General features: G+C 44.6%; 51 protein-coding genes and 1 riboswitch (1 of these 52 only partly in view). Of the genes, 30 read left to right on the top strand and 21 right to left on the bottom strand.

What is annotated here, in order from left to right:
- Positions 1-90: 90 nt before the first annotated feature.
- Positions 91-1374 (top strand): NupC/NupG family nucleoside CNT transporter, encoded by a 1284-nt coding sequence (locus tag R7P64_RS12195; protein WP_005380131.1) that lies wholly within the window; start codon positions 91-93, stop codon positions 1372-1374.
- A 358-nt stretch (positions 1375-1732) separates the two neighbouring features.
- On the opposite strand, the gene R7P64_RS12190 is transcribed toward R7P64_RS12195, so the two are convergent.
- A complete protein-coding gene (locus R7P64_RS12190; RefSeq protein ID WP_005391675.1) occupies positions 1733-1867 on the bottom strand; it encodes a hypothetical protein in 135 nt (44 codons plus the stop codon).
- A 90-nt stretch (positions 1868-1957) separates the two neighbouring features.
- Between R7P64_RS12190 and deoC the strand changes: the two genes are divergently transcribed.
- From deoC to deoD, 4 genes are all read left to right on the top strand, one after another.
- On the top strand, positions 1958-2734 hold the full coding sequence (deoC, locus tag R7P64_RS12185) for a deoxyribose-phosphate aldolase (protein ID WP_005380133.1): 777 nt from the start codon (positions 1958-1960) through the stop codon (positions 2732-2734).
- A gap of 97 nt (positions 2735-2831) precedes the next feature.
- Positions 2832-4160 (top strand): thymidine phosphorylase, encoded by a 1329-nt coding sequence (gene deoA, locus R7P64_RS12180; protein ID WP_062730462.1) that lies wholly within the window; start codon positions 2832-2834, stop codon positions 4158-4160.
- 68 nt (positions 4161-4228) lie between these two features.
- On the top strand, positions 4229-5449 hold the full coding sequence (locus R7P64_RS12175) for a phosphopentomutase (protein ID WP_017820430.1): 1221 nt from the start codon (positions 4229-4231) through the stop codon (positions 5447-5449).
- Between the two features lie 143 nt (positions 5450-5592).
- Entirely contained in the window at positions 5593-6312 is a 720-nt protein-coding gene (gene deoD / locus R7P64_RS12170) for a purine-nucleoside phosphorylase (protein WP_005380140.1), read from the top strand.
- A gap of 97 nt (positions 6313-6409) precedes the next feature.
- Here the strand turns inward: deoD and R7P64_RS12165 are convergent, their stop codons facing one another.
- Entirely contained in the window at positions 6410-7015 is a 606-nt protein-coding gene (locus R7P64_RS12165) for a YtjB family periplasmic protein (RefSeq protein WP_005391677.1), read from the bottom strand.
- A 91-nt stretch (positions 7016-7106) separates the two neighbouring features.
- Here R7P64_RS12165 and serB point away from each other — a divergent pair, with 91 nt between their 5' ends.
- The gene (gene serB, locus R7P64_RS12160) at positions 7107-8087 is read left to right on the top strand and encodes a phosphoserine phosphatase (RefSeq protein ID WP_005386439.1); all 981 of its coding nucleotides are present in this window, start codon (positions 7107-7109) and stop codon (positions 8085-8087) included.
- A gap of 63 nt (positions 8088-8150) precedes the next feature.
- Here the strand turns inward: serB and R7P64_RS12155 are convergent, their stop codons facing one another.
- Positions 8151-10499: a PilZ domain-containing protein gene (locus R7P64_RS12155; protein ID WP_005380143.1), complete on the bottom strand. Its 2349-nt coding sequence runs from the start codon at positions 10497-10499 to the stop codon at positions 8151-8153.
- 136 nt (positions 10500-10635) lie between these two features.
- On the opposite strand from R7P64_RS12155, the gene radA reads away from it, so the two are divergent.
- Positions 10636-12015: a DNA repair protein RadA gene (gene radA / locus R7P64_RS12150; RefSeq protein WP_318123562.1), complete on the top strand. Its 1380-nt coding sequence runs from the start codon at positions 10636-10638 to the stop codon at positions 12013-12015.
- A gap of 215 nt (positions 12016-12230) precedes the next feature.
- Positions 12231-14321, top strand: a complete 2091-nt coding sequence (gene fusA / locus R7P64_RS12145; RefSeq protein WP_005386444.1) for an elongation factor G — start codon at positions 12231-12233, stop codon at positions 14319-14321.
- A gap of 118 nt (positions 14322-14439) precedes the next feature.
- On the opposite strand, the gene R7P64_RS12140 is transcribed toward fusA, so the two are convergent.
- A complete protein-coding gene (locus tag R7P64_RS12140) occupies positions 14440-15387 on the bottom strand; it encodes a LysR substrate-binding domain-containing protein (RefSeq protein WP_262643512.1) in 948 nt (315 codons plus the stop codon).
- 97 nt (positions 15388-15484) lie between these two features.
- On the opposite strand from R7P64_RS12140, the gene R7P64_RS12135 reads away from it, so the two are divergent.
- The gene (locus R7P64_RS12135) at positions 15485-15694 is read left to right on the top strand and encodes a DUF1127 domain-containing protein (protein WP_005380156.1); all 210 of its coding nucleotides are present in this window, start codon (positions 15485-15487) and stop codon (positions 15692-15694) included.
- 68 nt (positions 15695-15762) lie between these two features.
- Here the strand turns inward: R7P64_RS12135 and R7P64_RS12130 are convergent, their stop codons facing one another.
- Positions 15763-17454: an AMP-binding protein gene (locus tag R7P64_RS12130; protein ID WP_031779037.1), complete on the bottom strand. Its 1692-nt coding sequence runs from the start codon at positions 17452-17454 to the stop codon at positions 15763-15765.
- 148 nt (positions 17455-17602) lie between these two features.
- A complete protein-coding gene (locus tag R7P64_RS12125; protein WP_130545037.1) occupies positions 17603-18328 on the bottom strand; it encodes a helix-turn-helix domain-containing protein in 726 nt (241 codons plus the stop codon).
- 336 nt (positions 18329-18664) lie between these two features.
- Between R7P64_RS12125 and R7P64_RS12120 the strand changes: the two genes are divergently transcribed.
- The 14 genes from R7P64_RS12120 (at position 18665) to R7P64_RS12055 (ending at position 31148) form a co-directional block, all read left to right on the top strand.
- Positions 18665-18838, top strand: a complete 174-nt coding sequence (locus tag R7P64_RS12120) for a Flp family type IVb pilin (protein WP_145473528.1) — start codon at positions 18665-18667, stop codon at positions 18836-18838.
- Positions 18838-19326 carry a prepilin peptidase gene (locus R7P64_RS12115; protein WP_031781044.1) on the top strand — a complete coding sequence of 163 codons (489 nt, stop codon included), beginning with the start codon at positions 18838-18840 and terminating at the stop codon, positions 19324-19326. The genes R7P64_RS12120 and R7P64_RS12115 overlap by 1 nt, the downstream gene beginning before the upstream one ends.
- A gap of 62 nt (positions 19327-19388) precedes the next feature.
- Positions 19389-20702, top strand: coding sequence for an AAA family ATPase (locus tag R7P64_RS12110; protein ID WP_165401630.1), 1314 nt, complete (start codon positions 19389-19391; stop codon positions 20700-20702).
- Positions 20703-20715: 13 nt separating this feature from the next.
- Positions 20716-21471, top strand: a complete 756-nt coding sequence (gene cpaB / locus R7P64_RS12105; protein ID WP_005386448.1) for a Flp pilus assembly protein CpaB — start codon at positions 20716-20718, stop codon at positions 21469-21471.
- 7 nt (positions 21472-21478) lie between these two features.
- A complete protein-coding gene (locus tag R7P64_RS12100; RefSeq protein WP_005386449.1) occupies positions 21479-22942 on the top strand; it encodes a type II and III secretion system protein family protein in 1464 nt (487 codons plus the stop codon).
- A gap of 13 nt (positions 22943-22955) precedes the next feature.
- On the top strand, positions 22956-23180 hold the full coding sequence (locus R7P64_RS12095) for a hypothetical protein (protein WP_308386853.1): 225 nt from the start codon (positions 22956-22958) through the stop codon (positions 23178-23180).
- Positions 23181-23205: 25 nt separating this feature from the next.
- A complete protein-coding gene (locus tag R7P64_RS12090) occupies positions 23206-24525 on the top strand; it encodes a pilus assembly protein TadG-related protein (protein WP_137282334.1) in 1320 nt (439 codons plus the stop codon).
- Position 24526: 1 nt separating this feature from the next.
- Positions 24527-24991: a TadE/TadG family type IV pilus assembly protein gene (locus R7P64_RS12085; protein WP_031781046.1), complete on the top strand. Its 465-nt coding sequence runs from the start codon at positions 24527-24529 to the stop codon at positions 24989-24991.
- Positions 24988-25521: a TadE/TadG family type IV pilus assembly protein gene (locus R7P64_RS12080; protein ID WP_005386454.1), complete on the top strand. Its 534-nt coding sequence runs from the start codon at positions 24988-24990 to the stop codon at positions 25519-25521. The genes R7P64_RS12085 and R7P64_RS12080 overlap by 4 nt, the downstream gene beginning before the upstream one ends.
- A gap of 4 nt (positions 25522-25525) precedes the next feature.
- On the top strand, positions 25526-26734 hold the full coding sequence (locus tag R7P64_RS12075) for an AAA family ATPase (RefSeq protein ID WP_318119055.1): 1209 nt from the start codon (positions 25526-25528) through the stop codon (positions 26732-26734).
- A 12-nt stretch (positions 26735-26746) separates the two neighbouring features.
- Positions 26747-28192: a CpaF family protein gene (locus tag R7P64_RS12070; RefSeq protein WP_046875025.1), complete on the top strand. Its 1446-nt coding sequence runs from the start codon at positions 26747-26749 to the stop codon at positions 28190-28192.
- Between the two features lie 9 nt (positions 28193-28201).
- A complete protein-coding gene (locus R7P64_RS12065; protein WP_046875024.1) occupies positions 28202-29170 on the top strand; it encodes a type II secretion system F family protein in 969 nt (322 codons plus the stop codon).
- Between the two features lie 2 nt (positions 29171-29172).
- Complete coding sequence (locus tag R7P64_RS12060; protein WP_005386462.1) at positions 29173-30114, top strand: type II secretion system F family protein; 942 nt, start codon at positions 29173-29175, stop codon at positions 30112-30114.
- A 20-nt stretch (positions 30115-30134) separates the two neighbouring features.
- Entirely contained in the window at positions 30135-31148 is a 1014-nt protein-coding gene (locus R7P64_RS12055) for a tetratricopeptide repeat protein (RefSeq protein WP_005386465.1), read from the top strand.
- 99 nt (positions 31149-31247) lie between these two features.
- Here R7P64_RS12055 and R7P64_RS12050 read toward each other — a convergent pair whose 3' ends face one another.
- Together R7P64_RS12050 and chrA are read right to left on the bottom strand one after the other, a co-directional pair.
- The gene (locus R7P64_RS12050; RefSeq protein WP_213912240.1) at positions 31248-32363 is read right to left on the bottom strand and encodes a phosphatase PAP2 family protein; all 1116 of its coding nucleotides are present in this window, start codon (positions 32361-32363) and stop codon (positions 31248-31250) included.
- A gap of 113 nt (positions 32364-32476) precedes the next feature.
- Positions 32477-33616, bottom strand: a complete 1140-nt coding sequence (chrA, locus tag R7P64_RS12045; protein ID WP_213970981.1) for a chromate efflux transporter — start codon at positions 33614-33616, stop codon at positions 32477-32479.
- A gap of 112 nt (positions 33617-33728) precedes the next feature.
- Between chrA and R7P64_RS12040 the strand changes: the two genes are divergently transcribed.
- Positions 33729-34646, top strand: coding sequence for a LysR family transcriptional regulator (locus tag R7P64_RS12040; protein ID WP_374041417.1), 918 nt, complete (start codon positions 33729-33731; stop codon positions 34644-34646).
- 169 nt (positions 34647-34815) lie between these two features.
- Here R7P64_RS12040 and ebgR read toward each other — a convergent pair whose 3' ends face one another.
- Positions 34816-35802, bottom strand: a complete 987-nt coding sequence (gene ebgR, locus R7P64_RS12035) for a transcriptional regulator EbgR (RefSeq protein ID WP_213970983.1) — start codon at positions 35800-35802, stop codon at positions 34816-34818.
- A gap of 427 nt (positions 35803-36229) precedes the next feature.
- Between ebgR and R7P64_RS12030 the strand changes: the two genes are divergently transcribed.
- Positions 36230-36817: an outer membrane beta-barrel protein gene (locus tag R7P64_RS12030; protein WP_054728374.1), complete on the top strand. Its 588-nt coding sequence runs from the start codon at positions 36230-36232 to the stop codon at positions 36815-36817.
- Between the two features lie 38 nt (positions 36818-36855).
- On the opposite strand, the gene R7P64_RS12025 is transcribed toward R7P64_RS12030, so the two are convergent.
- Positions 36856-37407 (bottom strand): gamma-glutamylcyclotransferase family protein, encoded by a 552-nt coding sequence (locus R7P64_RS12025; RefSeq protein ID WP_005380184.1) that lies wholly within the window; start codon positions 37405-37407, stop codon positions 36856-36858.
- Between the two features lie 182 nt (positions 37408-37589).
- Here R7P64_RS12025 and R7P64_RS12020 point away from each other — a divergent pair, with 182 nt between their 5' ends.
- The gene (locus R7P64_RS12020) at positions 37590-38774 is read left to right on the top strand and encodes an NnrS family protein (protein WP_213886687.1); all 1185 of its coding nucleotides are present in this window, start codon (positions 37590-37592) and stop codon (positions 38772-38774) included.
- Positions 38775-38847: 73 nt separating this feature from the next.
- Here R7P64_RS12020 and R7P64_RS12015 read toward each other — a convergent pair whose 3' ends face one another.
- From R7P64_RS12015 to R7P64_RS11995, 5 genes are all read right to left on the bottom strand, one after another.
- Positions 38848-39801 carry a CorA family divalent cation transporter gene (locus tag R7P64_RS12015; protein WP_005380188.1) on the bottom strand — a complete coding sequence of 318 codons (954 nt, stop codon included), beginning with the start codon at positions 39799-39801 and terminating at the stop codon, positions 38848-38850.
- A 275-nt stretch (positions 39802-40076) separates the two neighbouring features.
- A complete protein-coding gene (gene glpD / locus R7P64_RS12010) occupies positions 40077-41636 on the bottom strand; it encodes a glycerol-3-phosphate dehydrogenase (RefSeq protein ID WP_318123557.1) in 1560 nt (519 codons plus the stop codon).
- A 175-nt stretch (positions 41637-41811) separates the two neighbouring features.
- Entirely contained in the window at positions 41812-42603 is a 792-nt protein-coding gene (locus R7P64_RS12005; RefSeq protein WP_005380192.1) for a DeoR/GlpR family transcriptional regulator, read from the bottom strand.
- 158 nt (positions 42604-42761) lie between these two features.
- Complete coding sequence (glpK, locus tag R7P64_RS12000; RefSeq protein ID WP_005380193.1) at positions 42762-44279, bottom strand: glycerol kinase GlpK; 1518 nt, start codon at positions 44277-44279, stop codon at positions 42762-42764.
- 59 nt (positions 44280-44338) lie between these two features.
- Positions 44339-45193 (bottom strand): MIP/aquaporin family protein, encoded by an 855-nt coding sequence (locus R7P64_RS11995; protein WP_005380195.1) that lies wholly within the window; start codon positions 45191-45193, stop codon positions 44339-44341.
- Between the two features lie 895 nt (positions 45194-46088).
- On the opposite strand from R7P64_RS11995, the gene glpT reads away from it, so the two are divergent.
- Together glpT and glpQ are read left to right on the top strand one after the other, a co-directional pair.
- Positions 46089-47453: a glycerol-3-phosphate transporter gene (gene glpT / locus R7P64_RS11990; RefSeq protein ID WP_005380199.1), complete on the top strand. Its 1365-nt coding sequence runs from the start codon at positions 46089-46091 to the stop codon at positions 47451-47453.
- A 56-nt stretch (positions 47454-47509) separates the two neighbouring features.
- Positions 47510-48565 (top strand): glycerophosphodiester phosphodiesterase, encoded by a 1056-nt coding sequence (gene glpQ, locus R7P64_RS11985; protein ID WP_005380201.1) that lies wholly within the window; start codon positions 47510-47512, stop codon positions 48563-48565.
- A gap of 81 nt (positions 48566-48646) precedes the next feature.
- Here glpQ and dapD read toward each other — a convergent pair whose 3' ends face one another.
- From dapD to R7P64_RS11960, 5 genes are all read right to left on the bottom strand, one after another.
- Positions 48647-49678: a 2,3,4,5-tetrahydropyridine-2,6-dicarboxylate N-succinyltransferase gene (gene dapD, locus R7P64_RS11980; RefSeq protein WP_005391708.1), complete on the bottom strand. Its 1032-nt coding sequence runs from the start codon at positions 49676-49678 to the stop codon at positions 48647-48649.
- 324 nt (positions 49679-50002) lie between these two features.
- A complete protein-coding gene (locus R7P64_RS11975) occupies positions 50003-50986 on the bottom strand; it encodes a GGGtGRT protein (RefSeq protein WP_009707468.1) in 984 nt (327 codons plus the stop codon).
- A gap of 23 nt (positions 50987-51009) precedes the next feature.
- Positions 51010-51702 carry an iron-sulfur cluster assembly scaffold protein gene (locus R7P64_RS11970; RefSeq protein ID WP_009707467.1) on the bottom strand — a complete coding sequence of 231 codons (693 nt, stop codon included), beginning with the start codon at positions 51700-51702 and terminating at the stop codon, positions 51010-51012.
- 132 nt (positions 51703-51834) lie between these two features.
- Positions 51835-51909, bottom strand: a riboswitch (Fluoride riboswitch).
- 156 nt (positions 51910-52065) lie between these two features.
- Positions 52066-52365, bottom strand: a complete 300-nt coding sequence (locus R7P64_RS11965) for a YebG family protein (RefSeq protein WP_005386503.1) — start codon at positions 52363-52365, stop codon at positions 52066-52068.
- A 165-nt stretch (positions 52366-52530) separates the two neighbouring features.
- Complete coding sequence (locus R7P64_RS11960; protein WP_005427361.1) at positions 52531-53448, bottom strand: LysR family transcriptional regulator; 918 nt, start codon at positions 53446-53448, stop codon at positions 52531-52533.
- A 112-nt stretch (positions 53449-53560) separates the two neighbouring features.
- Between R7P64_RS11960 and R7P64_RS11955 the strand changes: the two genes are divergently transcribed.
- Positions 53561-54535, top strand: coding sequence for a TDT family transporter (locus tag R7P64_RS11955; RefSeq protein ID WP_318119067.1), 975 nt, complete (start codon positions 53561-53563; stop codon positions 54533-54535).
- Positions 54536-54610: 75 nt separating this feature from the next.
- Here the strand turns inward: R7P64_RS11955 and R7P64_RS11950 are convergent, their stop codons facing one another.
- Complete coding sequence (locus tag R7P64_RS11950; protein WP_318119068.1) at positions 54611-56434, bottom strand: DUF3413 domain-containing protein; 1824 nt, start codon at positions 56432-56434, stop codon at positions 54611-54613.
- Positions 56435-56686: 252 nt separating this feature from the next.
- Between R7P64_RS11950 and recC the strand changes: the two genes are divergently transcribed.
- Positions 56687-57671: the beginning of an exodeoxyribonuclease V subunit gamma gene (gene recC / locus R7P64_RS11945; RefSeq protein WP_318119069.1), read on the top strand. The gene runs 2507 nt beyond the window's last position; 985 of the gene's 3492 nt are visible here — the first part of the coding sequence; it begins with the start codon at positions 56687-56689; its stop codon lies off the right edge, out of view.

Raw genomic sequence — 57671 nt, 5'->3', positions numbered from 1 at the left:
TTAATTGATTCTGCATGAGTATAATTGCCCCCGCTTTATAGCTCCATTTTGTAACACGCCAATAAATAACTTATAAGGAAGTCATAAACTATGAGCCTGTTTATGAGCCTAATCGGTATGGTAGTGCTTCTTGCGATTGCAGTAGCATTTTCTAACAACCGAAAAGCTATCAACTTTAGAACTGTGGGTGGCGCATTCGCTATCCAATTCGCATTAGGTGCATTTGTTCTGTATGTACCTTGGGGCCGTGATCTACTAAACGGTTTCTCTTCAGGTGTTTCTAACGTTATCAACTACGGTAACGATGGTTCATCATTCCTATTCGGTGGTCTTGTTTCTGACAAGATGTTCGAAGTATTCGGCGGCGGCGGTTTCATCTTCGCATTCCGTGTTCTTCCTACACTGATCTTCTTCTCTGCACTGATTTCAGTTCTTTACTACATTGGCGTTATGCAATGGGTTATCAAGATTCTTGGTGGCGCACTACAAAAAGCGCTAGGCACTTCTCGTGCGGAATCAATGTCAGCTGCAGCTAACATTTTCGTAGGTCAAACTGAGGCACCTCTAGTTGTTCGCCCATTCGTTCCAAAAATGACTCAATCAGAGCTATTCGCGGTAATGTGTGGTGGTCTAGCTTCTGTTGCTGGTGGTGTACTAGCAGGTTACGCATCTATGGGTGTTCCACTAGAGTACCTAGTTGCGGCATCATTCATGGCAGCACCAGGTGGTCTACTGTTCGCTAAAATCCTTCACCCTGAGACTGACCAGCCTCACGAAAGTATCGAAGAAGCGATGGACGGCGGTGACGACAAACCAGTTAACGTAATCGACGCAGCTGCGGGCGGTGCGGCTTCTGGTCTACAACTTGCGCTTAACGTAGGTGCAATGCTAATCGCATTCGTTGGTCTAATCGCGCTAATCAACGGTATGCTAGGTGGCATCGGTGGTTGGTTCGGTATGCCAGAACTAACACTAGAGCTAATTCTAGGTTACGCGTTCTCTCCACTAGCATTCCTAATCGGTGTTCCATGGGCAGAAGCTGTAACAGCTGGTTCATTCATCGGTCAGAAAATCGTAGTGAACGAATTCGTTGCTTACTTGAACTTCACACCATACCTAGGTGAAAACGCTCAAGTAATCGCGGCAACTGGTGAAGTAATGTCTGAGAAGACAACAGCTATCATCTCATTCGCACTATGTGGTTTCGCGAACCTTTCCTCTATCGCGATTCTACTTGGTGGTCTAGGTAGCCTTGCACCAAACCGTCGTAGTGACATCGCTCGCATGGGTGTTAAAGCAGTTCTTGCAGGTACGTTGTCTAACCTTATGGCAGCGACAATTGCAGGCTTCTGCTTAAGCCTTGCAGCACTATAATTAGAATCGGTTCTTAATATATAGACGCCGTTTTACATCATGCCCTGTAGCAAGAGATTGCTGCGGGGCATTTTTCGTTTTTCGGGCTCCAAAATTTCATCGGGTGTTTGCCTTAGTCGAGGTATTACGCAGTCAATGGAATAGGGGCTAGGAAATTTTGAGATACAAACCGTTTGCGTTCTATTTGGTGCTACAGTTTTGCGGTGAAACTCTATAATGTATTAATCACAGGATAGTGGTTAAGCTTGATTCTTAATCACGTAATGAATATTACATAATCGATGGGCAAATGAATTGCCCTGCAATATCAGATCTAATAGGCGTTTTGCTTTGTGATGTGATATTAAAGACACCGCAATCATAGATTGTTGTGCCATAGGCCAAACTGGTACTGTGCGGTGACAAGGATAGCAATTGGCATATGATAAATTTTCGCTGTATATGCCGAGTCTTCAGGGAACCAAGTCCGTTCATTAATAGACTGTTTAGCCATTTACTCACATTGTCTCGACTTGTTGATTATAGTTAAAGACGTGATGTAAGGCTGAGTAGTGAATTTTTTGAATATTGATCGGAGATAGAAATGAGCGATTTAAAAGCAGCAGCGCTACGTGCACTTAAACTTATGGACCTAACTACGTTGAATGACGATGACACTGATGCAAAAGTGATCTCACTATGTCATGACGCGAAAACAGCAGTAGGCAACACAGCTGCAATTTGTATTTACCCTCGCTTTATTCCTATTGCTAAGAAGACACTTCGTGAGCAAGGTACGCCAGAGGTTCGTATTGCAACAGTAACGAACTTCCCACATGGTAACGACGACATTGAAATCGCAGTTGCTGAAACAAAAGCGGCGGTTGCTTACGGTGCAGACGAAGTTGACGTAGTTTTTCCTTACCGCGCGCTAATGGCGGGTGATGAGAAAGTAGGCTTCGAACTAGTTAAGCAATGTAAAGAAGCTTGTGGTGACATTCTTCTTAAAGTGATCATCGAAACAGGTGAACTAAAAGAAGAAGCACTAATCAAGAAAGCATCTCAAATCTGTATTGAAGCAGGTGCTGACTTCATTAAAACTTCAACTGGTAAAGTGCCAGTAAACGCAACACCAGAATACGCTCGCATGATGCTTGAAGTTATTCGCGACATGGGTGTTGCAGAAACTGTTGGTTTCAAACCAGCAGGTGGTGTGCGCACTGCTGAAGACGCAGCAGCATACCTAGCAATGGCTGACGAAATCCTAGGTGACAACTGGGTTGATGCTCGTCACTACCGTTTTGGTGCGTCTAGCCTGCTAACCAACCTACTAAATACATTAGAAGTATCGGACGACGTCGCTGATCCAACAGCGTACTAATTCCAATAATACGTCTGAACGGTAGCACCTAAACGGGTGCTACCAAACCTCTTCTATCCTACTACAACCATGGCTCAAAAGAGCTTGGGAGGCACTAATGTATTTACCACAAGAAATCATTCGTAAAAAACGTGACGGTGAAGTACTTACCGCAGACGAAATCAACTTCTTTATTCAAGGCGTAGCGAACAACACGGTATCTGAAGGTCAGATTGCGGCGTTTGCTATGACGATTTTCTTTAATGAAATGACCATGGATGAGCGCATCGCCTTAACGTGTGCAATGCGTGATTCGGGCATGGTTATCGACTGGAGCCACATGAACTTCGGTGGTCCAATTGTCGACAAACACTCAACCGGTGGTGTGGGTGACGTAACTTCTTTAATGCTTGGCCCAATGGTGGCAGCGTGTGGCGGTTTCGTACCTATGATCTCTGGCCGCGGTCTTGGTCATACAGGCGGTACGCTGGATAAACTTGAATCTATCCCTGGTTACAACATTACGCCGAGCAACGATGTTTTTGGTCAAGTAACCAAAGACGCTGGTGTGGCGATCATCGGTCAAACTGGTGACCTTGCTCCTGCGGATAAGCGTGTTTACGCGACTCGTGATATTACCGCAACGGTAGACAATATCTCCCTGATTACGGCGTCGATCCTTTCTAAGAAACTGGCGGCGGGTCTGGAATCGCTAGTGATGGACGTAAAAGTGGGTTCAGGTGCATTTATGCCAACTTACGAAGCGTCTGAAGAGCTAGCAAAATCAATCGTTGCGGTAGCAAACGGTGCTGGCACTAAGACTACGGCAATTCTTACGGACATGAATCAAGTATTGGCGTCTTCAGCGGGTAACGCAGTAGAAGTTCGTGAAGCGGTTCGTTTCTTAACAGGTGAATACCGTAACCCTCGTCTACTTGAAGTGACCATGGCTTCATGTGCTGAAATGTTAGTACTTGGCAAGCTTGCTGAGAACACAGAAGACGCACGCGCAAAACTGATGGAAGTGCTGGATAACGGCAAAGCGGCTGAGTGCTTCGGCAAGATGGTTGCCGGCTTAGGCGGCCCCGCGGACTTCGTAGAAAACTACGACAACTACCTAGAAAAAGCAGAAATCATCAAGCCAGTTTACGCAACAGAAACGGGCATTGTCTCTGCAATGGATACACGTGCTATCGGCATGGCTGTGGTTGCTATGGGTGGTGGTCGTCGTGTTGCTACTGATGAAATCGACTACGCAGTTGGTTTCGACCAGTTCATCCGCCTAGGTGAGGTCGCAGACAGTGATAAACCTCTTGCGGTCATCCACGCTCGCACTGAAGAGCAATGGGAAGAAGCGGCAAAAGCACTGCGCAGTGCAATCAAAGTAGGTGGTGAATACACACCAACTCCAGAGGTTTACCGCCAAATTCGTGCAGAAGATATCTAATAGAACAAGTAATTACACAAGGCCTACTCAACCATAATAAAAAGCCGAGTGGGCCTAAGGAACGAGCAATGAAAAGAGCATTTATTTTAGTACTAGACTCATTCGGTATCGGTGCAACTGCCGACGCTAAAGAATTTGGTGATGTAGGTTCAGACACACTAGGTCACATCGCTGACCAATGTGAAAAAGGCTTAGCAGATAACGACAATCGCCAAGGTGCACTTCGCCTTCCAAATCTATCGAAACTTGGTTTGGCAATGGCGCATAAAGAATCGACAGGTCGCTTCGCACCTGGACTAGACGCAGACGCTGAAATCATTGGTGCATACGGTCATGCAGCAGAGCTTTCTTCAGGTAAAGACACGCCGTCTGGTCACTGGGAAATCGCAGGTGTTCCTGTTCTGTTTGACTGGGGTTACTTCACTGACAAAGCAAACAGCTTCCCGAAAGAATTGACTGACCGCATTCTTGAGCGTGCAGGTCTTGACGGTTTCCTAGGTAACTGTCACGCGTCTGGTACTCAAGTTCTTGACGATCTTGGTGAAGAGCACATGAAGACTGGCAAACCAATCTTCTACACGTCTGCTGACTCTGTATTCCAAATCGCATGTCACGAAGAGACTTTCGGTCTAGACCGTCTACTAGAGCTTTGCCAAATCGCACGTGAAGAGCTAGAAGATTACAACATTGGTCGTGTTATCGCGCGCCCATTCGTTGGTGCTGGTAAAGGTCAATTTGAGCGTACAGGTAACCGTCGTGATCTTTCTGTAGAGCCACCATCAGCAACGGTTCTTCAGAAGCTCGTTGATGAGAAGCAAGGCAACGTGGTTTCTATTGGTAAGATTGCTGATATCTACGCAAACTGCGGCATCACTAAGAAAGTGAAAGCGACAGGTATCCCTGCATTGTTCGAAGCAACGCTAGAGCAAATCAAAGAAGCGGGCGACAACACGATCGTATTCACTAACTTTGTAGACTTCGACTCAGCTTACGGTCACCGTCGTGACGTAGCGGGTTACGCAGCGGCACTTGAGTACTTCGATGGTCGCATCAATGAAGTGCTAGAGATTATGGAAGAAGACGATGTGCTTATCCTAACGGCAGACCACGGCTGTGACCCAACATGGCCAGGTACTGACCATACTCGTGAGCACATCCCAGTATTGGTTTATGGTCAAAAAGTACCAGCTGGTTCTCTTGGCCGCCGCGAAACATTCGCAGATATCGGTCAAACATTGGCAAGTTACTTCGGTACTTCTCCAATGGATTACGGTAAGAACTTCCTATAATTAGTTAGGTTTTTGAAAACTAGGAGCTTGATTGCTCCTAGTTTTATGTTTGCAGTATGTAAATGCTGCTTGTCGGAAATGAGAATACTCTGGCTTATATCGCCTTAAGCGCGGAGCGCTAGAGAAAGGTTAAGGAAAAGAAAATGGCAACTCCACATATCAATGCTGAAATGGGTGCATTTGCAGACGTCGTACTGATGCCTGGCGATCCACTACGTGCAAAATACATCGCAGAGACTTTCCTTGAAGATGTCGTTCAAGTGTGTGACGTTCGTAATATGTTTGGTTACACAGGCACATACAAAGGCCGTAAGATCTCGGTAATGGGCCACGGTATGGGTATCCCATCATGCTCGATTTACGCGACTGAACTAATCAAAGACTTCGGCGTGAAGAAAATCATCCGTGTTGGCAGCTGTGGCGCAGTGAATGAAGACATCAAAGTGCGTGATGTTGTGATCGGCATGGGTGCATGTACTGACTCTAAAGTGAACCGTATCCGCTTTAAAGGTCATGACTTCGCGGCAATCGCAGACTACAACATGGTTCGTGCGGCAGAAGACGCTGCAAAAGCTCGCGGTATTGACGTTAAAGTTGGTAACCTATTCTCAGCAGAGCTTTTCTACACGCCAGATCCAGAAATGTTCGATGTAATGGACAAGTACGGCATTGTTGGTGTTGAAATGGAAGCGGCTGGTATTTACGGTGTTGCGGCAGAATACGGTGCAAAAGCTCTGACAATCTGTACGGTTTCTGATCATATCAAGACTGGCGAACAGACTACATCTGACGAGCGTCAAACGACATTCAACGACATGATGCTAATCGCACTAGATTCAGTATTGCTTGGTGACGAAGAGTAAGCGACGAAGAGTCATTCTATTTTTCGCTCTCAAGAGCTAAAAAAAAACAGCCCGCACATTGCGGGCTGTTTTTATATGAGTTATTAGCGCTACCTAGTTACTTGGTTAGCAGCAGGTTTGGCGCTTTTTTACGACGTATCGGTTGTCGACGTAAAATCAAGATGAACAACATACCACAGACAAAGCTCATTAAGACCATCATGTACATATAACGATCGCTCTTGCGATAGTGGTGGTCAGAAATAGCCGTCACCCGGCCCGTCTCAAAGGTCACGCGAACAAAACCGATAAGCGCACCATCTGCAAAAACTGGTTCAACCAACTGCTGGCGACCAATGGAAGCTGTTGCCAAAGGCGTATCCAGGCCAAGAACTTCGCGTACCGATAATGCCTCTTCACTAGACGCTAAACGTACACCCTGTGCATCGTAGATTGTTGCATCAAACACTAAACGGTCTTGTGCTAGCTGGTTTGTTAGCTGAAGTAATCGTTCTTGATCTTTAGTTAAAATCATCTCACTGGCAGAAAGAGACGCCTGTGAAATCAAAACTTTGGTGAGCGTTTCAAGCTGTTGTGCTTGAATTTTCTCATTACCCTTACTGATCACAACACTGTTTTTTATTGTGATAAACAACATCACACACAGTAGGATTAGTGCCAGAATTCTTAGGGCATTCCTTACTGAGAACAAAGATTCACTCATGCTCTTTACTCATCCATTTAAAATAAAACAAAGACTTGCCTTTTTAGTTTGTTGAGGTAACGTTTTAGCAAAGTCATAAGGGATTATATACATGGACGCGTCAAAAAGCTTGCCTATCAGAAAACATACGACACTTTTAAAACGATTACCCGAGACTCGATTTGCCTCCCAATTAGATAAAGCAAAAGCAAACTGGATCGTATTTGCTGAGTACCTTTCGCCAAGTCACTTCGAAGACATTGATTTCTTCACCGGCTTTTACAACCCGATACTAGAAACGTGGAAAGTTGGCCAATATGAAGTAGCCCTGATGGCCGGAGAGTTGACTCCTCAACATGAAACGATCTTACAAAGTCTCAACCTAGATTACGCCTCGCTTAATGAAGTGCCCGATCTATCAACCCAAGGGTTGATTGTATTTGATATGGATTCAACGGCGATCCAGATAGAGTGTATTGATGAAATCGCGAAACTGGCAGGAGTAGGGGATGAGGTCGCTGAAGTCACTGAACGTGCCATGCAAGGTGAGTTGGATTTTGAGCAAAGTTTACGTCAGCGAGTTGGTAAGCTCAAAGGTGCCGATGAATCAATTCTTGAACAAGTTCGTTCCCAGTTACCATTCATGCCGGACTTTGAAGCGCTAATTGCGACGTTGAAAGCCTTGGGCTGGAAAACAGCGATTGCTTCCGGTGGTTTTACTTACTTCTCTGATTACATCAAAGATAAAGTCGACTTAGATTTTGCTCGCTCCAATCAATTAGAAATTATTGACGGCAAACTCACGGGTAACGTACTTGGCGACGTGGTAACGGCGCAGATGAAGTCAGACATTCTAGTGGAATTGGCGGATGAATATGAAATTGAGCAACACAACACGGTCGCTGTCGGTGATGGCGCTAATGATCTTGTGATGATGTCGGTGGCAGGATTAGGGATTGCGTATCACGCAAAACCAAAAGTGGAAGCTCAAGCGCAATCTGCGATTCGCTTTGCTGGGTTAGGCGGTGTGCTCTGTATTTTATCTGGCGCATTGGTGAAGCAGCAAAAGGTCAGCTGGAAAGCTAAACCTTAACCATCCATTCAAAAACACCGCCAGAAAGGCGGTGTTTTTTGTCAATTTGGTATGACTTTGAATTTACTCGGTTAACTCCAATCTAATTACAACCTCTTCAGTAATGTCTTCAAATTCACTGTAACCAACGAGCGCTGTTAACTCTTTTTCTAACTTGCTCGCTTGATGTACACCAAATTGGGTTAAGTCACTTAAATCTTGTTGCAGTAATGATGTCATCGGATCGAAAATTGGCGCAGTAGAAAGGCGAATCACGTAAAAGTCACCCATCATTCGCGCTTTCTTTATAAATTGAATCCGCTCTTTTACGCTGTTGAACTCTTGATGAAGCTTTGACTCAATGCCTGTAATTTTATTGCCTACTTTTGCGGCGCTTATGTAGATATCCTGATGTCTGGCTTGAGCACCTTCTACACGTTTTATTGGCTCTGCGATTAATGTGCTTGTCCGGCCTTTAAAGATAGGTTCAAGTGACAACAGTTGGTCATGCCCAAGACGGGCAAAAAGCTCAATGTGTTTAGGTAGCGGCAAGTTCACCCCGATAACGGGGGTTTTGATTGAAGATGACGTACTCTTACTGATAAAAATGGGCGTGCTCAGCGTACGCGAGAGCAACATGCAGTGCAGCCTTTCAAGTAGAGCATTACTTGGTAGCGTCTCTTTTTGCGGGATTAGCTTGTCTTGATTGTGCTCGATAATGCTGTTGAAAAAAGCGATTACCTTCATGGTTTGGCTGCTTTCATCAATAACTAGCTGCACGCTACAACCATCTGGGCTTACACGAATTACTCGATATGGCACCGACATTAACGGCAATTTTTTATCGTAGAGTTGTAATTCTCGAAAGTTGATTCTTACCTCTTGCCCAGAACGTAACATCGTGGGCTCACTTAGCCTAATTCCGAGTCCTCGTTTGGAAAGGTCAACAGTACAGCCGCCTGTTTTAGTTTGTCCTGAGTACAACTCTAAAGGTGTTTTAAAACGATAACGAGGCTCTTTACGACGAGACTTTGCATCAAAATAAATGCCCTTTGGATTGCCGATAACTCTTCTCGGATGGCGAAACGCGTTTAACGTATTAGCGGGTAAGCGCGGCTTTTCAGTTAGCAGGTAATCCTGCCCTGACTTTTCGTCAGCAATTTCTTGCAAAATACCAATATGAGTCAGTGATTGAGACGTTTCTGCCAACTCTGGAGAGAATGCTGCTAGGTCTTCCTGTTCTTGCTCTGATAGTTCAAAGATTGAAATTCTAAAGGCGCGCCAACTCTCTCGTTTGCCACCTAAATGCCAAAATAGCTGGCGCTGTTCGCGAGTTGCTTCAGGGCGAAACATCGAATAGAAATAGGTTCGATTCTCGTGCTCGTGAGTAAATGAATAAAGGACATTGGTTGTTCCTTTCACACCAGGCTTAATGAGTGACGCGATGCGTTGCTCGTTGAATAAGGAACCAAACATTTGCTGGTTTCTCTCATCGTGCCAGTATTGCCAAAGCTTTTGATTGTTTGGCGTTAACATTGCTAATTTTAGGTCACTACCATCAAAGAATAGAGGCAAGCTGCTGGTGTGCTTTAGTGCGATGTGCTCATAACCGCGAGTTCGAGCTCGAATAATCTTGTCTTGATTGTCGTGACGAGCCCTTTTAGCAGCACTGTTGAGCGCTTCATCTATCACTCGGGTTACGACATTGGTGTCAGTTAAGCGTATGGTTCTGAGGTATCGAACTGAGTCATTTTCGTAACAGTCATCAACCGCGAGTATGCGGTATGCAAGCGGTTTCTCTATACCTGCAACGTTAGATTTGCTGGCAAATTCAGTAAACGTGACCTGAATAATTTCCCCAAGGTTATATTTAAATGCGCTAGGGACTTTGAACTTTGCGCCAGAGCTAGATAAATCAATGCTTAATCCATGAAGAAGCTGTCCTTTAGAACGGCAAATTTCAACTTGAGATTGGACTTTCAAGCGTTTTTCTTGGCGCTTTAAATCGTAGCCTAGGTGAACGGGTTCTGCTAAGAACGGGCTTTTAGGATCCGTTAACGATTGCGTTTTTTGCTGAGTAAGGCGCTTGCTCATTACGCGAAAGTTATTTCGCGTGTTGACCAATGCTTCCCACATTCCTTCCGTGTAGCAGCCAAACTTTTTGATGTTTTTATGGTAAGCGTTGAAAGCAACATCATCCAACCAATGTGGAATACCATCCAAAATATACTCGCGACATTCGCCTTGAACGCGACCTCGCAAATCAATGCTTTTTTTGCATGGAGCCATTAAGCGGTTAAGTTCCATTTTAACCAAAATTTTGGCCGAAGGCGGCTCTTCCTCGGTCAGTTGGCCAAGGACAAAGTCAAAGTCATTCGTACCGTAAACGGGAATGAGTCGTTCTGCGAGCGAGAGAATTTCAGATTGCTGCATTATTTCTGTTAGAGTATGTCGTTACTTTAAATTGTATCGGCTAAGCGAAGTAATACTTAAGTATATCAATAGTTCATTTCAGTTCAGGTCTGACTTGGCTGTGCTTAGTCACATTTGTAGAAAAAATTGAGGCATCATGGCGAAAGCAAAACGAGCGTATGTTTGTAATGATTGTGGCGCGGACTTTCCCCGTTGGCAGGGGCAGTGTAACGCATGTGGTGCATGGAATACGATAACAGAAGTACGTATCGCTGCATCGCCAACCGTTGCTCGCAATGAACGCTTAAGCGGCTACGCTGGTTCCGCAACAGAAGCTACGGTTCAAACGCTATCCGAAATTGATCTGCAAGAAGTACCTCGCTTCACCAGTGGGTTTAAAGAGCTTGACCGCGTGTTGGGTGGTGGTGTTGTACCAGGTGCCGCAATTTTGATTGGTGGTAACCCTGGCGCTGGTAAATCAACCCTTCTGTTGCAAACCATGTGTAGTTTATCTGCGCAAATGCCAACGCTTTACGTAACCGGTGAAGAGTCATTACAGCAGGTGGCAATGCGTGCTTCTCGATTGGGCTTGCCGAAAGATCATTTAAAAATGCTATCGGAAACGAACGTCGACAAAATTTGCCAAATCGCCGAAAAAGAGCAGCCTCGTATAATGGTGATAGACTCGATTCAGGTGATGCACGTTTCTGATATTCAATCGTCGCCTGGCAGTGTTGCTCAGGTACGTGAATCTGCGACGGCTCTGACACGATACGCAAAACAGAATAATGTTGCGGTATTTATTGTTGGTCACGTAACAAAAGATGGTACCCTTGCGGGCCCTAAAGTTCTTGAACACATTATCGACTGTTCGGTACTACTCGATGGTGGAACGGATAGCCGATTCCGCACTTTGCGTAGTCATAAAAACCGTTTTGGCGCTGTGAATGAGCTTGGTGTCTTTGCAATGACAGGCCAAGGATTGAAAGAAGTGAGTAACCCATCAGCGATCTTCCTTTCTCGTGGTGAAGAAGAAACATCAGGCTCTTCCGTCATGGTGGTTTGGGAAGGCACGCGCCCTCTGCTAGTAGAGATTCAAGCGCTGGTGGATTACTCGCAGTTAGCCAACCCTCGTCGTGTTGCGGTCGGCTTGGAGCAGAACCGCCTATCACTTTTGCTCGCTGTGTTGCATAAGCATGGTGGCTTACAAATGGCAGACCAAGATGTCTTTGTTAATGTGGTTGGCGGTGTTAAGGTGACGGAGACGAGCGCTGATCTTGCTTTAGTTATGGCGCTTTTATCGAGTTTTCGTGACCGTCCACTCCCTAAAGATGTGGTGATTTTTGGTGAAGTAGGGCTTGCGGGCGAAATCCGTCCAGTGCCAAGTGGGCAAGAGCGTTTGAATGAAGCGTTCAAACATGGTTTCAAGAAAGCGATCGTGCCAGCAGCCAACATGCCGAAAGGTGGCATCCCTGGCATGCAAATTCACGGCGTTAAGAAATTGTCGGAAGCTATAGAGGCTTTTGACGAGCTGTAATGCTCATAAGAATGGTATTTGTGCAATCACAAACTGTTCTATCCGTCCTCAATAAAATGCGAATAAAGTACATAAATTGCTGTGTTTGACTATGCTTTGGGGACGGAAATTTCACGTTAAAATTTTTTTTCTTCCATCCGCACGCAAGGGTATCAGTATTGACAGAATGTGATATACTCTGCGCGCACTTTATACCTTATTAACAGAGTAAGACAATGACTGATTTATCAAAATACAGAAACATTGGTATTTTTGCTCACGTAGACGCGGGTAAAACTACCTCTACAGAGCGTATCCTAAAGCTAACTGGTAAGATCCATAAGATCGGTGACACTCACGACGGTTCAACTACTACTGACTTCATGGAGCAGGAAGCTGAGCGTGGTATCACAATCCAGTCTGCAGCAACAACTTGTTTCTGGAACGATCACCGTCTAAACATCATCGATACTCCTGGACACGTTGACTTCACTATCGAAGTTTACCGTTCTCTAAAAGTACTTGACGGTGGTATCGGTGTATTCTGTGGTTCTGGTGGTGTTGAGCCTCAGTCAGAAACTAACTGGCGTTACGCTGACGAATCACACGTATCACGTCTGATCTTCGTTAACAAACTAGACCGTATGGGCGCAGATTTCTACAAAGTTGTAGATCAAGTACAGAACGTACTAGGTGCTACACCTCTAGTTATGACTCTACCTATCGGTATCGAAGAAGATTTCGTAGGTGTTGTAGACGTACTAAGCCAACAAGCTTACGTATGGGATGAGTCTGGCCAACCAGAGAACTACGAAGTTCAAGATATTCCAGCAGACATGGTAGAAAAAGCTGCTGAATACCGTGAAATGCTAATCGAAACTGCTCTAGAGCAAGACGAAGATCTAATGATGGCTTACCTAGAAGAAGGCGAAGAGCCATCTCTAGAAGACATCAAACGTTGTATCCGTAAAGGTACTCGTGATCTAGCATTCTTCCCAACTTACTGTGGTTCAGCGTACAAGAACAAAGGTATCCAACTTATTCTTGACGCGGTAATTGATTACCTACCATCTCCAACAGAAGTTGATCCACAGCCTCTAACTGATTCAGAGACTGGTGAGCCAACTGGTGAAGTTGCGACTGTATCTGCAGACGAGCCACTACGTGCTCTTGCATTTAAGATTATGGATGACCGCTTCGGTGCTCTAACCTTTATCCGCATCTACTCTGGTAAGATGAAGAAAGGTGACACAATCCTTAACTCTGCAACTGGTAAAACAGAGCGTATCGGCCGTATGGTTGAGATGCACGCGGACGAGCGTAACGAGATCGATTCAGCACAAGCTGGTGACATCATCGCTGTAGTTGGTATGAAGAACGTTCAAACTGGTCACACTCTATGTGATCCTAAGCACGAATGTACTCTTGAGCCAATGATCTTCCCAGATCCAGTAATCTCTATCGCAGTTAAGCCTAAAGATAAAGGCGGTTCTGAGAAGATGGGCATCGCGATCGGTAAAATGGTTGCAGAAGATCCATCATTCCAAGTTGAGACTGATGAAGATTCAGGCGAAACTATCCTGAAAGGTATGGGTGAACTTCACCTAGACATCAAGGTAGATATCCTTAAGCGTACTTACGGCGTTGAGCTAGAAGTTGGTGCTCCACAGGTTGCTTACCGTGAAACTATCACTCAAGCAATCGAAGATAGCTACACGCACAAGAAACAGTCTGGTGGTTCTGGTCAGTTCGGTAAGATCGACTACCGCATCAAACCAGGTGAGCCAAACTCTGGCTTCACGTTCAAATCAACAGTTGTTGGTGGTAACGTACCTAAAGAATTCTGGCCTGCAGTTGAGAAAGGCTTTGCGTCAATGATGGAGCACGGTGTTCTAGCTGGCTTCCCTACTCTAGACGTTGAAGTTGAACTATTCGACGGTGGTTTCCACGCAGTTGACTCTTCAGCTATCGCTTACGAAATCGCAGCGAAAGGTGCATTCCGTCAGTCTATGCCTAAAGCTGGCGCGCAACTTCTTGAGCCAATCATGAAAGTTGACGTGTTCACTCCAGAAGATCACGTTGGTGACGTAATCGGTGACCTTAACCGCCGTCGTGGTATGATCAAAGACCAACAAGCAGCGTCTACTGGCGTACGTATCAAGGGTGATGTACCTCTATCAGAAATGTTTGGTTACATCGGTACTCTACGTACTATGACTTCTGGTCGTGGTCAGTTCTCTATGGAGTTCTCACACTACGCACCATGTCCAACAAACGTTGCAGAGCAAGTAATTGCTGACGTTAAAGAGCGTAACGCTAAGAAGTAATTCTTAAGTTAACTCTATAACTTGAAAGCCCCGCTTAGTGCGGGGCTTTTTGTATTTAGCAGTCTTATACGCAGAGCGTGTTTGTTTTATTCCTATTTAGCGTTTGTTTTGACGATTGTTATGATGCCGTTCTAGTACTGTTGCCTTTTAGGTCAATGGTCCTAAAGTCTGGTACCACTGACTTTTCAAATATTTCTATTTCTTCCTTCAACCATTGCGCAAACAATTGAGCTTTAGGTCTTTTTAAGTAGCCTTTTGGCGCACACAAGTAATACGCAAAGTTGGGCTTGATAGCGATATCTCCAATTCGGACCAATTTGCCAGAACGAAAATATTGATGAGCTAAACTGTGTTTTACTAATGCCACGCCTTGAAGTGATAGTGCAGCCTCAAGCACGAGATGTGATCCACTGTATTTTAAGGTAGGCTTTGCTGCGCAGTGACCCAAGGTTGCTAACCACATATTCCAATCAAGATCAGGCCAAACATCTTCAATCAGCTCAGCTTTGCTTAAATCCTCGATGTTATAGATCCCGTGCTCTTTCTGGTACACCGGATGACAAGCAGGATAAAAAGCTTCGTCCATCAGCCATTGTGATTCTAAATTGGGATATTTTCCTAAACCGTAACGAACACATAAATCTATCTGACTATCTTGAAAAGACACCAAATCATTGGTTGGTTCTAATAGCAAGGCGATATCAGGGTGACGCTGGCGAAAAGCCGTAATTTTCGGGACTAACCAATGATGAGCGAAAGAGGGGAGTGTTGATATCGAAAGGTGGTTCGGGTTTGGATCTTGATTGACTAATCTAACCCCTTGCTGCAAATGAGCAAACCCTCTTTCTGCCTGACTAAACAGTAGCTCTCCCTCTGGTGTGAGCACGATTTTTCTGTGCTGACGAACAAATAGGTCCGTGCCTAAGAACTCTTCTAAATGACGAACTTGCTGACTAATGGCCGCTGGCGTAACAAACAGTTCTTTTGCTGCCGTTTTAAAGCTTCCTTCCTTTGCTGCAACGAAAAAGTAATACAAGCCCTGTAAGGGAGGCATTCGATCTTTCACATTAGTTTTCCTTAACTCTATGGCAGATTCTATCGTTTGAGGATATCAGCGTAGTCGCTGATTATTAAGTGGTCAACATTGTATAGGAATCTTTGAAATGGAAAACATGACACACACTTGTGAGCGTACTATACCTACTGCCCATCAGAGCGGGTTACAGTTAATTTATTCTAAACTGGCGGCTTGGAGAAGGAACTATAAGACACGTCGTCACTTGAGAGAGTTACCAAAGCACCTTTGGGACGATATTGGATTAGGTGAAAGGGAGATTAGTTGTGAAGTGAGTAAGCCATTCTGGAGAGAGTAGTCTATGAGTTTGATTCAAGCTCAAAGTTAAGTTGCACTCCCCAATGGTGTTGAGGAGTGCAAGCAAAATTACAAGTCTTCTTCCCACACGACCAATTCATCTTTTGGCCAATTGTGGCCTATCTCATGATACTTTTGTTCGAGCACATGACGTTTAATTTTAAGCGTTGGCGTCAGTACGCCATTTTCTATACTCCAAGGTTCTTTAATCATTAACACGCCTTTGATTTGCTCATGAGAGGCGAGTTCTTGATTCATCCTAGCAATAACTTTACGTGTGGTGCGTGCGTATCGCTCTCGATCAAAGTTAGGGAAGTCATGTGGCACAACCAAAAGAATCGGAGCGGGTAGCCCTAAACCGATGAGACACATCATCTCTACGCGACTGTACTCGAAAAGCTTTTTCTCGATAGGAACCGGAGAGACAAATTTACCTTTGGCGGTTTTGAAGTTATCTTTTTTACGGCCTTGAATCGTTAGATAACCATCTGAGTCGATAGCGCCGATATCGCCTGTGTGTAGCCAGCCCTCTGAATCAAAAGACTCTTGGGTGGCAATATCATTTTTGTAGTAGCCAGAAAATAGCCCTTTGCCACGCACCATGATTTCATCATCAGCTGCGATTTTTAACTCAATGCCGGGCCCTGCATTACCGACACTACCAATTTTGTCAGCTCTAAATGGGTAGTTGAGCGTGCTGTAGGCAAATGATTCCGTCATCCCCCAAGCCTCTGTGATATCAAGGCCCACTGAGTGGTACCATTCCAACAACGCTGGCGAGACAGGTGCAGAGCCACAGCCTAATACTCGAGCCTGATCTAAACCTAGACCATCTGCTAGCTTTTTCTTGATCAAAGAATTGACGAATGGGATTTTCAACAGAATATTGAGCTTCTTCTGTGGAAGTTTGTCTTGAATACGTTGCTGGAATAGCGTCCATAATCGTGGGACGGAGATAAACAGAGTTGGTCGGTGCATCTTCACATCTTCGATAAAAGTGTCCAGTGATTCTGGAAATGCTGTTGGCACGCCACCCATAATCGATGAACCGAAGATATAAACACGCTCTGTAATATGAGCGAGCGGTAAATAAGAGAACAATCGGTCGTTTTCTTGGATACCAATATGATTGATCAGTTGCTGAACAGACCAACTGAATGCGCCGTAAGTTAGCATCGCGCCTTTCGGTAACCCTGATGTGCCTGAGGTATACACCAACGACATTAGCTTGTCATCGTAATGCTGCGGACGCTCTTCACTTGGCACTGCATCAGCAATGAGCGCTTGGTATTCGTGCTTACACTTAGGTGCCGTGTCATAAGGTAGAGCGATGCTAATGAGTTCAGGCATAGCATCAATGACTTGCTGAGTTGCTTTGGGATCATCGAGTTTTCCGCCAATGATCGCTTTACTTTCACTATGAGTCACACAGTATTCGATGGTGTCTGCACCGGCGGTAGGAAAGATTGGCACACTGACATAGTCACCAAGCATCATAGCAAGATCGCAAATAAACCATTCTGCACAGTTTTTAGATACTAACGCGACTTTGTCGCCAGGCTTTACACCAAGCGAGCGTAGTGCGCTGACAAGTTTTAAGGCTTGATCTGCAACATCAGAGAATGTGTACTCAACAAACTGTCGGTTAATAATTTGTTTTAGGTAGACCTCATTTGGACGCTCTTGAGCCCATTTGAGGATCATTTCATTTGGTGGTGGGAGAGCGCAACCAGCAGCGCTATTTAGATTCGGCTGATTCATTTTAAGTGACTCCATGTCTTCTCATTGTATTTATAATTGTTAACGCATTGTTAACTTTAGCATGTTAAATCGCGACACGGGAATGCATTTTGATGAAATATGTGGGGAAGATAGCGTTAGTTGTCCTGACAGTCGCTACAAATAAAGCCTAAAACTGCTGTCGATAATTTGCTGGAGACAGCCCCGTTTTTTTCTTAAAAATTCGAGAAAAGTAAGAAACGTCTCGATACCCGCACTGATAAGCAATGTAAGCAATTTTCATCGATTCATTTTCAATTAGCATTTTCTTAGCTAATGAAATGCGTTTCGCCGTGACATAATCACGAAAGCACATACCCACTTTACGGTGGAAAACTTTGGAAAAGTAGTTCGGCGAGTAATGACAAAGAGCGGCTGCTTCCTCTTCTCTTAGGTCCTTATGAACGTTATTGGCGATGTAATGGACTACGTCTGAAAAGTTTGACTTGCCGCTTCGAGAGAAAAGTTTATCTACCGAGATTTGTTCTTCGTCTACTTTACTATGCAAAAAGTATTTCAATTTTATTTGTGAAAGCCAGATAGGAAGAGTGAGCTCGTTCAACTTATAATATTCCGCACAAATATGCTTGGGCGGCAAGTGAGGAGCCGTATCTTTTGGAGATACGACGATCAGTTTTTTGTCGAGGTTTTTACAGAGCGTTATAACACCTTTCAAGTGCTCTTGATGATCACAGGTTATGTAGTAAAAGAAATAGCTATGTTCTTTATCACTGAGGACTGAGATATCTTTACTGCAGTCCATAATGTCAAAGCACCCATCAAACTCACAACGAAATTGTTCCGGCAGCGAGCAAAGGGTCTCTCCTATCCAGTAAGCTTTGGTCTGTTTATCCATATGAATCCTGCTCAGTACGTACTACACCAATGTTAGTATGCATTGAGGTCAGTCGAGCCTCATTCCTTGAGCTTTAGACCTCACCCTTTCGTTTATTAAGCTTAGGCTTATATAGTCATACTGCAAGTGTGAAATGTGTCACATAGCTTACAGTGATGTGTCTTATTTATGATACATTTTGCCTCTGAAGCGCAGACAGGCAAGAAAGTACTAACCTTTGGCAAAAAAGTCCTAACCCCCCTAATTCTTGATGACTAATGTTTAAGCATGATTCGGGTGTATATGATACCTGCGTCATGGACAAGCGAGATTTGGTTAAATAAAGGGGATAATCTTATGGATAACTTTCGCAATCTAATCAAGGACTTCATGGAAGACGAAGAGGGGCTAACACTTTTGGAGTATATCCTAGGTGCGGCACTAATTGTTACTGCATTCTTGACTTCAGGCTTCTGGACAACCTTGTCTAACAAGTTCACTTCAGTAGCTGGTCGTATTAGCACTTCGTAATGGTTAGCGAGTTAATTATTTGGTCATTACTTATCGCGATTGGAGTTTCAGACGCACAGAAACACAGAATACCGAATAAAGCAGTGCTTATGCTTTTGGTTGCAGTAACTGCAAACGTAATTTACAACCCAGCCACAACTGGTTTGGATCATTTATATGGTGGGTTGGTTGCGTTTGCGGTGTGTTTCGCGCTGTATCTTTTCAAAGTAATGGCTGGAGGAGACGTTAAGTTACTCGCCGTCATAGGGGCATGGTTGGGATTGAGTAACCTTGGGGAAGCGTCTACCGGGATAATACTCGCTGGAGGCATTGTCGGCATTTTTTATCTAATGCTACATGTGTCATCGACTAGTGTTGCTCTATCACATCAGATTAAAGGGTATTGCTTAGAAAAAGTAACACCAGGTTTTAGGTCCAGTAAGCCGTTAGTCATTCCATTCGCGCCGATAATCGTAATTGGATTAGCTTATTTTTCCTATACCCACTAAATAAAAATAATAAATGGCATGCAGCATCAGTTGGCTAAGCAACTTCAAGGAGGGGAAGTGTGATGGGCTCTGTGTATTGGGAAAAACTCGTGCCACAAATAAATCCACCAAAAGTACCTTCATCGGTAGAAGGTCTTGGCATACCGGCTTCAGTCGTTGAAAACTTAGTGTTGAAACACCTGTCAGCTTATCCGAAATGTGATTTGATCGAGTTAACACAGCGGTTATGCGTGGTTTCAAATATTGTTGAACTTGCTTTGGCGCAGTTGAGGAAACGAAGCTGGGTTGAGGTATATCAGCCTACATCTGAGAAGCTAAACCATTCGTACTCGAACATTCGTTATAGTCTAACGGAATTAGGACTTGCGGAAGCAGACATTGCATATAGAAAAGATCCGTATATCGGTCCTGTTCCAGTTTCTTTGGAAGAGTATTGGACCGTTGTTGAAGGACAAGATCTACGCAAAAACCCTGTTACCCGTATTGATGTAGAGCGTGCATTATCTGATGTTTTTGGCTCGGATCACTTAGTTCCTGTTCTCGGACCTGCTATCAACTCTGGACGAGCTTTGTTGCTTTATGGCCACGCGGGTACTGGTAAAAGTTACGTCGCATCAAGAGTACTCAATGCAATGAACACTTCGGTGTTTATTCCTTACGCCGTATATGCCGATGGCAACATCATCAAAGTGTTCTCAGAGCATCATCACCGTCGTTTAGACAACTCCCATTCTCAGGTTTTCGTTAAGTTGGAAACCCATTACGACAAACGCTGGGTTCTTTGTGAAAGACCAAACATTCAAGTGGGCGGTGAGCTGACATTGGAGATGCTTGAGGTAAACCACAGCGAGCATAATCGTGTATGGATTGCGCCACTTCAAATGATGGCTAACAACGGAATCTTAGTGATTGATGATCTCGGTCGTCAGTCAATGCCTGTTGATGCCTTGCTAAATAGATGGATCGTTCCAATGGAATACTTATTTGACCATCTGGCGCTGCCAAATGGTCAACAAGTAACGGTGCCATTTATGCTTACTTTGGCATTCTCATCCAATTTTGCACCAAGCAAAATTGCTGACCCTGCTTTTTTACGCCGTCTGGGGTACAAAATTGAGTTTAAGCCACTTGGTGATGATGACTATAAAGCGCTTTGGTTATCGCTGTCCAAAGACTTGCAACTCGCGTTGTCGCCTGAATTCTTTGACACACTAAATCAATTGCACCGTGAAAATAAAATGCCTAATTATCCATGCTTACCTAAAGATCTTTTGGGCATTAGCAGAGACGTTCTCGTTTTTGAAGGAAAACGAAAAGTCGTCTCATCAGACATTTTAACTCGTGCCTGGGGACTGTATTTCACAGTGGATGAATAGGGAGATCTAAATTATGAGTCGGACTCAAGTCATCATGCTATTGCTACTCTCCATTGTTTTCGGCCTTGCTGCCGTGTTGATAGCTAAACAATGGATGGATGGCAGAAACCAACCAACAGTCGAGTTAGAAGAGGTCGAAAGGCATCCCGTTTTAGTTGCCGCCATGGAGCTAGAACCAGGAACTATTCTCTCTGAGAAACATTTGTCTACTAAGCTCATGGAAGTGGACTGGATAGATGATGAAACATTGAAAGTAAAAGAACAGGCATTGGGAAGAATCGTTGCCAATACTATTTACGCGGGTGAACTTGTTAACCCTCATCGCCTTGCCCTGCCTGGTGAAGGCGCAACACTTGCTGCATTAATTCCAGAAAACAAGCGAGCAATCACTATTCGCGTAAATGACGTTATCGGTGTGGCAGGTTTTTTGTTACCAGGCAACAAGGTCGATGTCCTGAATACAGTGAGTTATGGACAAGGTAAAAACGCCACAACAAAAACAGTGCTTAAAAATATCAATGTTCTTGCGGTGGACCAAACAGCCAAAACGAATGATAACAAACCCGTGATTGTACGCGCTGTGACTTTAGAAGTAACACCGAAAGAGGCAGAAAAGCTCTTATCGGCGAACAGCAAAGGCGATATACAGCTTGCTCTGCGCAACCCTCATGAAGTGGATAAACCTGTTGTAGCAAGAAAATACACGCCACGACCTAGTGTGACCATTATTAAGGGATCTCAGGCATCCAGTGTCCGAGTCAGCAATTAGGTGAATTATGAAAACAATAATATTACTTGTTAGCCAGTTACTTTTCGTCAGCTTGTCTGTTAACGCAGCTACGGCGCAGTCAGGAAAAGTCGTAACCGTTGCACATCACCAATCAACTCAATTGATGATATCAGGCCAAGCAAAGAAAGTGACGTTAGGGGATCCAGAAGTCTTGGATATTTTAGTGCTCAGATCGAACGAGCTGTTTCTTATTGGTAAGAAGTTAGGTACCACGAATGTGTCGGTGTGGGATCGCCGAGGCCGGTTAATTGAGCAGTTTAACGTGGAAGTCACGCATGATCTAAATACGCTTAAGTCGAAGCTTTATCAGTTCTTGCCGGATGAAAATATCGAAGTGCACAGTGCGCAAGAAAAAGTGGTACTTAGAGGCTTGGTCAGCAGTCAGCAAAACATGGACACTGCGGTCAAAATTGCTGAAACCTTTGCTTTGGGTGAAGCGGCAGATGAAGAAGATGATAGCTCTAAAGATGATGAAAGTATGGTCATCAATCTACTTTCTATTGGTGGTGCTCAGCAGGTGACGCTAGAAGTTACCGTTGCCGAAGTACAGCGCACACTTGTAAGACGCTTCGACTCAAACTTCCACTTTTTCCAAAGAAGTGGGGACTTTACTTGGGGTGGTACGACTGCTGGTGGCGGTATTGATGGCATTGGACCAATTTTGAACGTCCCAACAGTCGAAGATTTCGGTTTTCTCGGATCGTTTATCGACAGTAATACCTTGTTTACCTTTGCGCTTGATGTGGCGAAGCAAAATGGCGTAGCGAAAGTGCTGGCAGAGCCTAGCCTTACCGCATTAAGTGGTACGCAAGCCGAGTTTGTCGCTGGTGGTGAATTCCCAATTCCAGTACCAAATGAAGATGGTATTACCATCGACTACAAAGAGTACGGTGTTCAACTCGACTTTGTTCCGTTTATTTTGAGCGATAAGAGAATCAATCTCAAACTGAACGTCAATGTGAGTGAAATTTCCAATTCTGGTGTGTTGACGTTTAATCCAAACGAAGTGAATGCCACTTTCTTTATTCCACCAATCACAAAACGAAGTGCTGGTACAACGATTGAGCTAGCAGATGGTCAAACCATTGGTATTGCGGGGCTATTGAGTGAAAACGCGCGTAACGTTGCGAATGGTATACCTGGTGCGAGTGATCTACCTGTGTTAGGCCGCTTGTTTAAGAGTGAAGAATTTACCTCTGGGGAAACAGAACTAGTCATTCTGGTTACTCCTCGATTAGCAACCCCAATTGATCGACGTCGAATCACGCTACCAACAGATGGTTTTGTTGCTCCAAACGATGTGGAGTTCTATTTGCTTGGTAAAGGTGCTGAGTTGGATTTCGATAGGTACCAGCTAAACGACATCAGTGAAGAAGATACTAACAACAATTTTATTCAATACGGTTCGTCAGAAGGTGGCTCTGAGGGCAAGTTTGGGCACAGTCTATAAGTGGGAGAACAAGATGAAAAGCATAGTGATAATGACCATTTGTTTCACATCATTCGGCTTGTTTGGCTGTGCGAATGACCCCGAGCTTGGTATCTCGGTTAGCCAGCTGCGCGCTGAACAAACTCTGAATCCAGAAGCCTGGTATGAGAATTTGGGCTACTTACCGGAAGGTAGTGGTGAGCGCACACAAGTTAGCTTAGAGGTATATAACAACAATGGGGTAGCCAAAGATGATTAAGTGATATGTTCACTTAGGAGGGGCTATGCGAAGGAATATGCATATAGCGCCAAGGAGAGCTCAGAAAGGGATTACCTTGGTATTAATTAGTTTAGTTTTATTATTTTTACTTGGTGTTGCAGCCTTTGGTATTGATTTGAATCACCAAGTACTCAATAAAACAAGACTACAAAACGCGGTCGACTCCGCTGCATTAGCGGCTGCGGTTGTCGTCGATGAAAGGACCGACGCGGCAGATTTGGCTGAGCGGCTTAGTTTAGCGACGCAAGCGGCGAATGATGCTCTGACTCATTCTGCTGCGTCTGATGGTAACCAAGAATTAGTTTACACGGGGGAAAACATAGATGTAACTTTCTCAAATTCGAACGCTAAAGGCTCATTTGTTGAAGCTGGAGAGTTCTCTTTGGGCAGTGACAGCGACATCTATGTTCGTGTTGCCGTTAGTAATGTTCTTTTGACACAGTATTTAAGTGGCATGTTTGGGCTCGACAAAGGGGTGTCAGCAAGTGCTGTTGCAGGACCAAGTGCGCCAAGCATTACTACATGTAACGTGTCGCCTATTGCTATGTGTGGCGATGTAGGCTCAGCTGATCTGGCGTGGGGATACATTCCTTCTTCAAACCCAAACTACAATGGCGCACAAGATCGAGATGCTGACACTATTCATGTATTGAAACCATCAGGGCACACGGATGGTGGCATTGGTTCGGGTAACTACCACCTTTTAGACTTTGGTTCCGGTAAAAATACAGTAAGAGAAATGCTGGCAGGGGATACTGAGGAGTGCATAACAGTCGGTGATTTAGTCACAACAGAGACTGGTAAAGGTACGGGACCAGTAGCTCAAGGTCTAAATACGAGATTTGATGGGGGTAAGCCAGATGAAGGCATTACTTCAGATAAGTACATCGAAGAGTCCAACGTAACATACGACAATTACCAACAACAATATCAGGATGCGGAAGATCCGGCCGTTGATAACGATGCGTTTTATTATGCCGATTATGTCGAAGGGTTAGCCGCTTGTACGGGGGGGCCTGGCGCGTGCAAGTCGCAATATTACCGAGCGGATGGGAAAACCGATAGAAGGGTATTACGAGTGCCGATCGTTCGTTGTGATGAAGCTCCAAAAAAAGGCGGCAAGATGGATTTAGAAGTACTGGGCCTAGGATGCTTTTTTGTTACTCAGGAAGTGCAAAATAAGGGGAATGAATCGGAAATATTCGGTCAGTTTCTAGAGGATTGTACGGTAAAAAATGCGTCGTCTGGGGTAGATCCGGATGAAGATGGAGTTGGGCCATACAAAATCGTTCTATACAAAGACCCGTCAAGTGGAGGGTCTTAATATGATGTACTCCAATAGAAAGCATCAGATGAAAAAGATGGCTAACCAGAAAGGACTGGCAATTATAGAGTTTATTCTTGCATTGCCAGTGCTACTGATGCTGACCGTATTAGTTATCGACGTGAGCCGAGCTTTTATTCAATACACCGAGGTCAACAAAGCGTTGCAAAATGGCGCACGGTATGCCGTGGTTGATACTTATGGCACGTTAGATTTTGAAGGCATAGCTGAAGAATCTGATATTAAAAATGTGGTGATCTATGGCACGCCGAGTGGCGTTGGTACGCCGGTAATCGACTATATTGAAGCTGCTGACATTATTGTGACTCAACCAACGGACACCAATAAGGTTGTCACCATATCGGCTACTTATAATTATGAGCCTATTTTCTCAACCTTACCTTTTACCGGAACCTCTTTGGCTTTCAGTATTGGCTCTTCTGCGTCAATGAGGACTAGCCCATGAAACAATGGATAAGGAAACAGAAAGGACTAACCCAAGTTGAGTTTTCGTTAATTGCACTTGCGGTAATGTTAGTACTGTTCATGATTATTGAGTTTGCAATCTACTTTTATTCAGTGCAAATGGTCAACGAAATTACCAGGCGAGCGGCACGACTTGCCACGGTTTGTTTTATTTCTGAACGTGATGAAATACCTAATCATCAAGCTTTGGAGAGTCTATATCCTTCAGGTTTTACCGCTAATAATTTACAAATCGAATATTTAGACGATACAGGTGCAACTGTTGATGTGTCGGATTTTTTGAGTACTCCACCTGCAGCATCTACAGTGTTAGATGCTCAGTTTTCAAAAATAAAATATGTTCAAGCAAGAGCAGTTGATTATGAATTTAAGTTTTTTGTGTTAGCTGCGCTTATTAGTGCAGTAGGAAAAACGCCTGCTTTTGAAACTGTATTGCCGGCAGAAAGCTTAGGTGTATTAAAGCCTGAAGCTGATAACCCTGCTGTTTATTCGGATTGTTCCGCGGAGTAGCTTTATGTTGAAACCAGTCAAAATGGATAGTGAAACACATAAAAGTTTAAAAACTAACTTGATTATTTGGATAGTTTATTCTACATCAAATTTTAAAATTCACATTGCTGATGAACTATCAAGGTGTGTAAATCTAAATATTGATTGGATAGAGCTAGATACCTTTAACTTGGACTTTGTGAAAAATAAGCAAGTTCCTGATCTCATTTATATTGAAACCGGTGAAAGCTGGGCTCAGAAAGTGGCTCATGTTTATTCTAGTGACAGCAGTTTACAGCATAATCATACCGCTTTGATTGTATTTGGCGACGAGAACGATACTGCATCCCTTAAAATGGCATTAAGGCTTGGGGCAACAGATTATTTGTCTCGTTCGGTTGATTTTGGCGAGCTATATCCTTTATTAAAATCTACCGCGGATGAAAAGATTGCCAATAAGAAAATGGGCGATCTAACATTGTTTATTAATACAAAAGGTGGCTCTGGAGCAACCACTTTGGCTATTAATACAGCAATAGAATTATCAAGCTATGCTAAGAGTAAAGTGTTGCTCGTTGACTTGGATATGCAGTTTAGTGATGCCGCTGATTATTTAAACTGTAAGCCTAAATACAATATTAATGATGTGATTGATTCTGTTAATGATTTAGATGAATTATCACTAGAAGGACTAGTCTACCAGCATCCTTCAGGTTTGAATTATTTGTGTTTTAACCAAAATGATCCTAAAGGTAATTACAAGCATGCGGTTCAAGTTAGTAAATTATTACCTATTTTGAGGCAGTTTTACTCACATATTATTGTGGATTTATCTCATGGCGTTGAGCACGTTTATCAACAAATTGTTTCTCCGGCAACACATGTTTTTTTGATTCTGCAACAGAATGTTACCTCGGTGAAGCATGCTGTTAGTTATATACGTTCTTTAGAATTAGACTATGGTTTAAGTAGTCATCAGGTTGAACTAATTGTTAATCGTTTTGAAAAGAAATCGACAATATCGTTGAAAGACATTGAAAATGCGGTTAGTGGACATGCAATACACTTAGTACCTAATAACTTTGCTATTGCTATCGAGAGCGCTAATTTGGGCAACCCAATTGTTCAATCTAAGAAAAATAGTGCGCTGAAAGCGTCTTTGGCTGAAATATCGCACTTATTAGAAAGTCCGACCAAAGAGAATCAAAGTTGGATAAAAAAACTATTTTCTTAGTAAGGGGGAGTTATGTTTTTCAAACGGAAAGGCGTCGGGAGTTCTTTCAATTCCGTAGATGAAACAAAAGAATCCAAAGTTGTGAATGTCGAGTTGGCAAAATCTGATGAAGACACGTCAGATGAGCAAAAGTCTTTGTCGCCGGTAGAAGCCAAGATGAAAGCGATCGAGGAGCAGAAAAAGCAATTAGAACAAGATCTCTCGATAAAACACTACTACCACAAGAAACTACTGGATACCCTGGATCTCGGGCTTCTATCGCACTTGCAAGAAGATCGCGCGAAAGAGGAGTTGCGCGAAGCGGTTGTTCAGCTCATTGCGGAAGATCAAACACACCCATTGAGTTCAGAAGCGCGAAACCGCGTAATACATCAAATTGAAGATGAAGTGTTCGGCCTAGGGCCTCTTGAGCCACTTCTTGAAGATCAAACAATCTCAGATATCTTAGTAAATGGCCCGAAAAATATTTTCGTCGAACGTTTTGGTAAGTTGGAGAAAACACCGCACACCTTTTTAGACGAACGCCATTTGCGCAACATTATCGACCGTATTGTAAGCCAAGTGGGTCGAAGGATCGATGAGGCTTCACCCATGGTGGATGCTCGACTCAAAGATGGCTCACGTTTTAATGCGATTATACCTCCTCTTGCTATTGATGGGCCTTCAGTTTCTATTCGACGTTTTGCGGTTGAACGTTTGAATATGGATAACCTATTAGAACTTGGATCGTTGTCTCCTGAAATGGCGAAGTTTCTTAATGCGGCGGTTGTGGGGGAAATGAATATCCTGATTTCTGGAGGTACAGGTTCTGGTAAAACAACCACGCTAAATATTTTGTCGAGCTTTATTCCTAGCGACCAACGCATTGTAACCATTGAGGACTCAGCAGAGTTACAACTCCAACAGCCACATATTATCCGTTTGGAAACACGTCCTTCCAATATCGAGGGTAAGGGTGAAATTTCTCAGCGTGATTTAGTAAAAAACTCACTACGTATGCGTCCCGATCGGATAGTTGTTGGTGAGGTTCGTGGCTCAGAAGCGGTGGATATGCTATCCGCAATGAACACGGGTCATGATGGGTCTTTGGCTACTATCCACGCGAATACACCAAGAGATGCGTTGAGCCGGATTGAGAATATGTTCTCGATGGCAGGGTGGAATGTGTCGACAAAAAACTTGAGAGCGCAGATCGCGTCTGCCATCAATATTGTTGTGCAAATGGATCGCCAGGAAGACGGTAAACGTCGCATGGTTAGCGTACAAGAAATCAATGGCATGGAAGGTGACGTTATTACCATGTCGGAGATCTTCACCTTCCAGAGAAGAGGGGTCGATCAAGAAGGTAATGTGTTAGGTGATTACATGGCTACAGGGATTGTACCAAGCTGCCATGACCAATTAGTAAAACGAGGCTTAGACGTACCATTTGAAATATTCAATGAAAAAGCCCGTTAGGAGATTGCTATGGATAGTCAATTCCCCCTTTTTCTTGTACTGCTGTTTTTGTCCGTATTCTTTATTAGCCAAGCGTTAATTCTGCCTTCTGCGGGTAAAAAGGTTAAGCATAAGCAATTAATCAAGCGGATACACGAAAGCCATAAACATATTGATCAAGAGAGTATTTCTTTATTAAGGGAAAACTCGCTCAAGAATCTCTCGCCATTAGAGCGATGGCTTGTGAGGTTTAGTCTGTTCGATAACTTTAAGAAGAAGTTGGAACTGGCTGGGATACACATGGGGTTCAGTCGGTTTATTTTCCTCACATTCCTCGGAGGGACTGCGGTTGGTCTATTTCTGTTCTTGTTCGGGCAAGTTTGGTACCTCTGTGCTGGTGTTGCGTTTGCTTGCTGGGTGTCTGTTTACTTCTACATACAGAAAAGGATTGCTGATCGTTTAATGAAATTTGAAGAGCAACTGCCAGAGGCTCTCGATATCATCAAGCGAGTTTTGCAGGCAGGGCAGCCAATTACACAGGGTTTTGGAGAAGTAGGCAGAGAGGTTAGTGCACCGCTTGGTCCTGAGTTCATGAATACCTTTAACTTACTCAACTATGGTTATGACCTCCGCTTGGCGATTATGCAAATGTCGGAGAGAACTCCTACCGTATCTATGCTTGCTTTCTCCAGTGCTGTGTTACTGCAAAAGGAAACGGGTGGTAACTTAGTCGAAAACATTGAGAAGCTCTCCCATATCCTACGTGCTCGTTTCAAACTTGCTCGAAAAATAAAAACCATTTCGGCGGAATCTCGAATGTCGGCATGGGTATTAGTATTAGCGCCTTTTGGTTTATACGTCATCATTTCCCTTGTTCGACCTGAGTATATTGAGTTACTCCACACGCATCCAATGGGGATCAAAATGGTCATTGGTGGGATGGTAGCGTTGTTTATCGGTACGCTTTGGATTCGTAAAATCGTCAATATTGAGGTGTAGCCATGGAAAGTATTCAAGGATGGTTAAACGATTTTGCTGTCGGCCAAGAAACACTGCTTATGGGGTTGATCCTCATCACTACAGTGTTGGTTGTGATGACGTTAGGCTCGATAATTATCGGGGTTAACTCGCCAATTAAACGAAAGTTAGCCGAATTGTCTGGTGATAAGAAAGAAGTCTCTCATCACAACAAAAAAATGTCAGACACCTTGGAGTCGTTAGCGCCTTTAACTTCCCCAACCAGTGAAAAAGAGCGCCAAACGACACGCAATAAACTGATGCATGCTGGGTTTCATGAAAGCAATGCATTATCGATGTTTTATGCCATTAAATCGGTCACGACGATCTTAGGTGTGATGGTGGCGGCACTGGTGTATTTCTCGGTTCCGGAATCTAAATACCTGTACACGTATATGGCGTTATCCGTATTTATTGGGCTTTTATTTCCTGATTTTATTTTGCGTCGAATGGTGAACAAGCGTCAGCAAGCGATTCGCGCAGGTGTGCCCGACATGCTTGATTTGCTGGTGGTTTGTACCGAATCAGGGCTTGGCTTTAATGCAGCGTTGCGTCGGGTTGCTGATGAACTGGTTATCTCTCACCCAGAGCTTGCCGATGAAATCGATACGGTGTGCAACAAAATTAAAGCGGGTAAACCAATGCCAGAAGCGCTGAGGGAGCTAGTATTAAGAACAGGGTTAGAAGAATTAATGGGGCTGGTAAGTATGCTTAGCCATGCCTCTCGAATAGGGGGGAGTTTAGTCAACTCCTTGCGTGAATATACCGAAGACTACAGGGATAAGCGTCAACAAGCAGCAGAAGAAATTGCTGCAAAAATCCCAGTCAAAATGATGTTTCCAATGGTGCTATTTATTTGGCCTTGCTTTTTTATAGTGGCTATCGGACCTGCGTTAATTTCATTGGCTGAGGCATTTTCTAATTAAAAAGCAAAATAGGGATCGTTATGTGGATTAAGAAATACGTCATCATCTCGTTGTTGGTGCTTACCGCATGTTCAACAACTGAACAATCATCAGATTTCGATTCAACGCTGTACTCAGGTAAGCCCGTTGAGTCTCTCACTAATGATGAACCTCCCAAAACAGAGGAAGAGGCAATCTCACGAGGGGATATTGCATTAAGCAACAAAAATGTCGACTTAGCCTTGTATGAATATATTCGCTCGCTCTCTTTCCCGAATGCGGTCCATAAAGATAAAACCTTGTACACCGTGGGGCGCATCCATTTAGCTAGGGAGAATTCAGAACTCGCCGATAAATCATTTCGAGCATCTTTGGCTGAGAACCCCGATCATATTGGCTCCCTGACTGAGCTTGGTACTTTATACACGAAGCGTGGAGAAAAGGACGTCGGGAAAAGCTACTACATACGCGCTTTGAATGCTGACCAAATTCGCATGGATGGCGATCCTACCATCACTAAAGACAACATTACTGCAGAGAGCGTTGCAACATATCGCTATGATGATAAATCACCAGTCTCTGCTTACTCCGGTCTAGGTGTGCTTTACGACATTCGTGGCGACCACGATATTGCGCAGGCGTTAATTCGAAAAGCGTTGGATATTGACTCAAGAAACGTAAACGCTTTGGTCAGCCTTGGCTACTCCTACTACATGGAAAAAGCTTACTCAAAAGCGGCGCACTTTACTCAAGCCGCACTAAGTATCAAGCCAGGAGATGAGAGAGGAATCAATAATTTAGGTCTCATTGCTTTAGCTAAAGATCAGCCACGACAAGCTCTGAGTATTTTTAGTCGACACATGACAGAACCCGAAGCGCTCAACAATGTTGGCTATTTCTTGATCCTTCAAGGCAAACCAGGAGAGGCGATTCCTTATTTACAACAGGCTATTGATAAGAACCCTGCCTACTATGAACTGGCAAATAAAAACCTAGAACGAGCATTGGCAATGGTGAGAGAGCGAGGGGATACCTCTACCGCTCTTCTCCAATAAATTTGAAGACCCTTTTAAAAGAAAGCCACTCTGCAAGATAGAGTGGCTTTTTCATTTATGGGGAGTAGTCCGTTGCAAAGGTGTTTGTTCAATTAGCCGTCATTCGCTTCTTTCAGGGTAAGAAGCATAGCGCCGTAAAGCCCAACCAACTATCTTCCATAACATCACCGTCAAGAGTGTTGCGAGGTAGCCATCAATCGCATAATGCCAGGCTAAATGTACCGAACCGATTTGAATGATGACTGCGAAAGCGTAAGCAAAGTAGCCGATGGTTTTGTTGAGTCTATAAATTGATAGCGCCATCAAAACAGCAATGGAAACGTGCAAACTCGGCATTGCCGAAATGCCAGAGCCAATACCATTGGCATTCGCGATGTACTCATCCCAAAGATATTGCTGTGTAGGCAATGCCCACAATTGCCCAGCGTCTACATTGGTAAGATATTGGCTTTGGACTTCGAGCGTTTTCATCAGAGGAACAAACTGTTCATCTCCAGTGATAAGCTCCACATAACATGGGCCTGCTGAAGAAAGCAACGTGGCGAAGAAGACACCAAGAATCATCCAAGACAATGCGAACGTGAGTAAAAACTGTTGCCTTACCAACGGGTATTTTTTGTAGATAAGGAAAAAGATGAGTATGCCCCACATACAAAAAAACCATGCGTTGTAGGCTACATTTAGCCCTAATGAGGCCCAAGCATTGGAGAATAATGCATGGGTCAACTCCCACGGAGCAAACCCGAAGTGTAGCAACGAATCAATATTCGCAAAGGTCAGATCCCACTTGAATGGATTGATGATTGGAATCAGCGATTTCAAAAACGTGTGGTTAGAGAAAATCAGGTTGAGTGCCATCATCGAAACAAACACTGATACAGGTCGGTACAGCGGAAAAATAAGATGCTTCAGTTTTCGTATGAAGCGCTTTGCTGGCTGTTTTTCTTTGCGCAGTATGAGATAGAAATAATAGTAGATACACCAGCTTAAACCTGTGACATACAAAGCTTGTATGAGTGTTTCAAGGTAAGTGGTAAAAGAGTAATCGATAGGGAAATCGAGATACAAAGAACAAAGATAAATGACAGCAGTTGAGATAAAGCAATAGGTGTAGAAAATCTTATCGTTCAATAACTCATTCTTTACTGATGTGAGTAAAGCCGATGCTTTTTGCTGCCAGCTAAGGTTGAGCTCGTAATTGTTGTCTTGTTCCATTGATGATCCGTCATCTCTATCCTTCCAATATCATTAAGCTTAGTTGAGAAAACGGGCATTCGTATTTGAGTACCCGTGGTTTATCTGGATTCAATAGTTGGTGTATCAGCAGGCTACATCATGCCCGTGACAAGGCCTGCCGCCACAAAAAACACGATCATCCACAGAACCGAAAGGTTGAGCTTTTTGTGTAGATAAAAACCTGCAACCACTAACGCCATGTCGATGGGAGCAACAACTGCGCTGCTAAATACTGGCTGGTAAAGTGCCGCGAGTAGTAACCCTACTACCGAGGCATTTACACCGTTGATGGCGCCGGAGACCAGCGGTTTTCCTGCCAGTGCTTGCCAGTTCTTAAGAACGCCAAGTAGTAAAAGAAACCCTGGGAGGAATACGCCAAGCGTTGCGATCAGCGCACCTAAAATTGGCGTATCCGAAAGCTCATAACCGATAAAAGTCGCAAAGGTGAACATTGGCCCTGGTACAGCTTGTGCAGCGGCGTAGCCTGTTAAAAATGCATCTTGGCTGAGCTGGTCGCCAACAATGTTTTGCAGAAGCGGCAGAACCACATGACCGCCACCAAACACTAAGCTACCAGCTTGGAAAAAATCACTAAACAGCCCAAGTAAAGGTAACGTATGAGCCACTAACGGTAAGCCGAGTAAAAGCATCGCAAATAGAGCCAATGGCGCGATAGACGGTTTAAACGACTCGGCTGATGGCGCGGAGTCTTTCTTCAGATATCGCATTCCGACAAAACCTGCTGCGATCAACACGAACATTTGCGTCATGATGCTTGGTGCCACCAGCAACGCAATCGCAGTCGCGACGCACAAACCCGCGGTCAGTTTACTTTGGCAGAAGTTTTTGTACATGCCCCAAGTCGCATCCGCCACGACGACGACTGCGAGCAGTTTTAGGCCGTGAACGATGTTTTGGAACACTGCGGTGTCGGTGATTTGGCTGCTCACCATCGCCAGCACCAACATGATGATCACCGAAGGAAGCGTGAATCCGACAAATGCTGCGCATGCGCCACCTAAACCGCCACGTTTATAGCCTAAAGCAAAGCCAACTTGGCTTGAGCCCGGTCCCGGCAAAAACTGACTGAGCGCGACAATTTGCGCGTACTCGCTGTCATCAAGCCATTTCAGTTTCTCAACAAAGGTTTGGCGAAAATAACCAATATGAGCCGCCGGGCCGCCGAAGCTGAACCAACCCAGCCAGAAAAAAGTTTTGAATATGGTGAACATGTCGAGCCTGTTTATCTAAAAAGCATTGTTGCTAATTTATCGAATGCTCTAAAATGACTCAAATTGATGATTTTAATTTCATCTATGAATGAAATGGGATGAGGATGTTGGAGTGAAAGAGGACATTCAGTGGCGCAACATTGACTTGAACTTATTGGTGACGTTTTCCTACTTGTATCGCTATCGAAGCGTTAGCGTCGCGGCAGAGAAAAGTTACGTTAGCCAGTCGGCGATGAGTCATAGTTTGTCTCGTTTAAGGTTGTTGTTTGACGACCCGCTTTTTGAGCGAAAAGGGCACAAGATGGAGCCCACCGAGCACGCTCACCACATCGCGCCAACTGTGCATCACTTGTTGGATTCTATCGCCAAAGACTTGCTCACTAAGTCTGCCTTCCAACCTAAAAATTATGCGGGTGTATGTCGCATTGGATTAACGGATTATGCCGAGTTTATTTTTGCTCCTCGGCTTTATGACGAAATACGCCAGCGCGCACCAGAGGCCCAGATCAGTTTTATTAACGTCAATCGTAGCAACTACGTGGCATTAACTGAGCACGAAAAGATCGATGTCATTATTGGCAGCATGCCAGTGTTGGATGACAACTTTGAGAGCTTGTACTTGTACACGGAAAAACACGTGTGTATGTGTGATAAACAGGTATTGAAAGGGGAAACACAGCTGTCTCTGGAAGCGTTCGCGAACATAGAGCAAGCTCTGGTAAGTCCCGATGGGAGCTTAAAGACACAAGTAGACCAAAAGCTTGCAGAACATGGCTTGAGCCGCAAAGTCACCGTGGCGTCGCGCAACTTTCTCACTATTCGGCATCTATTGAGAAAACGCGATCTCATTGCCATCGTGCCAGAAAAAATGGCTTTGGCGGAGGGCTTTTCGGACGATCTCGTTACCGTTAAGCCGCCGATCGCCGTTGCGGATTTTGATATTGCTATGCTGTGGCATTCCAGCCGAAACAATGAAGACAAAGGCATTTGGCTACGCGAATTAGTTTCTTCGACCATCACCTCTAAATGATAAACATTTGGGGCACTCATGGTGCTTAGAGTGATTTGTTGTTGAACTTCTTACTACCCGCTGAGTTATCGGCGTTATACCGAAACAGTACTGATTGAGCAAAATGAATGTCTTTGGTTGGGGGGGATGTTCCAGATTTAATTCATAAAAGAGATTAATGGAAAAGGTATCATTGAGTTGTACCACGTAGTTTAAGCTCTGTTTGCACGTATACATGAAGAGGTCGTAAGCGTCCATCTCGGTATTTTTCCACCAGTAAGTTCACTCCCTGAGTTCCCATCAACTCAGAGTGAATACGAATTGTAGACAACGGCGGAAAGGTAAAGCGAGCAGTAGGAATATCATTCATACTAATCAACGTAATATCCTCTGGTATCTTTAAGCCAAATTCATGGATTGCACGTACTATGCCAATCGCGATGGAGTCTGAATCAATGAATACTGCTTTCGGGAAGTCACCTATGGCTAGCATCTCTTTCGCTAAGTTATAACCGGACAAACTAGAGCAGGAACAATAGTGTATATCTTGTTCTGCGACCACGCCTTTTAGATAGCCATAGTCCAAAAACACATTTTCACGAATGTCAGCTGCGTCGGGCTTGTTTTGACCGCCAATATAACCGATGCGGCGGTGGCCTCGTTGTACAAAGAAATCAAATACTTGCCTACTGATTCGAATAAGGTCGACATCAACGCAATCATAAGGGCAGGTTGGATCTGAAAAGTTTATGTAGCAGATGCTATCGGCTAGACGTTTAGGTAATTTATCTACTACCTTTTGGTCGACATTTCCGACTAAAAGGACACCTGTTATCTTTTTCGTTTCAACATCAATTTCACTGTTATAGCAATTGGTTAGCGTAATACCTAGTTTGTCGCATTGCGTTTCAATCCCATGACGAATTGATAAGTAGTAAGGGTCATTCACCTCTGTTTCTTGTTTGTAGTTATATAAGGCTAAAAAGTGATGTTTTTGCTTAACTTCTTTGATGCCTTTCTTCGAGCTACTGGTGCGGTACTCCAGTTTTTCTGCAATTTCCAAAATGCGGTATTTGGTTTCTTCTTTAACGCTCAACGTTGGGTCCTTGTTCAAAACCCGCGATACGGTTGCAAGTGAGACACCCGCTTCAATGGCGATATCTTTTAGCTTTGCCATGTAAATTTCCCGTCGGCACTGCTCACTGCCCAAGTGTGAGCTCAATAATCTGACTATTTTAAACAGCTACTTAGAGATGCACAAACCTTTAGTAAGACAGTCCTAAACACTTTAAATCATCATATCAAGCCAACTTGTTTTCATGAAATAGACTCTATTGAGTAATAAATAAAGCCGTAAACGTAAGGATTATATTGCTGTAAAAATACTGAAAAACGCGACTGGTTTGGAAACTTGCTACTTGTGGTAACTCTAGTACTTAATAGGAGTCGAGCTGTTTAGAGTTTAATCAAGCAAACGTTTTATTGTTCATGTTTATGTTTTGTGTCTCATTTTATAAACAAATCAATAGGAAAGTATTCAACTCTATTTATAATCTCCGCGCTTTTAAAAGCTGTCTAACAGTATGAAAAATTAGGAAATTATAATGAAAAAAGTATTGCCATTATTGGCTTTAGGTGCAGTGGTTGCTTCAGCATCAGTTCAAGCAGAAGGTAACTGGTATGTTGGTGCTGATTTGGTAAATTCAGATCTTAAAGTTAAAAGCTTGTCAAAAGATTTTTCTGCGACAGGTCTTAGCCTTGCTGTAGGTAAAGAGCTTCAATATTCAGAAAACTTCAAACTAGCTTTTGAAGGTGAGTACATATACTTTGGCGACTTTGAAGAAACATTTTCTTACATGGGGTGGCCGGTTAAATTTAGTGTTGATGCTTCTGCGTTCAATTTCAATGCGAAGCCTAAATACCAATTTGCAGGTACAGGCTTCTATGTTGGTGCGATTGCTGGCCTTGGTGTAATGAGTGTTTCTTATGAAGTGAAATCATCTAGCACTGTTACCGATGATGGTCGTGATGTAGGCTTTAACTACGGTGTTGAGGCTGGTTATGAGTTCGCTTCAGGTTTGGTTGTATCTGGTGGCTACCGTGCTTCTTCGGTAAGTATTGATGCCGAAAACGGTGGCAGCGAAGATTTTGATTTTGACAGCCTGTACGTTGGTGTTGATTACAAGTTTTAAGCTCGCGTAAGCAAAACATAGATACTAAAAAGGAGCCGTTAGGCTCCTTTTTTTATTAGATTATCAATCAACTCGTAATGATGCTCTTGCACGCCTGCAAGGTTGCCATATTTGGGTTGATGGCGGTCATTTTCTTTCGCGTGTTGCCAGCCAATGGTGTGACGCACAAAATGCTCTGCAAACGCGTGGGAAACTTCCAAGCAACCTGCCAGCACGGTATCAACATAACTTTGCATGATTGGGCTCTTTGCGCATGGTGGTAGTGGCTCGTCTTTTACGTAAACCCAAATGTCATGTTCTTGGTTAAAACTCGCATCTGTTTCGATTTGATCTGGCTGAAGTTGAATACGATGATAACCTCGCTCACGGCGGTCGAATTCTGCGAGCGCTTCTTCATTTACTTCGAGTAAAACGCCATTAACCTGTCCATCGCCTTGGTTCACCACTAATGGAGAGAGGCTGTAGCTGTCGTCAATCTTCCCCCAGTAGCGAACCAACCCATGTGCTATGACGGGAATGGCTTCTCCCGTTTGTCCGGTTAACTTACGCGACGCAGAATTAATCAAACTGCCATAGCCAAATATGTACATTGTCGTTGCATCCCTTAACTGATAGTTGTGCCTCTCATGTTTATACCTAACCGGCATCTGAAGCACAACTTTACCTCTTAAGTATAATCTTAATTATAAACATGTATTTTCTATACATGTTTATGGTAGCATCAATATGTAGTTGAGTTAACCAGCATCGAGAGACGCTTGAGGGCAAGATAATGCTGAATATCACCGATAAAAAAGTAGAAGAAAAAATCCCCGCATGGCTGCGATTAGGCTTTCGGCCGTTTTTTCTGTTTGGGTCGATTTACGCCATTGTTGCGATTGCGTTATGGGTGTGGATGTTCCAAAGTGGGCCGCCAAGCGCATTGGCCGTGCCTGCATTGTGGTGGCACGTACATGAAATGTTGTTCGGTTTTTCAATGGCCATTGTAGTTGGCTTTGTACTGACCGCGGTACAAAACTGGACTGGCATTAATGGTACCAAGCATTACATGCTTCTGGCTTTATTTGGCTTGTGGTTAGTGCCCCGCATATTGCTTTGGACACCAGCACCGTTATGGTTAACCAGCAGTATCGAAGCGGTATTTTTACTGTTTGTCGCCTATGAGGTGGGCATTCGTGTGTATCGAGCCAAAGGTTGGCGTAATTTGTTTTTCGTTCCACTGTTTCTTTTGGCCATCTTTGCGAACTTTGCAAGCTACGCAACGATAAAAGGTATGCCGCCCTTTAGCTCTTCAGCGGTGTGGCAAGCAATGCTGTGGTGGTTTACCTTGCTGTTGTCAGTGATGGGCGGACGTGTGATTCCATTTTTTACTGCGCGTCGATTTAATTTCGAAAAAGCGCAACCATTGGCTTGGTTAGAGTGGCTCGCGAATTTGCCGTTGGTAATGCTATTTGTGCTGAGCTTTTTCCCTGTGACGTTTGCAGAACTAGGTAGTCCTTTGATGCTATTTGCAGGTGTTGCTCAGTTGGTGCGTTTTGTTCGCTGGAAACCTTGGTTAACCCTGAGCGAGCCTTTAGTGTGGTCGCTGCATGCTGCGTATTTGTGTTTACCACTAAGCTTCATTTTGCGAGGCGTCTGGGGAGATGCATTTGCCAGCCATAACCTCATTCACCTGTTTGCGATAGGTGCGTTAGGCGGTTTGATTTTAGCGATGATTGCACGGGTGACGATGGGACATACTGGTCGCATGATCTACAAAGGACCAAACATGAGCCTTGCGTTTGCAGCAATTACCGCGGCAGCTTTGGTTCGCAGTTTCGCCGTGATCTTTGACCCAGCGAACATGATGCTGTGGATTGATATCAGCGGCGGATTATGGATTGTTGCGTTTGGGCTATTTGTGTGGCGCTTTGGTGTGATGCTTGTGACCCCTCGTGTGGATGGTCACCCCGGATAAGATTCTAATGTGAGTAGAGAAAAGAGGAGCCGCGTGCTCCTCTTTTGGTTTTTGTTCTTTATAGGTTTAGTGTTTACTCGTCTTCGTCGTCCGCTTTATTTGTGAGCCCCAAGCGTTTAAATAGCCACCACTCTAGACCAAAAATGACAATTAAGGCGATGCAGAACCAGGTGAATGCCATGGTGGAATCCACGCCTGGCATTCCACCAACATTGATACCGAGTAAACCTGTTAAGAAGCTGGTTGGTAGAAAAATCGTTGCTACCAAAGTAAACAGGTAACTGTTTTTATTGGTTTTCTCATCACGATGATGTTTGATCTCTTCTTGGAAAAGCGCCACTTCTCCAAGATAAAACTCAAGTGTTTCATTTATGCGCGTAATATTATTGTGTGCGAAGCGATATTGATGAGGTCTCAAAGCAATCAATTCTGATTCTGACTCCACAAGATCACGGATAGCGTACTGCTGAGGGCGAATAAAACGCTTGATAGAAATCAGTGCTTTTTGAGTCGCCATATGTTTGTACGTCGACTCATCATTCACGTCGAACTGGTTTAGTGTTTCTTCAATCGTATCAAGGTAAATGTCTATTTTACTGTTTAATCCTTCAATGATCTGATGAAGTAAACTGGCAAGACTTTTTGGGCCTTTGTGTTCCGCTAATGCTTGGCGAATCTCCATGATCGCGCGTGATGGAATTTTACGAGTTGAAATGAGTGCGCCTTGAAAGTAGAGAATTCGAATACTAAGCATATCTTCTGGTGATGCATTGCCGTTCATATTGACGCCTCGTAAAATCAACATGAAGTTCTCGTCATCCAAAGGATGGAAAGATGGTCGGCTTTCGTCGGCTAATAGATGATCAACCGTAGCTCGAGGTACTTGGTTCTGCTCCAGCCAACCACGAATATCAGGATGCAGCCGTTCGCAATGGTACCAATGCTTAGCTTGAATTTGCTCTGCCGTGGTGGATTGTTGAGTTGCTTCTGGGGTTGAGAAGTCCCAATGTTCAATCATAAAACCCATTTTCTTTTCCTTGTTTGAGCCGATACCAAAATAACCTCAAGATACTTCTTTCGCGAGAATTGCATTGCCATACAGAGGCAATTCTCTGAGTACGGTACTCTGAAGTCATTGATGCATTATTTTTCAAATGAGTATGATTGTATTTAACGCCAAATGTCTATGAATAGTTGTTCTTATTTGCAATCGAGTGGAGCGCACCAAGGTGTTGTGCTTAAACAACAAAACAAAAAGCCTGCAACTAAGCAGGCTTTATTGTGGGGGAGGGAGGGGAGCTGTTAGCCAACTTGAGAAAGATTAACCACTTTCTGTTGTAGCTTTTTCTTTAAATAGTCCGTTAAGGCCTGTTTTTCTTCCTCGTTCATGTAAAGACCAAGCTTAGTACGGCGCCATAAAATGTCTTCATCGGTCATTGCCATTTCATGGTTCATTAAGTAATCGATCTCACGTTGGTAAACACCACCTGCTTGTGCCGAGAACGTTTGTCCTAAGTCAGCTTCACTTGTTGTGCCTTCCATTAAGTTCCAGGTTTGGGTACCAAACTGTGTGACATAACGAAGAATCAATGCTTCTGGCGCCCAAGTGTATTTAGCGTGAATTTGTTTAGCTAATTGTTCACGACTACAGCTGAAGTTACCACCAGGAAGGGTTTGGTTGGCCGTCCAGTCTTTACCCATTTCAGGTAGGAACGGAGCAAGTTTCTTCATTGCTGCTTCACCTAACTTACGGTAGGTCGTTAACTTACCACCAAAAACAGAAAGCAGAGGTGCATGGTCGTATTCCGCATCGAGCTCTAGCGTGTAGTCTCGTGTGATTGCTTGCGGAGAGTCAGATTCATCGTCACATAAAGGACGAACACCGCTGTATGTCCAAACTACATCTTCGCGAGTCAACTGGTGGACAAAGTGTTGGTTTACGATATCAATGAGGTAATCGACTTCGTCATCTGAGATCGACACTTCACGTGGGTCACCTTTGTATTCCACATCTGTTGTACCAATGATTGAGAACTTATCTAAGTAAGGAATCATAAATACGATGCGATTGTCTTTGTTTTGAAGGATGTAGGCGTGTGGTTCGTTGTGGATACGAGGAACAACGATGTGCGAGCCTTTGATTAAGCGAATGTTACGAGGAGAGGCTTGCTCTAATCCATCATCAAAGAACTGTTTTACCCAAGGCCCCGCAGCATTGACTAACGCTTTCGCTTTACGTTCGAAACGTTGGTTTGTCATCACATCGTGAATAGTAACGTGCCAGATACCACCTTCACGGTGTGCTTTTTCCACGCGGCAGTAGTTACGCACTTCAGCATGGTTTTCGCGAGCCGCAAGAACGTTCAGTAATACTAAACGTGCATCATCAACCCAACAGTCAGAGTATTCGAAACCCGTTTTCATTTCTGGTTTTAGCAAGCCAGATTTCGCAAGGTTGACGGTTTTACTGCCTTGCAGCGTCGTACGTTTACCCAAGTTATCGTAAAGGAAAAGGCCACAACGAATCATCCAAGCTGGGCGTAGGAATGGGCGATGCGGTAAACGGAAACGCATTGGTAGTGCGACGTGTGGTGCTTTACGAAGAATAACCTCACGCTCTGCGAGCGCTTCCGAAACTAAACGAAACTCGTAGTGTTCAAGGTAGCGTAAACCGCCGTGTATCAGTTTAGAACTTGCTGAAGAAGTCGCAGATGCGAAGTCATTTGCTTCGTATAAGCCAACACTCAAACCTCGGCCAGCTGCGTCTGCTGCAATACCAGCTCCGTTAATGCCGCCACCGATTACGATCAAGTCTAAGGTAGTGGATGAGCTAGTAGTGGAAGCATTATTTTGTATACTCATAAATTTGACCTCTTGGTGAGCGAACGAGCATTTTAGAACATAATGTAATCCTAGCTCAGGTTTCGTTTGTGATCATCTATTATTTTCGTTTGTGAGCGTTTTGTGTGATTTAGACACAAAAAAACCTCTGTCTAATTAAGACAGAGGTCATTTGAGGGGAGTTATACGATTGATGTTACTCGTTTTCGGAGTTTGATTCGTTAGCTTCAACCACTTCAAGTGGGATAGAAGCTTCCTTCAAAATTGACAAGATTTCTTCTGGTGGCTGCTTATTGGTAAAGATCATGTTGAGCTGTGCAATATTGCCTAGTTTCACCATAGCATTGCGCCCGAACTTGGTGTGGTCTACGGCCAGAAATACACTACGGCTATTGTCAATGATCGCTTGTTTGACCCGGACTTCGTGGTAATCAAAGTCTAATAGCGAGCCATCGAAGTCGATACCGCTAATGCCGAGAATACCAAAGTCGAGACGGAACTGTTTAACGAAATCGAGGGTAGCCTCGCCAACAATACCGCCGTCTCTGCTGCGGACTTCTCCACCCGCCAAAATGACTTTGATTTCAGGGTTAGGGAAAAGAATGGTCGCAACATTGATGTTGTTGGTGACAACACGCAACTGTTTATGATTTTTATTGAGCGCTCGCGCAACTGCTTCTGGTGTGGTGCCGATATCGATGAATAGTGTGGCACCATCTGGAATGTGTTTGACTACCTCGTCTGCAATGACATCTTTTTCATTGAAGTTGAGCGCTTTACGCGTGTTGTAAGATGTGTTTTCAGAACTGAGAGGAATAGTGGCTCCACCGTGATAACGACGAATTTTGTTGTCATCGGCGAGTTCATTGAGATCGCGTCGGATGGTTTGTGGGCTGACATTGAATCTTTCTACCAACTCATCCGTGCTGACATAGCCTTGTTTTTTCACCAGCTCAACAATCTGCTGGTGTCGAGGTATTTGCTTCACTTACCACTCCCTTGTGCATTGGTAACGGCCAATGCTTCAAATTCGAAGCTCTATTGTGCTCGAATTTGCTCGTTGTGAGAAGTAAGCGAGTTCAGGAATCGGGGATAAAGCGCAAAAAGAGCGCACAAATGGCGCTCTTTTTTCTTATGGAGATGAGATTAATCTTCTTCGTCGTGAAGTTCAGACCAGGTTTGTGCACATTTCACTGCACGCTTCCAACCCTTGTAACGACGATTGCGTTTTTCTTCATCATCGTGTGGCTCAAAGGTGCGATCAAGTACCGCTTTATTCTGCAACTCATCAATGCTATCCCAGTAACCAACGGCAAGGCCGGCAAGGTAGGCTGCACCAAGAGCGGTAACCTCAGTTACTTGAGGGCGGTGCACTTCTGTGTTCAATACATCGGATTGGAATTGCATTAGGAAGTTGTTCGCTACTGCACCACCATCGACGCGAAGGTTCGCAAGCTTAATGCCTGAGTCAGCTTGCATCGCATCCAGTACGTCACGAGTTTGATAAGCGATGCCTTCCAATGTTGCACGGATGATATGGTTTGAATTCACACCGCGAGTAAGGCCGACAATAGTGCCACGTGCGTAGGCATCCCAGTATGGTGCGCCTAAACCAGTAAATGCAGGCACGACATAAACGCCGTTTGATGTATCCACTTTTGTCGCGAAGTATTCAGAGTCTTCTGCACCGTTTAGGATTTTCAATTCATCGCGTAGCCATTGGATAGAAGCTCCACCCATGAATACGGCACCTTCAAGTGCATAAGCTGGTTCGCCTGCAGGACCACAAGCCAAAGTTGTTAGAAGACCATGTGTCGAAGTGACTTTTTCTTGGCCCGTATTCATTAGCAAGAAACAACCCGTACCGTAAGTGTTTTTCGCTTGGCCAGCTTCCACACACATTTGGCCGTAAAGCGCCGCTTGTTGGTCACCTGCGATTCCAGAAATAGGAATACGAGTACCGCCTTTACCACCGATGTTGGTTTTACCGTAAATTTCCGATGAGCGCTTCACTTCTGGCATCATAGATGCTGGAATGCCAAGCTCATCTAACATTTTTTGATCCCAACATAGATCGTTGATGTTAAACAGCATGGTACGCGATGCATTAGTGTAGTCGGTTACGTGAACGCGACCTTGAGTCATCTTCCAAACTAACCAAGTATCGACAGTACCAAACAACAGCTTGCCTGCTTCTGCGTCTTCTCGTGCGCCTTCAACATTGTCCAGAATCCATTTAACTTTGGTACCTGAGAAGTAAGGGTCAAGCACCAAACCAGTGTTGTCACGTACATAGTTTTCGAGACCGCGTGCTTTTAAATCTTCACAGATATCAGCAGTACGGCGACATTGCCATACGATCGCATTGTAAACGGGTTTACCTGTTTCTTTGTTCCAGACGATGGTCGTTTCACGCTGGTTAGTAATACCGATAGCCGCTAATTGGTCGCTACGGATGCCAGACTTAGCTAGGGCTTCTACTAAAGTAGAGCTTTGTGTTGCCCAGATCTCCATTGGATCATGTTCAACCCAACCAGCTTCTGGATAAATCTGAGTAAATTCGCGTTGCGCGACGCTTACGATGTTCGCATCATGATCAAGAATCACTGCGCGAGAGCTTGTTGTACCTTGGTCTAGGGCAACAATGTATTTTTGCTCAGTCATGGTAAGAATCCTTTTGTTTCGTTATTTATATTTTAGTAAATGTTCGAGTTACGTCAGTTTTAAGCTCTAGCTTCTTCTGTTTCTTCTTCCGTCTCACATTGGTTTGGAATCGTGCAACCGTGACCTTGCTGTGGAAGGTAAGCGGCAATCGCTTTTGGATACAACCAACCACCAAAACACGCACCTGCAATCGGAGCAAGTAAAGGCACGATAAAGTAAGGAATGTCTTTAGCACCTGTCAGAGCGTAATCCCAACCAGCGAAGTAAGCGAACAGCTTTGGTCCAAAGTCACGAGCAGGGTTCATCGCAAAGCCTGTTAGTGGGCCAAGTGAACCACCGATGACGGCAATCAAAATACCGATCAATAGAGGGTTCATTGCGCCACGTGCCGCGCCGTTATTTTCATCGCCCAGAGCCAGAATCGCAAACATCAGCACAGCAGTGATAACGAATTCCACAGCAAAAGCACCAAAGAAAGAGAGGGAGGCATGCGGATAGGTTGAGAAGATACCAGCAGTTGCTAGTGCATCTTGGCTGCTGCGAACGAAGTTATGAGCGATTTCGTAGTCGGTGAAAAGGTTGCTGTATAAGCTGTATACCAATGCAGCAGAACAGAATGCCCCAAGCATTTGAGCGATAATGTATGGCACCACTTTCGCCTTATCAAAACCATGGAACATAGCAAGTGCGATGGTAACGGCAGGGTTGATGTGTGCACCAGAGACGCCAGCCGTACAGTAAATAGCGATGGCGACACCGAAGCCCCATACAATACTGATTTCCCATTGTCCAAATGATGCGCCTGTTAGAACTAAGGCTGCAACACAGCCTACGCCGAAGAAAATAAGTAGTCCTGTACCGATAAACTCGGCCAAACATTCTCCAAGCAGAGAGGGGTGTTTGTTCGTTGTCATGTTAAAAGTCCTTTGATCATTTTTGCCTGTCTAGCACGATACTATTGTGCATATATAAACGTTTGCGAAAACAAACGAGCGTTAAAAATGAGCGTTTGAGCATAAATTTGTTAATCAAAGTCTTCGTTTTTGTTAAATGGCGCATCTTTTAACCGGAAAAGAACACAACGAAAATAATTTATTTGTCACGAGGCCAGTGTTGAGAGCGCTCAAATTACCGATGTGAAAAAGAATGCACAACTGGTAAGAGGAGTTTTGTGAAGCTGCTACGTGCTTGGAGACTTATTGCACAGAACTTGTGTAGCAATTAACCCTAAAGGAGTAGCGGAATGTCAAATGTATCAAGGGATAGCAGTGATATAAAAAATACGCTGTCATGTTTGGACTTTTAGAAAAAATCGTCATCCCATTGGTACCAATAGGATGAGTTGAGAAGAGAATAAACGCTGTTAATGTCTTGTGTTTGTGAATCATTGCTTCGGCTTGTATTCAAATAAAAATTGTTTTTTTATTTCGTTTGATGCTAAACGTGATCGTTTTTCAGCTTTTTAGTTATTAGTTGGTTCGGAGCGAGTAGGGCAGGCGTAAATCGCCCTTTTTACGGTTAGTTTATGTTCTAATTCGAGCCTTTGTTTCAAAGGTTTCGAATTAGAATGCTCAAGTGAGAGGTTTGAATATCAGTTTCATATTAACGAATCTTGAGTAAAGTTGAACGATGATCTAATTAATGCTCATATAATTTACTGTATTTACTTATATTTAATCCATGTGCAACATTTGTCACAGAAATAAAATCCTAACTCCATACAATTCATGAACTTTCGAACGAAGATTTATTTTGTTTCGTTCGCTCCTTTTGTGTTTTTACCATCGCATACAAAATAATGAGGTTCCTATGTTTGGAATATTCAAACCTAAGGCGCACATTGATCGTCTGTCCCCTGGCAGCATCGATAGCACCTACTCTCGCCTCCGTTGGCAACTCTTTATCGGTATCTTTGTTGGCTACGCCGGTTACTATCTAGTTCGTAAAAACTTCAGTTTGGCGATGCCTTATCTTATCGAGCAAGGCTTTAGCCGCGGAGACTTAGGTGTCGCCTTGGCAGCTGTTTCCATTGCATATGGTCTCTCTAAGTTTCTAATGGGCAGCGTTTCAGACCGCTCCAACCCTCGCTATTTCCTTAGTGGCGGCCTATTGATGTCTGCATTAGTGATGTTTTGCTTTGGCTTTATGCCATGGGCGACTGGTAGCGTCACTGCGATGTTCATTTTGCTTTTCTTAAACGGTTGGTTCCAAGGGATGGGGTGGCCTGCTTGTGGCCGAACCATGGTGCACTGGTGGTCACGTAAAGAGCGTGGTGAGATCGTTTCGGTTTGGAACGTGGCGCACAACGTGGGTGGTGGCTTGATTGGTCCACTATTTATTCTTGGCCTGTGGGCATTTAACGATGATTGGCGCACTGCATTTTATGTTCCTGCATTTTTCGCCACGTTGGTTGCTGTGTTTGTTTGGATGACGGTTCGCGATACCCCTCAGTCTTGTGGTCTGCCTCCTATTGAAGAATACAAAGACGATTACCCAGATGACTATGACAAGTCCCATGAACAAGAAATGACAGCGAAGGAAATCTTCTTCAAATACGTCTTCAACAACAAACTTCTTTGGTCGATTGCAATTGCAAACGCATTTGTTTACCTAATTCGTTACGGCGTACTGGACTGGGCACCTGTTTACCTAAAAGAAGCGAAGGATTTCTCGGTAGATAAATCGTCATGGGCTTATTTCTTATACGAATGGGCTGGCATTCCAGGAACACTATTGTGTGGTTGGATCTCTGACAAATTGTTCAAAGGTCGTCGTGCACCTGCTGGTATCTTATTTATGGTGCTAGTGACAGTTGCAGTGATGGTTTATTGGTTTAACCCTGCGGGCAACCCAACAGTAGATATGATGGCGCTTATTGCAATTGGCTTCCTAATCTATGGTCCGGTTATGCTGATCGGTTTGTACGCACTTGAACTCGCTCCGAAGAAAGCCGCAGGTACTGCCGCTGGTCTTACTGGTTTGTTTGGATACCTGGGTGGGGCAGTTGCCGCAAACGCGATTTTGGGCTACACCGTAGACCACTTTGGCTGGGATGGTGGCTTTATCATCTTAGTGGGTTCTTGTATTACTTCTATCGTGTGTTTGATGTACGCCTTCTTAGGTGAACGTGCGCACCACGAGCAAAAAGAGCGCGAGAAGGAAGCGCTAGCGTAATATTTATTTAAAGAGGCAGTGGAATACTGCCTCTTCGCTTTATCAAGGAAATAACAATGAAAACAAAGTCAGTATGTCTTACTTTTTTAGCACTTAGCCTCTCTGCTGGTGCGATTGCGAAGCCGCTTGTCATTGCGCACCGTGGCGCATCGGGCTACTTGCCTGAGCACACGCTAGAAGCCAAAGCACTTGCTTACGCAATGAAACCTGACTACATAGAGCAAGATGTGGTAATGACGAAAGACGACCAGTTGGTCGTGTTGCATGACCATTATCTCGATCGCGTAACGGATGTTGCGGAGCGTTTTCCTGATCGTGCACGTAAAGATGGTCGTTATTACGCGATTGATTTCACTCTGGCGGAAATCAAATCCTTGCGAGTTACCGAAGGGTTCAACATCGATGAGAAAGGCAACAAAGTAGCGGGCTATCCAACCCGATTCCCTATGTGGAAATCTGATTTCACCGTGCCGACGTTTGCTGAAGAGATTGAGCTGATCCAAGGCTTAAACAAAACGCTGGGTTATGACATCGGTATTTACCCAGAAATTAAAGCGCCTTGGTTCCATCGTCATGAAGGTAAGGACATTTCTAAAGCAGTACTTAAAGTCTTGAAGCAGTACGGTTACGGCTCTCAAGACGACAAAGTCTACCTTCAGTGTTTTGATGCGAATGAACTTCAACGCATCAACAGTGAACTCATGCCTGCAATGGACATGGACTTAAAGCTCGTTCAGCTTATGGCTTACACTGACTGGAACGAAACTATGGTGTACAAAGGCGACAAGGCAACACCATACAGTTATGACTGGATGTTCGAAGCCGACGGAATGAAGAAAGTAGCGAGTTACGCGGAAGGAATTGGACCTTGGAAGCCGATGCTGGTGGATGATAAGTCAACCAAAGACAATATCATCATCAAGCCGTTGATGAAGGCTGCAAAAGACGCTGGCTTGCAAGTGCATCCATACACGTTCCGCGCCGATCCAGGACGCATTCCAGCGTACACTGACAGCTTTGAAGGCATGATGGATGTGTACTACAACCAAGTAAAAGTGGATGGTTTGTTTACTGATTTCCCAGATAAAGCGGTCAGCTTTTTAAATCAGTAATCACGCATTTTTCTTTAAGCTAAAAAATCCCCCAACAGTTTCCTGCTGGGGGATTTTTCGTAGGGCTAATTCACGAATGAGTTAGTTGTTTTTATGCAGTTCGCTGTTCAGTTCAACCGCGCTCTTGTTTGCAAGACACTCGATTTGACCTGTTACAGAGTTACGACGGAACAGTAGGTCAGAAACACCAGCAAGATCGCGGGCTTTCACTACTTCTACTTCTTGACCAGCAGAATCTAGCATGCGTACTTTAGAACCAGCAGTTACGTACAGACCTGATTCGATAGTACAACGGTCACCCATTGGGAAACCAAGACCTGCGTTCGCGCCTAGTAGCGAGTTTTCACCGATAGAAACCACAACTTTACCGCCGCCAGATAGCGTACCCATGATAGATGCGCCGCCGCCGATGTCAGAGCCGTTACCAACCACTACACCAGCAGAGATACGGCCTTCAACCATGCTCACGCCAGTTGTACCCGCGTTGAAGTTGATGAAGCCTTCGTGCATTACCGTTGTGCCTTCGCCAACGTGTGCGCCAAGACGTACGCGAGAAGTGTCAGCGATACGAACGCCAGTTGGTACCACGTAGTCCACCATTTTAGGGAACTTGTCTACGCAATCTACGCTTAGTGCACGACCCGCTAGGCGAGCTTCGATTTGACGCTCTGCTAGTTCAGGTAGGTCGATTGGACCTTCGTTAGTCCATGCGATGTTGTGTAGTAGACCGAAGATGCCGTCTAGTACCGTGCCGTGTGGCTGAACTAGGCGGTTAGAGATAAGTTGAAGCTTTAGGAAACCTTCAGCAACGCTTTGTGGCTGCTCGTCAGTTGCAAGGATAACCAGTACAAGTGGTTGTGCTGATTCTGCTGCTTTTGCTGCGAAAGATGCGTTTGCTGCATCGCCGTTTGCTTCAAATGCTGCTGCCAGTTCTGCGCTTTGTGCTGCAGAGATCTCGATAGCTTGGTTGCCTTGCTCGTAACCTGCTACTGCTGCTAGTGCGTTAACAAGCGCTTCGCTTGGGTTAAGAACTGGGTTTGGGAAAAACGCTTCGATGATTTTGCCGTCGCGGTTTTTAGTTGCCGTACCAAAGGCTAGAGAGAAGAAAGCCATAGTTGATCTCCATGTGTTGAGTCTTGTGTCTCGTCTGTTCACTGACAAGAAATAATTAAGTTGTCAGTCATCATAAAGAGAGTGTTCGGGAGTTTAAAGAGGGGAAATGGAGAAAGTCTGTAGATGGATACCTTTTGTCTTTTTAGAGATATGTTTGTCTGATGAGAAATGTGTCGCAAAAGCCTTATCAGACCGATTTTGGGCAGAGATACAGTGAAGTTGGAGAAGGGCGCATCGCAAAAAATAAGGGGAGGACCGAAGTCACTCCCCCTACACTGGGTTTGTTGGATTTACTGGCTTTGGATAGTAAAGCGATAAATCGATTTAGAGGCTTAGCTCACCGACCTCTACTGCAAGTGCAACCGTTGCCCCTACCATTGGATTGTTGCCCATACCGATGAAGCCCATCATCGCTACGTGTGCAGGTACTGAAGAGCTGCCCGCGAATTGTGCATCGGCGTGCATGCGACCCATTGTGTCGGTCATGCCGTAAGATGCAGGACCCGCCGCCACGTTATCTGGGTGTAGAGTACGACCAGTACCACCACCTGATGCCACAGAGAAGTAAGGCATGCCTTCACGGTTACGTTCCGCTTTGTAGATACCTGCTACAGGGTGTTGGAAGCGAGTCGGGTTGGTTGAGTTACCTGTGATGCTCACATCCACTTGTTCTTTATGCATGATAGCTACGCCTTCACGCACATCGTCTGCACCGTAGCAAAGGATCTCACCTCGTGGACCTTGGGAGAAACGGCGACGTTCTACTTCCACTAACTCTCCAGTTTGGTAGTTGTATTGAGTGCGTACGTAAGTGAAACCGTTAATGCGTGAGATTAGGTAAGCGGCGTCTTTACCCAAACCGTTCAGGATCACTTTCAACGGATTTTTGCGTGATTTGTTGACGTTCAATGCGATTTTGATTGCGCCTTCTGCCGCTGCGAATGACTCATGACCGGCAAGGAAAGCGAAACAGCCACTTTCTTCATTCAATAGACGAGCCGCCAATGCACCGTGACCGATACCCACTCGGCGTTGTTCTGCTACGCTGCCTGGTTTTGTGCAGGCTTGAAGGCCTTCACCGATGATGTTTGCAGCTTCTTCTGCTGTTTTTGCTCCGCGGAAAATCGCCAAAGCAGTGCCTAGCGTGTAGGCATCGGCAGCGCTTTCAAACGCGATAGGTTGAGTGTCCATCACCAGCGCTTTAGGGTCGATACCACGATCCATACAGTATTGGTAAGCCTCTTCCAGAGAAGAAAGTTGCATTTCGTCTAATGTGCGACGTACAGATTCAGTAATTGGAGTGTTCATAATCTCTTTCCTCTTGGTGGCAATTATTGTTGGCGTGGGTTGATGGTAGATACGGCTTCGTCAAAACGACCGTAAGTCCCTGTTGCTTTGTCTGCGGCTTCTGCTGCAGATACGCCTTCGTTGATGGCTTTCATCATCTTGCCTAGGTTGAGATATTGGTAACCAATCACTTCTTTGTTTTCGTCTAGTGCGAGTTTTGTTACGTAGCCTTCAGCCAATTCCATGTAACGCACGCCTTTTGCTTTGGTTGAGTAGCTAGTACCTACTTGGCTGCGTTGAGTTTGACCAAGGTCTTCCAGTGCCGCACCAATTTCCAAGCCGCCTTCAGAGAAAGCAGATTGAGTACGACCGTAAACAAATTGAAGGAAGATTTCGCGCATCGCGACGTTGATAGCATCACATACCAAGTCGGTATTCAGTGCTTCAAGAATGGTTTTGCCTGTTAGGATTTCTGCGGCCATCGCGGCTGATTGAGTCATGCCTGAACAGCCGATCGTTTCGATCAAAGCTTCTTCGATGATGCCGTTTTTGACGTTAAGAGTCAGTTTTGCTGCGCCTTGTTGAGGAGCACAAGCGCCAACGCCGTGGCTAAGACCAGAAATTGCGATAACGTCTTTTGGATTGATCATTGCGCCTTCAACAGGGATCGGTGCAGATGCATGAAGATCGCCGCGTTGAATCGGGCACATTGATTGGATTTCGTGTGAATATTGCATAATGTTTTCCCAGTGTATTTTTATTTTTTGAGAAAACAGGAGCGGGGTTGGAGAAGAGTTGAATTGCTCACTACAGAACTCTTGCTTTCACAATATAGGAGAAAGCATTTCCAACAGGGCTGACCTGTTTTCGTTTCTGTAGGAGTCATTAGCTTTAAAGCGGTTCGAATCTTTCGATTCCGGTGGCACCCCATCACCGTGCCTATTTAGATTAGATCTAAGTCACACTAATCTGCAACATGAAATTTAGAGCAATTTGGGATATTAAATCGGTTCTTTATATTCTCAGAGATATATGGCGATAAATACAACGCATAAAAAAACGCCGCATAATGCGACGTTTTTTCTAAACAAATGAGAGGCTTATGCAGCGTCTTCTTGCTCGCTATCTTCTTCAACAGCTTCAAGCTTCTTTGCTTTTTTTGGTGCAGGTTTACGTTTTGCACCCAGAGCGTAAAGCACTTCTTCTTTGTTTTGCGCAAGGTACATTGCAAGATCTTCTTGCTTACCTTCGTCTTCTAGAAGTTCACTCTTACCTAGCAGTGAGAATAACTCGTCCGCCATATCCAGCATTTTGTCGTATGCGTCAGCTTCCGCTTTAGAGGTAAAAGTCATTTTCTCTTCTCCATTGCGTTCTACCACGTACTTGACGATTACAGCCATGGTTGGTCCTCTAAGTTAATTTGTTAAATTTTATACTGGCTTTTTATACAGTTTTTGACCAATTAAGTCTAGCGACAAGCCTCAGAATGAGAGCCGTGTACAACTAAGTGACCAGCATTTGAACTATCTGCCTTGAACTACCTCCCGTGAACGACCCATCTCGAACTAGCCATCTTTAAGATGTGGGTTCTCTGGTCGCTCCCAATCTTGGCAGAATTCAATGAATGTACGCAGGAGCGGGTTTTGATACTTCTCTTTGTGGATCAAAAGCCAGAAGCGACGCTTCATATCCAGTGGCATGTTGAGCATTTTCACACGACCATCTCGAATTGCAGGTTCTGCAGATAGGCGTGATAAACAACCTAAACCCAGCCCAGCAGATACCGAATTGATCAGCGCTTCTGTTGTATTGAGCTGAAAAGCCTCATGCCAGTGTTCTAGACGCGGAGCGATGGCGCGCATAAAGAACTCTCGAGAGCCAGACCCCGCCTCACGCAGAATCCACTCTGTGTCTTCGAGTTCGTTTAGGCTGATTGGTCCTTCATCGAAGTTAGGGTAATCCGGCGGACAAATCACACACATTTCGTCTTCACTGAATTGCGTTGATTCCAACTCTGGGTGTATGGTCTTGCCCTCGATGAGCGCGATGTCGAGTTCGTACGCAATCAACATGTCACAAATCTGGGCAGAGTTGGAGATGAACAAACTCTGCGACTGGTGATTTGTTTCATCACGAAAATCACTTAACAGGTAAGGTGCAACTTGGTTGCCGATGGTGTCACTGGCACCGATGCGAAGCAGCCCTGATAAGGTTTGGTCGCCATCGAACACACTCTCAATATCCCGAGCTCGGTTGAGGAGTTCATCCGCGAGGGGCAAAAGTTTTTGTCCTTCTTGGTTGAGAATTAAGCGGTTGTTCACCCGGTCAAATAGGTGATGACCAATTTGTTTCTCTAACTCAGACAGCGCCATACTCACGGCCGCCTTAGAAAGAAACAGGCTTTCAGAAGCCGCTGTGAGCGTTTTGTGCTGAGTGATCGTAGTAAAAACTTTCAGTTGTTTAAGAGAGATATGACTAGGCATGACATTCCGTTAAGTTTATCTGAACGTTAGTTTTAAATAATTAGATATATTGGAACGAAGTGCAAGAGTAATATACACCCCATAGAAAGTTAGCCTAGATTTTGAGGTCGTAATGATTCAAAGAACAAAAGCAAAAGTAATGGGAGCACCAACCCCAATGGCGGGTCTGGCTCTTGGTATTGCGAGCTTAGGTTGGAGTTGGGAAAACTTCGCCGAATTACATGGCTATGGACAGTGGATTAGCGCAGGTATTGCAAGCGTACTGCTAGCAATCTTGGCGACTAAATTTCTTTTTCACAATCATTTGTTGAGACAAGATCTTGCGCACCCTGTGGTGGGTAGTGTCGTTCCAACTTTCGCGATGGGAACCATGGTGGTTTCAAATTCTCTAGGGCACTTTTTCCCTGTTGCAGGTGACGTGCTTTGGTTAGTGGCGGTAGCTCTACATATCGTGTTCCTAGTGAGCTTCTTGTACCACCGCGCGAAAGACTTCGAACTACACCACATGGTGCCAAGTTGGTTCGTACCGCCAGTGGGTATTATCGTTGCAGACGTGTCTTTCTCAGGTAACCCAGTGCTTGCACCTATTGCACACGGTGCATTGATCTTCGGTATGCTGGCTTACGCGGTGATGTTGCCAATGATGATCTACCGTTTCATGTTCACTCATGAAATCCCTGATGCAGCAAAACCAACTATGGCAATCATGGCGGCACCAGCAAGCCTATCATTGGCTGGTTACCTAACCGTAACGGCAACACCTTCACCAGTGATTATTGCTCTGTTGTTTGGTATCGCAGTATTGATGACAGCCATCATATATCTCGCGTTCTTTAAATTGCTTAGACTGCCATTCAGCCCTGGCTATGCAGCGTTTACCTTCCCGATGGTGATCGGTGCGACGGCGCTGTTTAAAATGGCGAATTGGATGGAGTTGCAAGGATTGGCTGCGCACTATGTTCAACAAGTGCGAGGCTTAGCTGGTCTTGAGTTGATTGTGGCAACATTTGTTGTCTCTTATGTGGCCTTACAATACATCAACAACTTATTGATTCAGCCACGCTTGATGCACGCTCATCACGCTTAAATAGCAGATAGGAAAAAGCCTCTTGGTCTTACAACCAAGAGGCTTTTTTATTTCAATCGGCGTCGATGTTGGACACTAGCCTTTTTTGTAAAATCGCGACATCTCATCCAGAGAATGACGAATGATATCGACAGGAACTTTCTGTTCTTTCTCGACTTTTAACTGGCGATTCAGTTGCTGAGAGTGCCCGCCAGGATTGACCACAAGCATCAGTTCTTTGCCGACCAATGCATAGTTGTAGTAGCTGCCTGCAATATACCAATCGCGAGAGGCAGAGCTATCAAACAAGTTATGACCAACGCTGTATGAACTCGTTGTGCCTTGAACGTTAAACAGCGTATTCATCATGGTTGGCACGACGTCAAAATGGGTCGTGCGGTAATCAACTTGCTCTGGCTGACGATTTGGCATGTACACGTAAAGAGGCACATGTACTTGAACGTCACTGTAGTTACCCGTGTGGCCCCAATAGTTCATCTTATGGTCATTAAACTCTTCACCATGATCTGATGAAATCACCACAATGGTATTGTCTAAGTCGACGTTTTTCAGCACATCACCAATCAAGCTATCGATGTAGTACAACGAGTTTTTGTATCGATTATGGTAAAGCGAAGCGTCAAAATCGTTGTTGAGCAAAATGTGGTCAACGCGTTCCCAGTATGGTTTGAATTTCGCAAATTCAGGCTCGGGAAACACCGTACCGTGGGCGGCATCGTAGAACAGAAAACCAAAGTACGGTTTGTCGCTGTCCTGCTTTTGGAACTCGATGAACTTGTCTGTTATCTGCTGATCGCGCTCGACTGCTGTTTCCCCAGTTTGTTTCAGGGTCAAGTCCGACACTTTTTTGAATACCGTGCGAGAAAGTGGCGGGCTGGTGAGCGGTGCCGAGCCAAAAATGCCCATGCGGTAGCCTTCTGCTTGCAGCGTATCCATAAAAACAGGAGAGCGTTGGCTTGCGTAAAAGCTTTCCCAGTAGGTCGGGGGCAAGCTGTAAAACAGGCTGAAAATACCCGCTTGAGTTGAGTTGCCGCCGCTCATATGTTGTGTGAAATTCACTGTCTTTTCAGCGAACTTACTGACATTTGGCATGACTTCCGGCGTCGCATCACTGTAGCGCCACGCGTCAACCAAGATAAACAAAACATTGGGCTGCTTCTCTTTGCTTTGCACTTGAATGGGCGCAAGCGGGTAGTTGAGTGAGCTACGTTCAATGTTGGTTAACTCTACGCGGTTCTTCGATGCAATGTTCTCATCCACTAGGTCGTGTTTGTAAATAAATTTACGAGCCGTCAGCGGGTAGTAAAGTGGCCAGTTATTCGAAAACTGACTGACTTCATCGTCGTAAAGCGCGTTTTTGTACGCATGAATCATCTGTGTGCTAAGCAATACAGCAAACCAGACGCTGATCAAAACGAACTTAGCTCGGCTTTGTGCCAGTTTATTACTTACCCAAACGGTACAGGCGAGCCCGATCACCAGAACGGCAACTTCACTGATGAAGATTAGCCAACTCATCCAAGAAATATCGAAGACATCACCGCCACCTTCGAAAAACATACGAATTAATAGGGCGTTGATGTGAAGTTTGTATTGCTGAAAAACGAGGATATCGACTTTAAACATGATCAATAGACAGATCGCGATAGCGATCACGATGCCTTTGAATGCTCGAGTCGGTAGAAAAGAGAGCAATAAACTCAGCAACATAAATGGAAGAGCGATCAAGCCCAGCCAGCCATATTGAGTCGAAACCAAATAGTAACCTTGCAACAAGGTTAGCGGTTCATTTTGATTGTTAGACAACACAAAAGGATAACAAGCGATCGACAGATACACTGCAAAGCAAGCAAAAAAAGCAATCAGCCAAGCGCTGTTGGAAGACAGTTTGCGAAACATACTTTTTGTTTGTTTATAAATTATGGGTAGAGGGAGTATAAAACAGTGTTTTTTATTATGGAATAGTTGCGACGAATGTCACATTTTGTATGGAAGTGTCAGACTTGATTGACATGTGAAAATTCAGAAGATTCATACTCTATTTGAGTGATATATAACCTTTTGTTTTTTCCGAACGCGAGATCACTGCGGGTTTAAATGGGGCTGTGCTAAGCTAGCTAACAGTTTCAATCGGCGCTCGGTATCCCCAATTTGTTTACTGTTTATCACTCCAACCAAGTTGACGTTCTTAAATCACTCCTTGTCGAACTGATTCGAATCAGTCCGCTGGAAAACCCGTTCGAAAAAGAACAAATTCTGGTTCAAAGTCCGGGCATGTCCCAGTGGCTAAAAATGGAATTGGCCAAAGAGTTTGGTGTTGCCGCGAACATTGATTTTCCGCTTCCTGCTACCTTCATTTGGGAAATGTTTACGCAGGTGTTGCCAGACGTGCCAAAACGCAGTGCGTTTAACAAAGAAGCGATGACGTGGAAGTTGATGCATCTGCTGCCGGGGCTTCTCAACCAAGACGTGTTTTCGCCGTTAGCGCAGTACCTCAAAGATGACAGTGATCACTCTAAGCTGTATCAGCTGGCTGAGAAAATTGCCGATATTTTCGATGGTTACTTGGTGTATCGTCCGGAATGGATCGCAAGTTGGGAAGCTGGGCAGAGTGTGCCAGAGCTGGAAGATGAACATCCGTGGCAGCCGATCTTATGGCAAGCGTTGTACGATCACACTGTGTCGTTAGGGCAGTCTCCATATCACCGTGCCAACCTTTATGAGCACTTTATCGACACGTTAGCGAGTTTTAACGGCAATTTTGACCATTTACCCAAGCGTTTGTTTGTTTTTGGAATTTCTTCGTTGCCGCCTCGCTATATGGATGCGCTAAAAGCAATTGGCGAACACATCGACGTGCATCTGATGTTCACCAACCCGTGTCGCTATTACTGGGGTGAAGTTCGAGATCGCAAATATCTGGCTCGTTTGGCGGCGAAACATCGTCAGCACGTTGTGTGGCAGGACGATCACTCGGAAGTGCAAGGTGAAACTGAGCAACTGAAAGGTTCATTGGAAGATAATGTGATCGATGAGCTGCACACCGATGTGGTCGGAAACAGTCTGTTGGCGTCCATGGGTAAACTCGGGCGTGACAATATGTATCTGTTGTCTCAGCTGGAATCTCATGAAATCG

It is taken from the genome of Vibrio sp. 2304, assembly GCF_033339475.1.
Taxonomy (GTDB): domain Bacteria; phylum Pseudomonadota; class Gammaproteobacteria; order Enterobacterales; family Vibrionaceae; genus Vibrio; species Vibrio alginolyticus.
Note: the sequence above shows the minus strand (reverse complement) of the source record. Positions and strands in the feature narration are given on the sequence as shown.

What these genes read in the sequence shown, in the direction of transcription:
- glpT (WP_005380199.1), top strand. Translation starts at nt 46,089, where the DNA reads ATGTTTGGAATATTCAAACCTAAGGCGCACATTGATCGTCTGTCCCCT.
- R7P64_RS11995 (WP_005380195.1), bottom strand. Translation starts at nt 45,193, where the DNA reads ATGACAACGAACAAACACCCCTCTCTGCTTGGAGAATGTTTGGCCGAG.
- R7P64_RS12085 (WP_031781046.1), top strand. Translation starts at nt 24,527, where the DNA reads ATGATGTACTCCAATAGAAAGCATCAGATGAAAAAGATGGCTAACCAG.
- R7P64_RS12195 (WP_005380131.1), top strand. Translation starts at nt 91, where the DNA reads ATGAGCCTGTTTATGAGCCTAATCGGTATGGTAGTGCTTCTTGCGATT.
- R7P64_RS12165 (WP_005391677.1), bottom strand. Translation starts at nt 7,015, where the DNA reads ATGAGTGAATCTTTGTTCTCAGTAAGGAATGCCCTAAGAATTCTGGCA.
- R7P64_RS12190 (WP_005391675.1), bottom strand. Translation starts at nt 1,867, where the DNA reads ATGGCTAAACAGTCTATTAATGAACGGACTTGGTTCCCTGAAGACTCG.
- R7P64_RS12120 (WP_145473528.1), top strand. Translation starts at nt 18,665, where the DNA reads ATGGATAACTTTCGCAATCTAATCAAGGACTTCATGGAAGACGAAGAG.
- cpaB (WP_005386448.1), top strand. Translation starts at nt 20,716, where the DNA reads ATGAGTCGGACTCAAGTCATCATGCTATTGCTACTCTCCATTGTTTTC.
- R7P64_RS11970 (WP_009707467.1), bottom strand. Translation starts at nt 51,702, where the DNA reads ATGCAATATTCACACGAAATCCAATCAATGTGCCCGATTCAACGCGGC.
- R7P64_RS12065 (WP_046875024.1), top strand. Translation starts at nt 28,202, where the DNA reads ATGGATAGTCAATTCCCCCTTTTTCTTGTACTGCTGTTTTTGTCCGTA.
- glpQ (WP_005380201.1), top strand. Translation starts at nt 47,510, where the DNA reads ATGAAAACAAAGTCAGTATGTCTTACTTTTTTAGCACTTAGCCTCTCT.
- R7P64_RS12100 (WP_005386449.1), top strand. Translation starts at nt 21,479, where the DNA reads ATGAAAACAATAATATTACTTGTTAGCCAGTTACTTTTCGTCAGCTTG.
- R7P64_RS12110 (WP_165401630.1), top strand. Translation starts at nt 19,389, where the DNA reads ATGGGCTCTGTGTATTGGGAAAAACTCGTGCCACAAATAAATCCACCA.
- glpD (WP_318123557.1), bottom strand. Translation starts at nt 41,636, where the DNA reads ATGAGTATACAAAATAATGCTTCCACTACTAGCTCATCCACTACCTTA.
- R7P64_RS12075 (WP_318119055.1), top strand. Translation starts at nt 25,526, where the DNA reads ATGTTGAAACCAGTCAAAATGGATAGTGAAACACATAAAAGTTTAAAA.
- R7P64_RS11960 (WP_005427361.1), bottom strand. Translation starts at nt 53,448, where the DNA reads ATGCCTAGTCATATCTCTCTTAAACAACTGAAAGTTTTTACTACGATC.
- R7P64_RS12155 (WP_005380143.1), bottom strand. Translation starts at nt 10,499, where the DNA reads ATGCAGCAATCTGAAATTCTCTCGCTCGCAGAACGACTCATTCCCGTT.
- R7P64_RS12115 (WP_031781044.1), top strand. Translation starts at nt 18,838, where the DNA reads ATGGTTAGCGAGTTAATTATTTGGTCATTACTTATCGCGATTGGAGTT.
- R7P64_RS12015 (WP_005380188.1), bottom strand. Translation starts at nt 39,801, where the DNA reads ATGGGTTTTATGATTGAACATTGGGACTTCTCAACCCCAGAAGCAACT.
- fusA (WP_005386444.1), top strand. Translation starts at nt 12,231, where the DNA reads ATGACTGATTTATCAAAATACAGAAACATTGGTATTTTTGCTCACGTA.
- R7P64_RS11965 (WP_005386503.1), bottom strand. Translation starts at nt 52,365, where the DNA reads ATGGCTGTAATCGTCAAGTACGTGGTAGAACGCAATGGAGAAGAGAAA.
- deoD (WP_005380140.1), top strand. Translation starts at nt 5,593, where the DNA reads ATGGCAACTCCACATATCAATGCTGAAATGGGTGCATTTGCAGACGTC.
- R7P64_RS11955 (WP_318119067.1), top strand. Translation starts at nt 53,561, where the DNA reads ATGATTCAAAGAACAAAAGCAAAAGTAATGGGAGCACCAACCCCAATG.
- R7P64_RS12135 (WP_005380156.1), top strand. Translation starts at nt 15,485, where the DNA reads ATGGAAAACATGACACACACTTGTGAGCGTACTATACCTACTGCCCAT.
- chrA (WP_213970981.1), bottom strand. Translation starts at nt 33,616, where the DNA reads ATGTTCACCATATTCAAAACTTTTTTCTGGCTGGGTTGGTTCAGCTTC.
- deoA (WP_062730462.1), top strand. Translation starts at nt 2,832, where the DNA reads ATGTATTTACCACAAGAAATCATTCGTAAAAAACGTGACGGTGAAGTA.
- R7P64_RS12070 (WP_046875025.1), top strand. Translation starts at nt 26,747, where the DNA reads ATGTTTTTCAAACGGAAAGGCGTCGGGAGTTCTTTCAATTCCGTAGAT.
- R7P64_RS12050 (WP_213912240.1), bottom strand. Translation starts at nt 32,363, where the DNA reads ATGGAACAAGACAACAATTACGAGCTCAACCTTAGCTGGCAGCAAAAA.
- R7P64_RS12055 (WP_005386465.1), top strand. Translation starts at nt 30,135, where the DNA reads ATGTGGATTAAGAAATACGTCATCATCTCGTTGTTGGTGCTTACCGCA.
- glpK (WP_005380193.1), bottom strand. Translation starts at nt 44,279, where the DNA reads ATGACTGAGCAAAAATACATTGTTGCCCTAGACCAAGGTACAACAAGC.
- R7P64_RS11975 (WP_009707468.1), bottom strand. Translation starts at nt 50,986, where the DNA reads ATGAACACTCCAATTACTGAATCTGTACGTCGCACATTAGACGAAATG.
- R7P64_RS12125 (WP_130545037.1), bottom strand. Translation starts at nt 18,328, where the DNA reads ATGGATAAACAGACCAAAGCTTACTGGATAGGAGAGACCCTTTGCTCG.
- R7P64_RS12090 (WP_137282334.1), top strand. Translation starts at nt 23,206, where the DNA reads ATGCGAAGGAATATGCATATAGCGCCAAGGAGAGCTCAGAAAGGGATT.
- R7P64_RS12060 (WP_005386462.1), top strand. Translation starts at nt 29,173, where the DNA reads ATGGAAAGTATTCAAGGATGGTTAAACGATTTTGCTGTCGGCCAAGAA.
- R7P64_RS12080 (WP_005386454.1), top strand. Translation starts at nt 24,988, where the DNA reads ATGAAACAATGGATAAGGAAACAGAAAGGACTAACCCAAGTTGAGTTT.
- R7P64_RS12020 (WP_213886687.1), top strand. Translation starts at nt 37,590, where the DNA reads ATGCTGAATATCACCGATAAAAAAGTAGAAGAAAAAATCCCCGCATGG.
- serB (WP_005386439.1), top strand. Translation starts at nt 7,107, where the DNA reads ATGGACGCGTCAAAAAGCTTGCCTATCAGAAAACATACGACACTTTTA.
- R7P64_RS12130 (WP_031779037.1), bottom strand. Translation starts at nt 17,454, where the DNA reads ATGAATCAGCCGAATCTAAATAGCGCTGCTGGTTGCGCTCTCCCACCA.
- R7P64_RS12095 (WP_308386853.1), top strand. Translation starts at nt 22,956, where the DNA reads ATGAAAAGCATAGTGATAATGACCATTTGTTTCACATCATTCGGCTTG.
- R7P64_RS12175 (WP_017820430.1), top strand. Translation starts at nt 4,229, where the DNA reads ATGAAAAGAGCATTTATTTTAGTACTAGACTCATTCGGTATCGGTGCA.
- ebgR (WP_213970983.1), bottom strand. Translation starts at nt 35,802, where the DNA reads ATGGCAAAGCTAAAAGATATCGCCATTGAAGCGGGTGTCTCACTTGCA.
- R7P64_RS12025 (WP_005380184.1), bottom strand. Translation starts at nt 37,407, where the DNA reads ATGTACATATTTGGCTATGGCAGTTTGATTAATTCTGCGTCGCGTAAG.
- deoC (WP_005380133.1), top strand. Translation starts at nt 1,958, where the DNA reads ATGAGCGATTTAAAAGCAGCAGCGCTACGTGCACTTAAACTTATGGAC.
- R7P64_RS12030 (WP_054728374.1), top strand. Translation starts at nt 36,230, where the DNA reads ATGAAAAAAGTATTGCCATTATTGGCTTTAGGTGCAGTGGTTGCTTCA.
- radA (WP_318123562.1), top strand. Translation starts at nt 10,636, where the DNA reads ATGGCGAAAGCAAAACGAGCGTATGTTTGTAATGATTGTGGCGCGGAC.
- R7P64_RS11950 (WP_318119068.1), bottom strand. Translation starts at nt 56,434, where the DNA reads ATGTTTCGCAAACTGTCTTCCAACAGCGCTTGGCTGATTGCTTTTTTT.
- dapD (WP_005391708.1), bottom strand. Translation starts at nt 49,678, where the DNA reads ATGGCTTTCTTCTCTCTAGCCTTTGGTACGGCAACTAAAAACCGCGAC.